The following is a 56,323-nucleotide window of genomic DNA, read 5'->3' on the forward strand; positions in this document are numbered from 1 at the left end:
CGGGCACGATGAACCCTTTCCAGCACGGTGAGGTGTTCGTCACCGAGGACGGCGCGGAGACCGATCTCGACATCGGCCACTACGAGCGCTTCCTCGACGTCAACCTGAACGCCGATGCGAACGTGACCACCGGCAAGGTCTACTCCAACGTGATCGCCAAGGAGCGCCGCGGCGACTTCCTCGGCGACACCGTCCAGGTGATCCCGCACATCACCAACGAGATCAAGGACGAGATGCTGTCCATGGCGACTCGTGACGTGGACGTGGTGATCCACGAGATCGGCGGCACCGTGGGCGACATCGAGTCGCTGCCGTTCCTGGAGGCGGCCCGTCAGGTGCGCCGCGATGTCGGACGGGAGAACGTCTTCTTCCTGCACGTCTCGCTGGTGCCCTACCTGGGGCCGTCCGGTGAGTTGAAGACCAAGCCGACCCAGCATTCGGTGGCCGCCTTGCGTCAGGTCGGCATCCAGCCCGACGCGATCGTCTGCCGCTCGAACCGGGAGATCCCGGACGGCGTGAAGCGCAAGATCTCGCTGATGTGCGACGTCGACGAGGAGGCCGTGGTCTCCTGCGCGGACGCCCCGTCCATCTACGACATTCCGAAGGTGCTGCACAACGAGGGCCTGGACGCCTACGTCGTCCGGCGGCTCGGGGTCAGCTTCCGCGACGTCCGGTGGAAGAAGTGGGACGACCTGCTCGACCGCGTGCACCACCCCAAGGAGGAGGTCACGATCGGGCTGGTCGGCAAGTACATCGACCTGCCGGACGCCTACCTGAGCGTCTCCGAGGCGCTCCGCGCGGGTGGTTTCGCCAACCGCGCCAAGGTGAACGTGCGCTGGATCGCGTCCGACTCGTGCGAGACGCCGGCGGGTGCCGCCGAGCAGCTGGGTGACCTGGACGGCATCGTGGTGCCTGGCGGTTTCGGCATCCGCGGCGTCGAGGGCAAGCTGGGTGCGCTGAAGTACGCCCGCGAGAACCAGATCCCGACCCTCGGCCTGTGCCTGGGTTTGCAGTGCATGGTGATCGAGGTGGCCCGCGACCTGTGCGGGCTGGAGGACGCGGCGTCCACCGAGTTCGAGCCGGACACCCAGGCGCCGGTGGTGGCGACGATGGCCGAGCAGGTCGCGCACGTCTCGGGCGAGGGTCAACTGGGCGCCACCATGCGGCTCGGTGCCTACCCGGCCGACCTGGTCAAGGGCTCGCTGGTGGCACGGCTGTACGGCAGCACCCGGGTGTCCGAGCGACACCGGCACCGCTACGAGGTGAACAACGCCTATCGCGACGAGCTGGAGGCTGCGGGGCTGCGCATCGTCGGCACCTCGCCGGACTCGACGCTCGTCGAGTTCGTCGAGTTCGATCCGGAGCGGCACCCGTTCTTCGTCGCCACCCAGGCTCACCCCGAGTTGAAGTCGCGGCCGACCAAGCCGCATCCGCTGTTCGCAGGCCTGGTCGCCGCGGCACTGCGGCGGAAGCTGTCGGCTCGGCTTCCGGTCGAGGAGGCCTGATGTCGGCGCGGCTGCTCGGGCCGGGTGAGGCTGTCGACGTCCCCACCGAGTGGCCGATCCGGTCGCACGAGGTGCTCGGCGAGGGCGCCGTCTCCGACTATGTCGATGACGTGGTCGCCACCCCTGACGGCGCCGAGATGCACCGCCAGTACCTGCTGCATCCCGGCGCGGTCGCGGTGATCGCGCTCGACGAGGCGGACCGGGTGGTCGTGGTGCGGCAGTACCGGCACCCGGTCGGCTTCCAGCTGATCGAGCCGCCCGCCGGGCTGCTGGACGCGGACGGCGAATCCTGGCTGGCCGCCGCGCAGCGTGAACTCGCCGAAGAGGCGATGCTGGCCGCCGACGACTGGCGGCTGCTGATCGACATGTTCACCTCGCCCGGCTGCAACTCCGAATCGATTCGGTTCTTCCTGGCCCGCGGTTTGCGCGACGTGCCCCGTCCGGACGGCTTCGTGGTCGAGCACGAGGAACTCGACATGGAGATCTGCCTGGTGCCGTTGGCCGACCTGCTGGACGGCATCTACGCCGGACGGGTGCAGAGTCCGACGGTGGTGGCCGGAGCGCTCGCCCTGGAAGCGGCGCGGCTGGGTGGACGGCTGGATTCGCTGCGCCCCGCGGACAGCCCGTGGCCGGCGCGTGAGGCCCGGACCCGGCACCTCGAGGCGATCGCCGGACTGGCCTGAGCCGATGGCCGGGCAGGAGGCGCTGCCACGGGTGGTCGGCTCGTTCCTCGACCACCTGACCGTCGAGCGGGGTGCCTCTGCGCATACCGTCGCCGGCTACCGGCGCGATTTGGCCCGCTATGCGGATTTCCTGGCCGAACGCGGGGTGACCGAACTGTCGGCGGTGACCGAGGCCGACGTGACGGCCTTCTCCGCGGCACTGCACACCGGTGATGCCGAGCGTCCGGCGCTGGCGCCCAGCAGTGTGGCGCGGGCGTTGAGTGCGGTGAAGTCGCTGCACCGCTTCGCCGTCGAGGACGGTGCGACGCTCGACAACCCGGCGACCGGGGTGTCGCCGCCGAAGTCCGGACGCCGGTTGCCGAAGGCGCTCTCGCTCGACCAGGTGCAGGCGCTGCTGGCCGCCCCCGACCTGGATACGCCGATCGGTCTGCGGGACGCCGCGCTGCTGGAACTGCTGTACGGCACGGGTGCGCGGATCACCGAACTGGTCTCGCTCGACGTGGACGACGTCTCGCTGCTCACCCATGACCCGGACGCCGCACTGCGGCTGTTCGGCAAGGGCCGCAAGGAGCGCATCGTGCCGGTCGGCTCGTATGCCCGGGCCGCCCTGGACGCCTGGCTGGTGCGTGGGCGTCCCGCGATGCTGGAGGGCGCCCGGGGCAGCACCCCGGCGCTGTTCGTGAACACCCGGGGCGCGCGGCTCAGCCGGCAGTCGGCCTGGGCGATGCTGCGAGAGCAGGCGGAGCGGGCCGGAATCACCGCCGAAATCGGTCCGCACACGATGCGGCACTCGTTCGCCACCCACCTGCTGGACGGCGGCGCCGACGTCCGGGTGGTGCAGGAACTACTCGGGCACGCGTCCGTGGCGACGACACAGATCTACACCCTGGTCACCGTCGAGCATCTGCGCGAAGTGTTCCTGGCCGCGCATCCGCGTGCCCGCTGACCCACTCAGCCGTTCAGCAGCTTCTTCATCTGATCGATCTCGGCCTGCTGGCTGGTGATGATCGCCTCGGCGAGCTTCTTCACCTCGGGGTCGGAGCCCTTCGCCTGGACCTCCTTGGCCATCGCGACCGCGCCCTCGTGGTGCTGGATCATGCCGGTCAGGAACAGCTTCTCGGCCTCCTTGCCCTGGGCGGCTTTGAGGGCGTTCAACTCCTGCTCGCTCAACATGCCGTCCATGCCGGTGTGGCCGTGATGATCGCCGTGGTCGGAGGCGCCCCAGGCCTTCAGCCAGCCGCGCATCTGGTCGATCTCAGGCTGTTGGGCGTTCTTGATCTGGGTGGCGAGCGTGGTGACCTCGGCTGAGATGCCCTGCTTGGCCAGCATCGCGTCGCTCATCACCACGGCCTGCTCGTGGTGCGGGATCATCATCTGGGTGAACATCACATCGGCCGCGTTGGCGGCGCTCGATGCGCTCGCGGATGTCGACGGAGTAGGGCTGGGGGTGGCTGCGGGGGACTGGCAGCCGGCCAGGGCAAGGCCGGCGGCAAGGGGAAGTGCAATGCGGGCGAGCTTCTTCATAAGCAGGACTATACCCCCCATGGGTATGCATCGCAGGCGTTCGCGATAGTTCGTCAGGGGTCGTTTGCGTCGGGTTTGTGGTCGCAGTCCCATAGGTGGTCGTCGAGGGCTTGTCGGTGGCGGTCGCCCGGGCCGAGTGTGCGGGTGCCGTGTGGGGTGACGCGGTATCGGTGGCCGGCGGGTGATTTCCAGGGGACGGCTGATCGGGCGGAATCAACTGCCGAAGCGGGCCAGCGTCGACTCGTACTCGGCGTCGACACCGAGCTCGCGGAGCGGCACCGGGCAGTACTGAGCAGACTGCCGGGTGTCGTCCCCGCGGCGAGACCGGGACTCCTCGCCGGGCGAGGGCGACGGGTGCGACCCGAGTTCGTCCGCGTCCGGCGGCACCCGAACGCGGCTGGCTGGCTCCCGCCACCGGACTGGCGCTCAGGGCCGATGAGCTGCCGGCAGGACGGGTTCGCCATTCTCGACCGGCTGAGAGCCTGGCTCCCGCCGACCCGCTCCGTCGAGCAGGAACGCATCGATCGGGAGTGGGCAGCGGGCGGCTCGGTTGACGATCACAGCCGTTCTGGCGCCCAGGCATCGTTCATCGTCCAGGCCCGGACGGTCACGGTCGCTGAGCTGCCGATGCAACCCACGGCCAAAGGCGTCGTGGTGGTCTCCGGATGCACCCGAGCGCTCAGCGCGACACCGTTGACGAACATCTCGAACGCCGAATGGTCGACGATGATGCGGACGTCGACCCGGCCGTGTTCGCCGACCGGGACGGATCCGCCCCGCAGGCCGGTCTCGATCCCGGCCACGTTGGTGGTCGATGAGCGGTCCAGTTGCACGCTGAGGACACCGGGTCCGGTCCGCACGATACGGACACTGGCGGCACCGACATAGCCGGCGCCGAGCTCGCTCCCGGGCAGCCGCAGCTTCAAGCCCGCGCCCGGCTCCAGCACAGTGCAGACCTCCAGATCGAACTGATCACCGGTGACTCCCGGATACAGGTGAGGCATCCCGGGGTCGATCGGCTCCGTGCTGTCAGCGATCGACTCGCCGCGCAGCAGCGCCACCTCGGGAACCGGGTTGAGCCGCAGCCGGCCATCGTCGGCCTCGGTGACCAGCCGAGGCAGGCTCATCACCCCTGCCCAGCCGGCCCCAACCGTGCGCACGACACTGAGGGCGTCCTGCATCCAACCGAACATGACCCGCCGCCCGGATTCGTCGCGATAGCTCTGTGGTGCGTAGAAGTACCGTCCGCCCAAGTCGAGGGGGTGCAGCCCGCTCGGCGCGAACTGGTCGCCCCGATATCGGCCCGACCAGTAGAGCGCGTGTTTGGTCACTCCTTCGTGCCAGGCCGAGAAGACCAGATAGTCGTTTCCGGGGCGGGTGCCGTCCAGCGGCACGTCCTTCCCGCCGGCCAGCCGGAACAGCTCGGCACACTCCCACATCGTGCCGGTCCAGGTGGCGTCGTCCTGAGCACGGTTGTAGGCCGAACCGCTCAGCATCGGACCTCGGTAGGTCCAGGAGCGCAGATCGGCCGACTCGTAGAGGGCGGCAAAGCCACCGACCTCACTCACCCCGGCGCCGATCAGCATCCTCCAGCGGTCGCCCTCACGCCACACACAGTGGTCCCGGAAGCCCGACAGGCCCGATCGCGGCGGCTCCGAGATCACCGGGTTGGCAGGGTCCTTCGTCCAGGTCAGCAGGTCCGCTGAGCCGGTGGCGAGACATGGCAGTTCGACGCCCGCGGCCCGACCCGAATAGACCAGGGTGGGTATGCCACCGTCATCGACCAGCACACCCGACCAGCAGCCGTCCGCGTCGGGACCGTCCCCAGGACGCAACGCCACCGGCTGATCGGTCCAGTGGACCAGGTCGGAGCTGGTCGCATGTCCCCACTGGATCCGGTCGTGAAAGCCGCCACCCGGGTTGTACTGGTAGAAGAGGTGATGAGTGCCGTCACGCTGGCACAGGCCGTTGGGATCGTTGAGCCACCCTGTCGGCGCAGTGAAATGGAAACGCGGACGGGCCGGGTCGCCGGCAATTCGCTCGAGCAACACCTCGGGATCCTCCGCAGGTGGAAGCCGTGGACCGGTCATGACGCTGCCTTCTCAGGGGTCGCGGTGAGCGCATTGGCGCCGGCCATCGCCTCAGGCCGGTAGAGATGACAGCGCACGTAGTGCCGGGCGGACGCCTCACCCACCCGGTGTCGCACCAGGGTCGTGGACGAGCAGGGGTTGTCGGAATCCCCGCCGAACCGGCACTCCTGAGCAGCCAGCACCTGCTGCCGCAGTTGCGCCCGGCGGACCGGGTCGTAGCTGCCGCTCCGCTCGGGGTCGGGAACCGCCGACACCAGCAGCTCGGTGTACGGGTGCGCCGGATGAGCCAGGATCTCCATCGACTCGCCCTCCTCGACGATTTCACCGGCGAACATCACTGCGATCCGGTCCGCCAGATAGCGGGCGCTGGCCAGGTCGTGAGTGATGTAGATCATGGCGATGCCCTTGTCGTCGCGCAGCGACCGCATCAGGTTGAGTACGCCGATCCGGACCGAGACGTCGAGCATCGAGGTGGGCTCGTCGGCCAGTATCACCGACGGATCCACTGCCAGCGCCCGGGCGATCGCCACCCGCTGGCGTTGACCGCCGGAGAGTTCGTGCGGATAGCTGGCCAGCATGTTGGCGTCCAGGTCGACGGTCGCCATCAGCTCCTCCAGCCGGTCCTGCAGCGCAGCCCCGGTCACCGGCTGATGGTTCCGCAGCGCCCGTTCCAGAAAGTGCGAGATCCGGTGGACAGGGTTGAGTGACCCGAACGGATCCTGGAAGACCATCTGGACGCGGCCGCGATACTCCCGGCTGGCGTGCCGCTTCTCGGTCTTCAGGACGTCGACCCCGTCGAGCAGGATCTCCCCGGAGGTGGGTTGCTCCAGCCTGGTCACGCAGCGCGCGATCGTGCTCTTACCCGAGCCCGATTCGCCGACCAGGGCGAGGATCTCGGACGGGCGCAGGCTGAGGTTGACGCCACCGAGCGCCCGCAGCGTGCGACGGGCGAAGAATCCGCCCAGCGGGTACTCCTTGACCAGGGCGCGGGTCTCCAGAACCGGTGTGCTGGTGTCGGTCATTGGGGGTCTCCTTCGGCTCCGATGCCCTGCGGTGTCAGTCGTTCACGGTCCTCATCGCTGATCGGTGCCGCCCAGTGACTGGGCCCGACCGGTTCGAGATCGGCGATCCGGGTGAGCCGGACTCCCTCGCCGAGCCCGCGCAGCGGCATCCGCGGCCCGGTGATCGGCGGGAAGGCGCCCATCAGCGCCCGGGTGTAGGCGTGCGCCGGGTTGTGGTGCAGCGTGGGCGCCGGACCCTGTTCGACGATGCGTCCGGCGTACATCACCGCCATCTGGTGGGACAGTTCGACCATCAGCGACATGTCATGGGTGATGAAGAGCACGGAGAAGCCGAGCTCGGCCTGCAGCGCCTTGATCTCGGCCATGATCTCCTGCTGCACCACGACGTCCAGGGCGGTGGTCGGCTCGTCGAGGATCAGCATCCGCGGACGCAACGCCACCGCCATCGCGATGACCACCCGCTGCCGCATGCCGCCGGAGAGTTGATGCGGGAACGACTTGAGCCGGTTGCGGTCGATCTGCACCATCTCGAGCAGCTCGCCGCAGCGCTTGTCGGCCTCCGTCTTGCTGACGTCGAGATGCGCCGTGAAGATGTCGCGCATCTGCTCGCCGATGGTGATCACCGGGTTCAGCGAGTTCATCGCCGACTGGAACACCATCGCCACGTCGCGCCAGCGGAACTGCCGCAACTCCTCGCCGCTCAGCGACAACACGTCGCGGCCGTCGAAGCGGATGCTGCCACCGGCCACTTCGGCCGGATACTTGAGCAGCCGCAGGATGGTGTTGGCGATGGTCGATTTGCCGCAGCCGGATTCGCCGGCCAGGCCGAAGATCTCGCCCGGCGCGATGCCGAAGCTGACGTGGTCGACTGCCGTCGTGGTGCGGACGTCGCCGCGATACTGCACGGTCAGGTCGTCGATCTCGAGAAGTCGATCGCTCATGTGGCGTCCTCCGTTCGGGACAGCGGTGCCGTGGCGGACCGCTTCTTGACGGTGCGCAGCCGCGGGTTGGTGACCTCGTCGACCGCGTAGTTGAACAGGCTCAGTGCGAAGGCGACCAGCGCGATGCACAGACCGGACGGCAGGAAGACCCACCAGCTTCCGGTCAGCAGGGCGCCCTCGTTGCCGGCCCAGTACAGGTTGGTGCCCCAGGAGACGGTCGAGGTGTCGCCGAGGCCGAGGAACTCCAGGCCGGCCTGGGCGCCGATGGCGCCGATGATGCAACCCAGCAGGGTGCCCATCACCACGGACGCCATGTTGGGCAGGATCTCGCGCCACATGATCCAGCCGGCCCGGTCGCCGGTCACCTGCGAGGCTGCGACGAAGTCCTTGGAGCGGATCGACAGCGCCTGGCTGCGCAGCACCCGCGCCGAGCCGGCCCAGCCGGTGATGATCAGGACGAAGATGACGGTGCCGACGCCCGGCGGCATGAACGCCGCCAGGATGACCAGCAGCGGCAGCCCGGGGATGAGCAGGAAGATGTTGGTGACCACCGAGAGCGTCTCGTCGATGGCCCGGCCGAAGTACGCCGAGGTGAGGCCGACCAGGATGCCGATGATGGTCGACATGACCCCGGCGGCCAGGCCGACGAACAGCGACATCCGTGCTCCGTGGACGGTGAGGGCCAGCACATCCTGCCCCTTCGCCGTGGTGCCTAGCCAGTACTCGGCCGAGGGCTCCTGGGAGGCCATCGCGGTGATGCGGGATGGATTGCCCGGGAACAGCACCGGCGCCAGCAGCGCCAGCAGAATGAAGACGAGCAGGATGACAGCGCCGACCATCGCCTTCCGGTTGGTCATCAGGCCGTGCAGCAGGCCGGAGCGCGAACGTCGCGACATGCGGGCCGGTTTGACGGCCTCGGCAGTGGCGGTCGTGATTGGTGTAGACATGATGCCCCTCAGTGAGTACGGACGCGGGGGTCGAGGCGGACGTAGACGATGTCGACCAGCAGGTTGGCCAGCAGCACCGCGCCGGTAATGATCAGGAACAGGCCCTGCATCAGCGGGTAGTCCAGGCCCTGCACGGCGGTGAGCAGCTGATAGCCGACGCCGGGATAGGCGAACACCGTCTCGGTCAGCAGTGCGCCGCCGACCACGAAGCCGAGGCCCATGCCGAAGGAGGTCACCGAGGGCAGCATCGCGTTGCGGGCCGCGTAACGCAGCATGATCCGGCGCGACCTGAGGCCCTTGGCCTCGGCCATCGTGATGTAGTCCTCGGAGTTGGTGGCGATCATCGTGTTGCGCATGCCGAGCATCCAGCCGCCGATGCTGACCAGCACGATGGTCAGCGCGGGCAGGAACAGGTGGTAGGCCACGCTGCTGATGAACGCCCAGCTGAGGCCGGCGTCCAGTTCGGAATCGTAGGCGTGCCGCAGCGGGAACCAGCCGAGCACGATGCCGAACAGGTACAGCGCCCCCATGGCGAGCCAGAAGTAGGGGAACGAGCCGATGAAGATCAGGAACGGCGGCAGCGCCGAGTCGATCAGGCTGCCCCGGCGCCAGGCCGCCAGAATGCCGAGCAGATTGCCGATCAGCGCAGCGATGATCAGTGAGGTGGCACCGAGCAGCAGCGTCCAGCCGATCTGGGACGCGATGACTTCCGACACCGGGGTGGGGAAGCGCGAGATCGACACGCCCATGTTGCCGGTCAGGACATCGCCGATGTAGCTGACGTACTGCTGGATGAGGGGTCGGTCGTCCATGCCGAAGAGCTTCTGCAGCTGCAGTACCTGTTCGGCGGTCATCTTGTCCTGGCTGCGGGACAGCATCCGGGAGATCGGATCGCCCGGCATGAACCGGGGCAGCAGGAAGTTGAGGGTGATCGATACCCAGAATGCGATCAGGTAGAACCCGATCCTACGAAGAATGAAGCGCACGCGACTCTCCCGTCGAGGTCGTGGATTGGGCCCGCTGGGGACAGCCGTCCGCCCGGTGGACGCCAGTCAGCGGCGTCCACCGGGGTCGGGAACGGTTGTCAGCCCTTGCGGGGCTCCAGGCTGGTGAGAATCAGCACGGTCTGCACCGAGCGTGCGCTCAGGCTCGCGTACGGATTCTGCTCGTTCGGCCACCCGGTGAAGCGGAGGTCGTTGTAGGCACCCCACTCGGGTCCGGGGAAAAGCGGAATGACCGGGGCGTTCTCGTCGAAGAGCTGCTGCAGCTGGTTGATGGCATCTTTCTGCGCCGCCTCGTCGCTGGTGCCGCTGAATTTGTCCAGCAGCGCGTCGGCCCGCGGATCGCCGAACCGCTGATAGTTCTCAGTGGCCTTCTTGCCGACCGGCTTGACCGTCCGGGTGCTCATCATCGCCGCGAAGTACTTGTACGGCGCGGGATCGTTGGGTGACCACACGATGCCCGAATCGAAGTCACCCTGCTCATAGCCGGCCACCACCTGCGCCCAGTCGGGTGAATCCACCTTGACCGTGACGCCGATCGCGTCCATGTTCTGCGCGATCACGTTGGCCACCGACAGCCAGTCGGACGAGGTGGCGCCGACGGAGAACTTGAACTCGAACGGCTTGCCGTCCTTGAGCTTGCGCTTGCCGTCGGCGTCCTTGGTGTAACCGGCCTGGTCCAGCATCTGGTTGGCCTGCTCGACATTGAGTTTGGTCCACTCGCACTTGTCGCGCAGCGCGGTGTCCTTCCATTTCTCGTAGCTGCCCGACAGTCCGGTGCAGTCGGCGGGGCCGGTGTAGCCGTTCATGCCGATCTTGGTGACCTGGTCGCGGTCGACGGCCATGCTGAGCGCCTTGCGCACGACGGGATCGTTGAACGGCGCCTTGGTGGTGTTCAGCTGCCAGTTGATCATCGAACCTGTCGGCGGGAACCAGTAGTGCCGGTGCGCCGGATCCTTGCTCACGAAGGTCTTCTCGATATTGGGCATGAACTGATCCGTCCAGTCCACGTCGCCGTTGACCGCGGCCAGATTCGCACCGTCGTTGCCCGAGAACGCCAGCATCTTGATGCCCGCGATCTTCTGCTTGTCCGGTTGCCAATAGTTCGAGTTCTTGCCGAGTTCGAAAGCCTGCGCGGCGAAGCGGGTGATCTCGGTGTACGGCCCACTGCCGACCGGCTTCTCGTTGGTGGCCTTTGCCGGGTCCTTGATCTCGGACCAGATGTGCTTGGGAATGATGATGTGCTGGCCGATCTCGAACAACGCCGGCGAATACGGCTTGTTGAAGGAGAACGTCACCTTGCCGTCGGCCGCGCTCACCTTATCGACATACTCGTATCCGCCGAGCAGCTTCTTCTGCAGTTCGAAGGTGTATACGACGTCGTCGGCGGTCAACGGTTCGCCGTCGGACCATTTGACACCCGGGCGAATGGTGAACTCGACGCTCTTGCCGTCAGTGCCCACCTTCCATTCGGTGGCCAGCCAGGGCGTGGTCTGGCCACTGGTCGCGCTGAAGATCAGCAGCGGCTCGTAGATCGCCTGCTGGGTCATCGGGGCCGCATTGGGTGAGAACGGGTTGAAGTTGCGGGTGAAGGTGCCCATGTCCTCGCGCGGCAGGGTGAGCGGCGTGTCGGAGTAGTCCTTCCCGTCACCGCCTCCGGCGGCCGGCGAACTCGGCTGCGTCGCGGGCTGACTGCATCCGGCCAGGGCCAGGGCTCCGGTGACCAGGGCGGCCGCTGCCAGGCGCAGGGGCTTCCATCGTTGTGGACGTGACATGATGGTTCTCTTCCTCTTCATCTCGATGAAGTTGGAGGGATAGGGATTGCTGTTCGGAAGTTGATTGGCGTCAGACCGAGCAGCGTTCTAGCAACGGGCAGTCGACCATTTGCTGCATCGCGATGGTCGACTGTCCGGATGTGATTGCGTCGAGGGTCCGGACGCCGAGGGCGCCCATCTCTTCGAACGGAAGTGCGACGGTGGTGAGCCGGGGTCGTAGATAGCCCGAGATCACCTCCTGGTTGTCGAAACCGACCACGGCGATGTCGTGGGGGATTCGTAACCCGCGTTCTTTGATGGCGTCGTATGCACCCATGGCCATGCGGTCAGTGGCGCAGAAGATCGCCGTCGGCGGCGCGCTGCGGTCGAGCAGCAGGCGCGCCCCCTCATAGCCACTGTCGGCGGTGCCGTCACCGTCGACAGTGAGATCCTCGTGCGGCGTCAGGCCCGCGGCGAGGTGCGCCTCGCGCCAGCCCCGCAGTCGGCCCACCGCCGCCGGAATACGGGGATCGAGGTTGATGTATCCGATCCGCTCATGGCCGGCCCGGATGAGGCATTCGGTGGCATGCCGTCCGCCGCTGACCTCGTCCGGGACGATGCTGGGGAGTTCCCCTTTGGCGTCGAAGCAGTTCAGCAACACCGTGGGCAGTTCCCGCAGCAGATCGGGGACGTCGACCGCCCGGTGCCAGGTCGCCGCATACAGGACGCCGCCCACCCGCTGTTCCAGCAGCTTTTCCGCCGCCCGTTGCTCGAAGGCCCGGCGGGCCTTCGTCTCCTCGCCATCGGCGGAGGCGATCAGCAGGAACCGGTGCTGCCGCCACGCCTCGTTCTGTGCCCCCTGGACGAGGTGGCTGCCGAACGGGGACGTCACGATCTCGGTGATCAGGCCGTACCAGTCCGTGCTCTGGGCGGCCAGTGCACGGGCCAGGGCGTCCGGGCGGTAACCGAGTTCGCCGGCCGCTTCGCGCACCCGAATCTTGGTTGCCTCGGAGACATTGCCGGCGTGGTTGCCGTCGTTGAGGACGAACGACACCGTCGTCCGGCTCACCCCGGCGGCGCGCGCGACATCGCTCATGGTGACCCGGCTGCGGGTCGAGTGATGGGAACGAGCCATGGAACTCCACCTTGAGAATCCGTCAGTAACGCGCGTTACGAGAAGAGGGTAAGCAGGTCGCGGTGGCAACGTCAAGTGCCTTCGGCCGGGCTGATTCACAGTCAACGCATCCGGATCTCGCGAATCGTGAGCTCGCGGAAGGTCGCGCCGCCGTCGTAGGCGTAGAGCTGGATGCAGTCGTCACCGGGCAGCGGAAAGACCCGGTGCGAATGCACCTGCCGTCCGTCCCCGACGAACAACTCGACGCTGGTCCGATCGACCAGCACACGTAGCTTCACCCGCCGCGCCGAGGCGTCGAACGTCGTCTGGGACTCGCCCCCGGTCGGGTTCGCCGCCGGGCGGCGATTGACGTAGGCGTACGGCGCCGGCACGTAGACCCCGACGTCGACGTGGCGTCCTCCGCCGGGCGCGCGGCACACCTGGAACCCTGCGTTCGGCCGCACCCCCGACGCCCAAGTCAGCTCGCAGCTGAGTTCGTAGGACGATGACCTGATCGGCAGATTCTTCGAGCCCGACAGCGTGATGTCGCCCAATCGATGGGTTCGGACGACGTAGTCACGCAGTGCCGCCGTCGGCTCCGAGGCCAGGTAGTAGCCGTTCTTCGCGCGCCGCAGCCGAAGATCGCGGACGATCATGTCGTCGCCGTTGTAGCCGTCAGTGAACGAGGTGGGCGTGTTGTGCGGGTAGTCCCAGAAGTTCGCCCAGCCCAGGGCGCGGCGCAGCCGCCGATCCTCCCGTCCGGACCGGTCGTGATGCGGATAGGTCACCGCACCGTAGAAATCGAAGCCGTAGTCGAGCCACTGCGGCTCGTCGGTGTCCGGGGTGAAGCTGGTGCCGTCGAAATCGCCTACCCAGTAGGCGTAGGTGGCGGGAAGCCCGCGGCCCTTCCCGTTCGCGCTGGTCGCGAGCACCCAGTGCGAGGTGCCGTCCTGGGCGGTCATCTGGAAGAGGTCCGGGCACTCCAGGATGCCGATGTCGCTGCGTTCGAACTCGCCGACGTAGGTCCAGGACCTGAGGTTGGGCGAGGCATAGAAGCCGAGCCGGTGGCCCTCGGCGTTGATCAGCAGCCAACGCTTGCGCGGGGTGTCCCAGATCACCTTCGGGTCGCGGAAATCGGGGACGCCGGGGTTGGGCAGGGCGGGCGAGGTGCTGCCCGCCCTGAACGAGCGCCCGCCGTCGGTGGAATACCACAGGTACTGGGCCTGCTTGCCGTCGGGAGCCTGGGTGACCAGCGCGATGACGGCACCCTTGCCGTAGCCGGCGGTGCCGTTGGCGTCGACCACCAGGCTGCCCGACCAGCAGTCACCGTTGGCGTTGGTGTTCTTCGGGATGGCCACGCCGCGGTCGCGGAATCGGACGTGGTCGCGGGTGCTTGCCAGTCGCCAGGCGGTGCCTCCGCCGCCGGTGAGGTAGTCGGCGTTGTACAGGTAGTAGTACAGGTATTCGCCGTTGACGAAGATGGGCCGCTGGGGGTCGTTCTTCCAGTTGTCGGGAACGCTGAAGTGGTATTCGGGCCGGCGGCTGCTCGGCCCGCGCCGGGCGCCCGGGCCGCCGAGCGGAGCGCCCTGGGCGCGGTCCGCGCCGAGACCGAGCGCGGCCGCGCCGAGGGTGGCGCCGCTGGCGCCCAATAGGAGGGCGCGCCTGGATGCGCCGCTGGATTCTGCCACTTGTCGTGCCTTTCTCACCGAACTGCGTTGTTCTCTGGAATGTGCCGGCGATTCGGATCGAAGGCGCGCGGCAATGGTGCGGAAAAGGTCCCGTCCCGGATCCTCCCGGGCATGTCGAATCGATGGCCGACTCGGCAGGGGATGGGTTCGCCCCGGTTTGTGCTATTCGTAAGTAACGCGCGTTACAAGATGTCCTTCGACACGCTAATAGGTGGCGTCTCCCGATGTCAACGGTCCGCTCACTCAAAGTGTCGGGCGGCGTGCCGCGTCCGAGCCCGCGCCGGAGGCATTAGCCTCTTTGTCGACACTTGGAGGCTCCGTGACCGACACCAGCACAGAGAACCCGGCCCTGTTCGAGGCCGCGTCCGCCCCCGTCCCCGATCCGGGACCCACCTTGGGGCCGACCGGACGGCCGTGGCCCGATCTGCCCGAACCGACCCCGCCCGCGCCGGGGAACCGGCGCGCGCTGATCGTGGCGATGTGCAACCAGAAGGGCGGCGTCGGCAAGACCACCACGACGATCAATCTGGGTGCCGCGCTCGCCGAGACCGGACGGCGGGTGCTGCTGGTCGACTTCGATCCGCAGGGCTCGCTGTCGGTTGGCCTGGGCATCAACCCGCACACGCTGGAGACCAGCATCTACAACCTGCTGCTCACCCGCGACCACGACGTGCACGAGATCATCACCGACTCGGTCGTCGAGGGCCTGGACATCCTGCCCGCCAACATCGACCTGTCAGCCGCCGAGGTGCAGCTGGTCTCCGAAGTGGCCCGCGAGCAGACCCTGAAGCGGGTGCTCGCCCAGGTGCGTGGCGAGTACGACATCATCCTGATCGACTGCGCGCCCTCGCTCGGCCTGCTGACGGTCAACGCGCTGACCGCTTCCGACCGGGTGATCATGCCGCTGGAATGCGAGTTCTTCGCGCTGCGCGGCCTCGCCCTGCTGAACGACACCATCGGCAAGGTGCAGGACCGGCTCAACCCCGAGCTGGAGATCCTCGGCATTCTCGGCACCATGTACGACGCCCGCACCGTGCATTCCCGCGAGGTGCTCGAGCGGGTCGTCCAAGCCTTCGGTGACAAGGTCTTTCACACCGTCATCCGGCGGACCATCAAGTTCCCCGAGACCACCGTCGCCGGCGAGCCGATCACCACCTACGCCACCAACTCCCCGGGCGCCGAGGCCTACCGGATGCTGGCGCGGGAGGTGTTGCAGCGATGCCCCGGCGCGTAACGCTGCCCGGCGCCCAGGAGCTCTTCCGCGCCACCGAACCGGTCGTCCAACCCGGACGGCGCCCGTCCGGCCGGGTCAAGCACGACGAGAAGATCACCGTCTACGTCAGTGCCGAAGAACTGCTCGCCTTGGAACAAGCGAGGCTCACGTTGCGGGCCCGGCACGGCATCGCGGTCGACCGGGGCCGGATCGTCCGCGCCGCGGTGGCGCTGGCGGTCGCCGACCTCGAACTCAACGGCGACGACTCCGACCTGATCCGCCAGCTCGACCTGTCGTGACGCTCACCACCCCGGACGCCGTCCCCGGCTTCACCGTCCACCTGGGCAATTTCGAAGGTCCCTTCGACCTGCTGCTGCAGCTGATCTCGCGGCATCGGCTGGACATCACCGAAGTGGCGTTGTCGATCGTCACCGACGAGTTCATCGCCTACGTCAAACAGGGTCAGCAGCAACGCGGGCCGGGCAGCTGGGATCTCGAGCAGATCAGCCAGTTCATCGTGGTCGCCGCGACCCTGCTGGACCTGAAGGCGGCCCGGCTGCTGCCCCAGGGCGAGGTCGAGGACGCCGAAGACCTCGCGCTGCTCGAGGCCCGCGACCTGCTGTTCGCCCGGCTGCTGCAATACCGGGCGTTCAAAGAGGTCAGCCGCTGGATCGCGAGCACCCTGGCCACCGAAGGCCGGCGGTTCGCGCGTCCGGGCGGTCTGGAAGACCAGTTCAAAGCGCTGCTGCCGGAGTTGAAGTTCACCGCGACCGCCGACCAGTTGGCCTGGCTGGCGGCCCGGGCGTTCACCCCGCCCGAGGCCGAGCAGGTCTCGCTGAGCCACCTGCACCAGGCCAAGGTGAGCGTGCGCGAGCAGGCCGAGATCGTGGTGTCGGTGCTGCGCGAGCGCGGATCGCTGAGCTTTCGCGAGCTGACCGCCGACGCCGGCGAACGGCTGGTCGTGGTGGCCCGGTTCCTGGCACTGCTGGAGTTGTTCCGGGAACGCGCCGTTTCTTTCGAACAGCTCACGCCGCTGGGGGAGCTGCGAGTACGGTGGGTCGCCGGCGACGCGGACGCCGTCGAGATCTCCGCCGAATTCGACACCGAGGACACCCAGGAGGGCGCTGATGAGTGAGCCGTCCGACGTCGGGTTCCTCCCGGGCCTGGAAGACGCCGTTCCGGATGCCGCCGACCTGACCGGGCCGCTCGAGGCGCTGCTGCTGATGGCCACCGAGCCGATGCCGACCACGGAACTGGCGCAGGCCGTCCGGGCGCCGGTGGCTGTGGTCGAGGAGGCGTTGGGCTGGTTGGTCCGGTTCTACGACGAGACCGGACGCGGCTTCGAGCTGCGCAATGTGGGCGGTGGCTGGCGCTACTGGACGCGGGCCGAGCACGCCGACCTGATCGGCGCCTGGCTGGTCGAGGGCCAGCAGGCCCGGCTGTCGCAGGCCGCCCTGGAAACTCTGGCCGTGGTCGCCTACCTGCAGCCGATCTCGCGGGGACGGGTCTCCGCGGTGCGCGGCGTGAACGTGGACGGCGTGCTGCGCACCCTGGTCACCCGCGACCTGGTCCAGGAAGTCGATCGCGACTCCGAGACCGGGGCGATGCTGTTCGGCACCACCGGGCAGTTCCTGGAGCGGCTCGGACTGGCCAGCCTGGACGACCTGCCGCCGATCGCACCACTGCTGCCGGACGCCGCGCTGCTGGAGGCCGAGCTGCGGGCCGCATCGTCGGTCGAGCTTGTCGCGACCCAGGACGATGAGGTTTCGACAAGCTCAACCAGCGGTGGTTTGGACGAGGTTTCGACAGGCTCAACCAGCAGTGGTCCAACCAACGACGTAGACGATGAGGAGAGCACCCGATGACCGAGGGCATCCGGCTGCAGAAGGTGCTGGCCGCGGCGGGATTGGGTTCCCGCCGGCACTGCGAAGAGCTGATCGAGGACGGCTTGGTGCAGGTGAACGGCCGGACGATCGACGCCCAGGGCGTCCGGGTCGACCCGCTGACCGACGTGATCCGGGTGGACGGTGCCCGCATCCCGCCGCCGCGCCGGCACCTCTACCTCGTCTTCCACAAGCCGCGCGGGGTGGTGTCGACGATGGACGACCCGCAGGGCCGCACCACCATCACCGACTACCTCGGACGCCGCTCGAAGGAGGGCCTGTTCCACGTCGGCCGGCTGGACACACCGACCGAGGGTTTGCTGCTGATCACCAACGACGGCGATTTCGCCCAGCGGATGATGCATCCGTCCCATGAGATCAGCAAGACCTACGTGGCCGAGATCGAGGGCGTGATCGAGAACGTCACGCTGCGCAAGCTGAGTCGCGGGATCAAGCTCGACGACGGTCCGGTGCGCGCCGACGAGGTGAAACTGATCCAGCGCGGCGGCACCCGCAGCATCGTCCAGGTGGTACTGCACGAGGGCCGCAACCGGATCGTCCGGCGGATGTTCGACGCGGTCAACCATCCGGTCCGGCGGCTCACCCGCATCGCGGTGGGACCGGTCAAGCTGGGCCGGCTCAAGGTCGGCGAGCTGCGCGACCTGACCTCGGAGGAGCTGGGTGCGCTGATGGATCTGGCCGGGCTGTGACCCATGCCGCGGATCGTCGGGGTTGAGACCGAGTACGGGCTGTCCGCCCGCACCCCGGACGGCGGCCGCGGCGTCCGGCTGAGCGGGGGAGAGGCGGCCCAGCGGCTGTTCACACCGCTGGAGCGGGAGCACGCCAGTTCGAACGTCTTCCTGCCCAATGGGGGACGGCTGTACCTCGATGTCGGTTCGCATCCCGAGTACGCGACGGCCGAGTGCGCGAGTCTGGACGACCTGCTGGCGCACGAGCGGGCCGGTGACGAGTTGCTGGTGCGACTGGCGCAGCGCGCCGAGGCCGAGGGCGCGGCGTCCGGGCAGCCGGTGCGGTTCCGGCTGCTGAAGAACAACGTCGACGCGCACGGCAACTCCTACGGCTGCCACGAGAACTACTGCATCGGCCGGGGTCTCGATCTGCCGGGGCTGGCGGCGGCGCTGACCCCCTTCCTGGTCACCCGGCAGGTGCTGTGCGGTTCCGGCCACTGGCGCCCGGACGGCTTCGCGATCAGCCAGCGGGCCGAGGTGCTGCACGACGAACTGTCCTCGCTGACCACCCGGACCCGTCCGCTGATCAACACCCGCGACGAGCCGCTGGCCGACCCGTCCCGGTTCCGCCGGCTGCACGTGATCTCGGGCGACTCGAACCTGTCCGAGCCGTCCGCGGCGCTGAAGGTCGGGTCGCTGCTCGGCGTGCTGGACGCCCTCGAAGCAGCAGCCACCGGCGCGGGACCGGCCTTGCCCGACCTGGCATTGGCCGATGTGGCCGGCTCGCTACGGGCGGTGGCCCACGATCCCCGGGCGGTGCTGCGGTTGGCGTCCGGACGGACCATCGGCGCCCTCGACGTGCAGCGCGAATACCTGGCGGTGGCCGGTTCGTCGCCGGTCTCATCCCGGTGGGCACGGGTGCTCGATCTGCTGGAAGCCGGACGCGAGGACGAGCTGGACGGCGAGGTGGAGTGGGTCGCCAAGCGGTCATTGCTGCGCCGCTACGCCGACACCCGCGGCATCGGCTGGGACGACCGGCGGCTGGCCCAGGTCGACCTGGCTTTCCACGAGATCACCCGCGACGACGATGGCACCCCGCGGGGGCTGTTCCGGCTGCTCGAATCCCGGGGCGCTGCCGTCCGGATCACCGACCCGGAGGCCGTCGCGCGGGCGACCGAGCGGCCGCCGTCCGATACCCGGGCAGTGTTGCGAGGACGGTTGATCGCCGCTGCCCGCGCAATCGGCGTCCGATACAGCGTGGACTGGACCCAGTTCACCGCGCACGACCTGCCGGACGACGCCGGTGAGCAGGCCGACCGCGAGGTGAGGCTGCCCGATCCGCTGGCGGTTGCCGACCAGGCGGTCGATGATCTGCTGGCGGTGCTCGGGTCGACTACAGTCAGGGAGTGCCTTTCGCCTCCGCCAAGACCGCAGCCGTCGCCCTCTGCGCTGCCGCCCTGCTGACCGTCACCGCCTGCGGGCAGTCCGCGAACCCGTCCGCGTCGCCCTCGGAGGCGACGCCGTCGGCGTCCACCTCGGCTTCGCCGTCGCCGAGCGCGTCCCCCACGGCGACGATCAAGCCGTCCACCAACCTCAACGGCATCACGGTGACGCCGGAGAAGTTCGGTAGCAAGAAGCCGACCGTGACGGTGAAGGCGCCGTGGGCCATCGACAAGACCCAGACCAAGGTGCTCACCCAGGGCAAGGGGCCTGTCGTGAACCCTTCCTACGTGTGGCTGCACTACCTCGGCGTCAACGCACGCACCGGCAAGGTGTTCGATACCAACTTCGGCAAGGACGCGACCATGATGCCGCTGGACCAAATGGTGCCCGGCTTCAAGAAGGGCGTGGAAGGGCACAAGGTCGGCTCGCGTCTCCTGATCGCGATGCCTGGCCCCGACGGCTACGACTCCTCCGGAGGCAACGCCCAGATCGACGTCAAGGTCGGCGACACCCTGATCTTCGTGGTGGACGTCGTCGACACCGTGCTCACCGGACCGACCGGGAAGCCCATCACGCCGCCGTCAGGACTGCCGACCGTCACTGAGAAGGACGGCAAGCCGGTCATCACCATCCCGAAGGCGGATCCGCCGGCCAAGATGGTCGCGCAGCCGCTGACCACGGGCACTGGCCGCACGGTGGGCGCCAAGGACGTCATCGCCGTGCACTACCTCGGCGTCTCGTGGAAGACCGGCAAGGTCATCGAGGACAAGATGTCCGGCATCGACGGCGGTCTGCTCTCCAGCACCATCCCGGGCTGGCAGAAGGGCCTGGTCGGCAAGAAGGTCGGCCAGCGGGTACTGCTGGTGCTGCCGCCCGCGGACGGCTACCCCAAGGGCAGCAACAACCCGCCCGTCGAGGCCGGCGACACCGTGGTCTACGTCGTCGACATCCTCTACGCCGGCAAGGGCTGATCGCCGACGTCGTCCCGGGCTTGGGGTCTCGAGTGACCCGTTCACCGGTGGTCGAGCTTGTCGAGACCCCTACTGACCTGGTTTCGACAAGCTCAACCAGCGGTGGGCCGGACTATGTCACTACCCAGGGAGTTCGGGGCAGTGTGTCCGGATCAAACCGGGTCAAGAGTTGCTCCGGGGTGACCGGTTCGCCCGCGCCGGCCAACTCCAACGAGTGCGCCAGCCGGGTGAGCACCTGCGCGGTAGTCACACCGGCCGAAGCCAGGTCGGTCAGGGTGACGGCGCCGTCGCGCTTGGCGAGCCGCCGTCCGTCGGTATTGACGGCCAGCGGCACGTGCGCGTACTCGGGCACCATTCCGCCGAGTTGCCGGGTCAGCCAGGCCTGCCGGGGCGAACTCGACAGAAGATCATCGCCGCGCACCACCTGATCGACGCCCTGCGCCACGTCGTCGACCACCACCGCCAAGTTGTAGGCGGGCACCCCGTCGTTGCGGACCACCACGAAATCGTCGACGACGCCGGTGACCTCGCCCGCCCACCGATCGGTGACCGTCTGTGTCGCGCCGTCCGCGCGCACCCGGATGGCCGGCGGACGCGTCCGGCGGCGTTGAGCGCGTTCGCCTTCGCTCAGGTTGCGGCAGGTGCCGGGGTAGGGGCGATAGCCGTCGGCGTGCGGTGCGGACGCGGCCTCGGCGATCTCGCGGCGGGTGCAGAAGCACTCGTAGCTGTCGAGTCGGTCGACCGCCCGCGCGTAGCTCGCCAAGCGCTCGGATTGCCAGACCGGTTCACCGTCGAAGTCCAGCCCGATCGCGGTCAGGTCGGCGATCTGCCGCGCCGCCACTTCGGGCGCGGCGGTGACCCGCTGGGTGTCGAGATCCTCGATGCGCAACAGGAAGTCTCGGCCCGATCCGCGGGCGAACAGCCAGGCGAGCAGCGCCGTCCGCAGATTCCCCAGATGCAGGTCTGAGGTGGGAGAGGGTGCGAACCGGCCGGCCATGCCGCGATTCTCCCGCATTCACCCGGTTGGCCTGGGGATCGCACCGACTGGGTAAACGAGAACCGCGGTCCAGTTCGACAAACGGCGGCGTGCCGCGCGCTCCGTGGCTGACTGGCCCGCGGATTTCGGCATCATCCGCGGACACCCCGCGACACCGAAGGCGGGTGCGGAGATCGTGGCGCCCGCTTGGTAGCCTCACCCGGCAGGCACATCCTCGAGGCAGGGCGGGAGGTCCGATGGCGCCACGCAAGTCCGAGCGCATCATGAACCTCGCCATCTGCCTGCTGATGGCCCGGCGCTTCCTGGACAAGAACCACATCCGCGAGGTCGTCGAAGGCTACGCCGGCCTGTCGGACGCCGCGTTCGAGCGCACCTTCGAACGCGACAAGGACGATCTGCGGGCGATGGGCGTCCCGGTCGAGACCGGCAGCAACTCCTCGCTCTTCCCCGACGACATCGGCTACCGGATCCGCCGCCAGGACTTCGAGCTGCCGCCGATCGACTTCACCGCCGCCGAAGCCACCGCCCTCGGCCTGGCCAGCCAGGTGTGGGGCACTGCCACCTTGGCCGAGCAGACGGTCAGCGCGCTGGCCAAGCTGCGCGCCGCCGGCATCGACCCGGACGCCTCCCGGCTGCCCGGCGTCAGCCCCAGCATCGGTGCCAAGGAGCCGGCGTTCGAACCGCTCTGGCAAGCCACGATGACCCGGACGGTGGTCGGCTTCGGCTATCGCGGCGTCCGGCGCGAAGTGGAGCCGTGGGTGCTCACCTACCGGCGCGGCTCCTGGTATCTCGCCGGCTTCGACCGCACCCGGGGAGCCGCGCGGCTGTTCAAGCTGGCCCGCCTCGAGGACGCTCCGCGCACCATCGGCAAGCCCGGTGCCTACGAGCTGCCCGAGAACATGGACCTGACCGAACTGACCCGGCCGCTCGAGCCCGCCCCGGCCGCCGCCGAAGCCGTCGTCGCCATCCGTGGCGACAAGGCGCCCGACCTGCGGCGTCGGGGCCTCCCGGTTGACGACGCCGCACCGCTCCCGCCCGGATTCGCGGCGTGGCGCGTCCCGTACACCAGCGATCGCGAGTTCGTCACCGAGGTGTGCGGGTACGGCCCGGCCGTGCTGGTGCTGGAACCCGCCGCGCTGCGACGCCAGGTGATCGGCCGGCTGGCGGCGGTGGCACGATGAGTACGTCGCTGGATCAGGTGTCCCGGCTGCTCGCGCTGGTGCCCTACCTGCAGGCCCACCCGGACGCCGACCTGGCCGCCACCGCGCAGGCCTTCGGCGTCACCCCCCGTCGGCTGCTGGCCGACCTGGAGGTGTTGTGGTTCGTCGGCCTCCCCGGCGGAATGCCGGGCGACCTGATCGACATCGACATGGACGCCGTCCAGGAGCAGGGCCGGATCAGCCTCAGCAACGCCGACTACCTGTCGCGTCCGATGCGGTTCACCATCGAAGAGGTGACCAGCCTGATCGTGGCGCTGCGCGCCGTCCGGGAGGTCACCGGTGGTGCCGCCGGCGAGGCGGTCGACTCGGCGCTGGCCAAACTGTCCAAGGTGGCCGGCGCGCAGGAGAGCAAGCGGGTCGGTTTCGCGGTCGCCACTTCGGAGAGCGCGGTGCGGGAACGGCTGGCGGCCGCGATCGCCGCCCGCCGAGCGGTGCGGCTCAGCTACGACGGGTTCACCCGCGCCGAAACCACCACGCCGGTGGTCGAGCCGCACCGGCTGAGCGTGCGTGACGGTTACGTCTACCTGGAGGGCTGGAGCCGCGACCGGGACGCCTGGCGCACCTTCCGGCTGGACCGGATCGCGTCGGTCGATCCCGCCGAGGGCGGCGTCGCCGATCGGGGCGAACCGCCGCCCTTCGACGGAGGCTGGCTCGAGGTGCGGCCCGAGGCGGCGCTGGTCACACTGACCGTCACCGATCGGGCGCACTGGATCAGCGAGTACTACCCGGTCCGCTCGGTGGAGCGGTTCCGCCGCGGCTGGCGGGTGCAGCTGCTGGTCGCCGATCCGGCCTGGCTGCGCTCCCTGCTGCTGCGGCTCGGTCCCGAGGTGCGTGCCGTCGATCCGCCCGAGGCGGCCGAGTCGGCCCGTGCCGCCGCCTCCGAAGCTCTGGAGCTGTATGCGGAACTCCTCGGGTCGGGATCGGTTAGTCTCGCTCCATGATGTGGGTGTGGATCTTCGTCGGCATCGCGGTGGCCGGGCTGATCACCGTGGGTTCCTACGCGGTCTGGCTGGCCCACAAGGTGTCCGATCTGTTCAGCGAACTGCAGATGCTCGGCAAGCGGGCCGAAGAACTCGCCGATCTGGTCTCGCAGGTCCAGATCCCCAGCACTGAGTAGACTCGCGGAGTTACTCGCAACGAAGGAGCACAGCGCATGTTCGGCCTGCCTGGCGGTATGGAATGGGTCATCCTGGCGATCATCGCCCTGCTCGTGTTCGGCGGCAGCCGGCTCGCGAACGCGGGTAAGAACGCCGGCAAAGCGATCCGTGAGTTCAAGGAAGAGACGTCCTCGCTGAAGAAGACCGACACCCCGCCCGCGGTTCCGCCGTCCAGGCCGGTCGCCGAGCCGGAGGGCATCGTGCACGAGGGCGAGATCGTCCCCGATGAGAAGGACAAGGGCCAGCGGGCCTGATCGATCGTGGCCCGACGGTTCAGCCTCGGGTGGCTCAAACCGCCCCCCAAATCACCGGACGGGGTGATGTCGCTCGGCGACCACCTGCGTGAGTTGCGCTACCGCGTCATCTTCTCGCTGGTCTGGATCGTGCTCGGCATGATCGTCATCGCCGTCTTCTACAACCAGGTGTACGGCTTTCTCACCCAGCCCTGGCTGCAGGCTCGCGACATGCTCAGCGAAACCAATCCCGAACTCAGCACGCAGATGGTGCTGTCCGGCGTCACCACGCCGCTGATCCTGGCGATGAAGATCTGTGGTGTCGGCGGACTCATCCTGGCGTCGCCGATCTGGCTGTACCAGATCTGGGCCTACATCGTTCCGGCGCTGCTGGCCAAAGAGAAGCGCTGGGCGCTCACCTTCCTCGCCGCCGCGCTGCCGCTGTTCCTCGCCGGTGTTGCGGTCGGGTACCTGGTGCTGCCCCAGGGCATCTCGGTGATGATGTCGTTCACGCCCGAGTCGGTGCCGATCACCAACCTGATCGAGATCGACAAATTCCTCGAACTGATGCTGCAGCTGATGGTGGTCTTCGGGCTCGGCTTCCTGATGCCGGTCGTCGTGGTGGGCGCCAACATGGTCGGCGTGGTGAAGGCATCGCAGCTGGCGAAGGCCCGCACCTATGTGATCTTCGGCACCTTCGTCTTCGGCGCCGCTGCCACGCCGTCGACGGACCCGTTCTCAATGTGTGCGTTGGCGATCCCGATGTCGCTGCTGTTCATCGTGGCCGAACTGATCTGCCGGGCCAATGACAAGCGGAAGGCCCGCCGCGAGGCTGCCGCGGAACTCGCCACGTCGTGAGCGACGGCGCGCGGCGCGTCCACCTCGTCGTCAACCCGACCGCCGGACGCGGACGTGCCCGCCGTCTGCTGCCCAAGGTCGCCGAAGCCCTGGGTGCCGCGCTGCCGTCCGATGCGTTGCGGATCGTGGAGGCCGCGGACGCCGAGCACGCCGAGGCAGCTTGTCGCGCGGCGGCCGCCGAAGCGGATGTGCTGCTGGTGATGGGCGGCGACGGCATGGCACACCTCGGCCTGAACGCGTGCGCCGGAACGCCGGTGCCGCTGGGCGTGCTGCCCGCGGGCACCGGCAACGACCTGTGCCGAGGGCTCGGGCTGCCGCTGGGCGTCCGGGACGCCGTCGTCGCGGTGACGCAGGGACGCCGGCGCAGGGTCGACCTGGCTCAGGTGACCAAACCGGACGGCACCACCCGCTGGGTGGGCTGCGTCGTCTCCAGCGGGTTCGATTCCCGGGTGGCGTTGCGGGCCGCTGCATTGCGGGTGCCGCTCGGTCCGTTGGCCTACGCGGTCTGCGCGCTGGCCGAACTGCGCACCTTCCGTCCGCTGCGCTACCGGCTGAGGGTTGACGGCGTCCCGCGCGAACTGGATTCGATGGCGATCTTCGTGGCCAACGCCGAGTTCTTCGGCGGCGGCATGCGGGCCGCGCCCGGCGCGGACGTCCACGACGGACTGCTCGACGTCACCGTCATCCACCCCGTCGGACGGGCGACGCTGCTGCGGCTGCTGCCGTCGCTGTACTCGGGCGGATTCGTCCGGCACCCCGCCATCGAGCGGTTCCGGGCGTCCGAGGTGGTGGTGGACGGCGACGGCCTGATCGGCAGCGGCGACGGCGAGGCGCTGGGCGACGTGCCGCTGCGGGTGGCGTCCGTGTCGAACGCGCTGCACGTCCTCGGCTGAGTGGTACGCGGGGACGGTTCTTTTCGTTCCACAACTGGTACGGAGGGACGGTTCTTTTCGTTCCAAGAGTGACCAAGAGAACCGTCCCCGGTGACCGGGAGAACCGTCCCCTCGCACCGGACGGGGCGCGGTAGGTTGGCGGCGATGAACACCGACACCGGGAACCTGTTGCGAGCCTTCGCCTCCGGCTACGGCTTTCCCCTGGACACCTACCAGTTGGACGCCTGCCGGTATGTCGAGGACGGCTCGGGGGTGCTGGTCGCGGCGCCCACCGGGGCCGGCAAGACGGTGGTGGGGGAGTTCGCGGTATTCCTCGCCCTGCAGCGCGGCACCAAGTGCTTCTACACCACGCCGATCAAGGCGCTGAGCAACCAGAAGTACCACGACCTGGTCGAGCGGCACGGGGCCGAGAACGTCGGGCTGCTGACCGGCGACGTGACGATCAACGGTGAGGCGTCGGTGGTGGTGATGACCACCGAGGTGCTGCGCAACATGATCTACGCCAACTCACCGACGCTGCGCCGACTGGGTTTCGTGGTGATGGACGAGGTGCACTACCTGGCCGACCGGTTCCGCGGCGCGGTCTGGGAAGAGGTGATCATCGGGCTGGCCGAATCGGTCCAGGTGGTCTCGCTGAGTGCCACCGTGAGCAACGCCGAGGAGTTCGGGGCTTGGCTCGACGAGGTCCGGGGCGATGTGAAGATCGTGGTGTCCGAGCGGCGTCCGGTGCCGCTGTTCCAGCACGTGATGGCCGGACGCCGGCTCTACGACCTGTTCGACGCCGAGGCACCCACCGCGACACCGCTGCCCGCCGGCCAGGTCGACGTGAACCCGGAGTTGCTGCGGCTGGCGAAAGAGGAGTCGCGCAACGTCCGCGACGACTCCCGGAAGATGCGCAACCGGCGCACCCGCAACGCGATCGAGAAGCGGAGCCCGCGCTCGTCGCTGGTGCCCCGCCGGGACGCCACCGTCGAGCGGCTGGACGCCGAGGGCCTGCTGCCGGCGATCTTCTTCATCTTCAGCCGGGCCGGCTGTGACGCGGCCGTCGGCCAGTTGATGCACTCCGGGCTCCGGCTGACCAATTCCGCCGAACGTCGCGAACTCGAGGCGATCGCCGCCACCCACATCGAGGGCTTGTCGCCGTCCGATCTGGACGCCCTCGACTACGGGAGCTTCCTGTCGGCGTTCCGCAACGGCATCGCAGCCCACCATGCGGGGCTGCTGCCCGCCTTCAAGGAGTGCGTCGAGGAGGCGTTCGTCCGCGGCCTGGTCAAGGTGGTGTTCGCCACCGAAACCCTGGCGCTGGGCATCAACATGCCGGCTCGCAGCGTGGTGCTGGAACGGCTGGTCAAGTACAACGGCGAGAGCCACGCCCCGATCACGCCCGGCGAATACACCCAGCTGACCGGACGCGCCGGACGCCGCGGCATCGACGTCGAGGGCCACGCGGTGGTGCTGTGGCAGACCGGAATGGATCCGCGTGCCGTCGCCGGCCTGGCCTCCCGGCGCACCTATCCGCTGCGCTCGTCGTTCGCGCCCACCTACAACATGGCGGTCAACCTGGTCGGATCGGTCGGACGCGAACGCGCCCGAGTGCTGCTGGAACAGTCGTTCGCCCAGTACCAGTCGGATCGCGGGGTGGTCGGACTCGCCCGCTCCATCGCCCGGACCAACGAACAGATCGCCGGCTACCTGGCCCAAGCCGCCTGTGACAAGGGCGATTTCGTGGAGTACGCCCGGCTGCGTGCCGAGATCTCCGCACTGGAGGCCGAGGCGGCCCGCAGCCGCAAGGCGGATCGCCGCGCCGAGTCGCTCAGTGTGCTGCTCGAGTTGCGACCCGGCGACATCCTGCGGGTGCCGTCCGGACGGCACACCGGCTGGGCGGTGGTGGTCGATCCTGGCCTGGCCAAGGGCGATCCGAGCCCGATGGTGATGACCGAGCAACGCCAGTTGAAGCGGCTGTCGCTGGTCGACTTCCCGACCCCGCCGGTGGTGGCCGGACGGATGCGGGTGCCGAAGCACTTCGACCCCCGCCAGCCGGCGTCCCGGCGCAACCTGTCGGCGGCGTTCCGCTCCAAGCTGGCCGAGATCGACCTGACCCAGCCCCGCTACTCGCCGTCCGCCATGGACGAAGAGGTGGCCGGCCGGATCGCCGATCTGCGCGCCCAGCTGAAGGCGCACCCCTGCCACGACTGCCCGGACCGCGAGAACCACGCCCGCTGGGCCGAGCAGGCGCTGCGGCTGGAGCGGGAGAACGCCGGACGGCAACGCCAGGCCGACCGTCGCACCAACACCATCGCGGTGCGGTTCGACCGGATCTGTTCGGTGCTGGAGTCGCTGGGCTACCTGACCGAAGGCGGCACCGAGGTCACCGACGCCGGACGGAAACTGGCCCGGATCTACGCCGAACTCGACCTGGTCAGCGCCGAATGCATCCGTGCCGGCGTCTTCGACGGGCTCTCGGCGCCACAGCTGGCGGCCGTGCTGTCGTCAGTCGTCTTCGAGGCCCGGGGCGGCGACCGGCGCCGTCCGCCCCGAATGCCCGACCGGGCGTCCGAGGTGGCGCAACAGGAACTCCGCCGGGTCTGGCGCGACGTGGGACTGACCGAACGCGATCACCGCCTGGAGCGTGGTCCCGAACCCGACATCGGCTTCGCCGAGCCGATCCACGGCTGGGCGTCCGGACGCCCGCTCGGCGACGTGCTGGACGAATCCGGGCTCACCGCCGGCGACTTCGTCCGCTGGGCCCGCCAGGTGGTCGACTTCGCCGGCCAGGTCGCCCAAGCGGCCGGACCCGGGCCGCTGCGCACCACCTGCCGCGAGGTGATCGATCGGGTCCGCCGTGGGGTGGTGGACGCCGCACCGCTGGAGGACTGAACGGCTCGACCTCTCCACGCCGCGGAGTTATCCACAGCCGACAGGGCTGGAACCGGTCGACAACGCCATCGACATCTACGGTAAGGGCTCCCCGAACGAGGAGGCTCGTCATGCGCATTCTGCTGTCCACCCTGGTTGCCTGCCTGCTCCCGCTGGCCGGCTGCACGATCGGCAACACACCGAGCCAGTCGCCAGCCGCCAGCGAGTCGACAGCACCAGAGACCGCGACCCCGGCGACCACGGCCAGCGCCCCGCCGAGTTCGACTGCGGGCGAGCTTCCGGTGATCGAGGTCCGGAAGGGAACCGCAAACTCGGAGCCGGCCACGATCGCACTCAACGAGGTCGCCGTCCGCGATGGCGTCACGAATGTCACCTTCACGCTGACCAACGCGTATGCGTCGACAGGCACCGCGGACCGTCACAAGATCCAGTTGAAGGCGGGCATGTTCGGAGACGGACAGGCAGCCACCGATCCGGCCACCGGCGAGGCGATGACGGACGACCGGTACACCGTCGATGGGGTCTACCTGATCGACGGGGTGAACAAGCTGCGCTATCTGCCGGCCCGCGATTCTTCCGGCATCTGTGTCTGTTCAAGGGCGGACTCGTCCACGTTTCTCGCGCCCGGCCAGTCGTACACCTTCAGCGTCACGTTCAAAGCCATCCCCGAAGGGGTCGAGACCGTCGGTGTGAGCATTCCGATCGCAGGCACCTTCAGCAAGGTTCCGGTGCAACGGTGAGGCGCCCGGTCGTCGGTCTGATCGTGGTGCTGCTGCTCCCGGTGACGGGGGCCCGGGCGGAGACCACGGCACCCACGCCCGAGCCCGGCACGGCCGGTCAGGCACTGCCGATGGAGCTACCCACCCGCGAGATCACCTTTCCGGTGGCGAGCCTGGACGGCTCGATGGTCGAGAACGGCCGCACCATCACGCTGCGGGCGGATGTCTTCTTCGCCTACAACAAGGCGACGCTGAACGCCAAGGCCGGCTCGGCACTGCGGCGGGCAGCGGCGAAGCTGGACGAACTCGGCGCGATCAAGGTCAGGGTTGCCGGGCACACCGACAGCAAGGGCAGCGCGAGCTACAACCGAAGGCTGTCCCAGCGCCGCGCCGAAGCCGTCCGCACAGCACTGCTGGCGCGGTTGCCGCAGCTGGCCGTCACGGCGAAGGGCTACGGGGAGAGCAAACCGGTCGCGACCAACGAGACCGGCAAGGGCCGGGCTCTCAACCGCCGGGTGGTCATCACCGTCACCGACTGAACGCTGCGCGGGTCCCGCTACGCTGCCTGTCATGAGCGTCGCCATCCGAGTCATCCCCTGCCTCGACGTCCACGACGGCCGGGTGGTGAAGGGCGTCAACTTCCTCAACCTGCGGGACGCCGGCGACCCGGTCGAGTTGGCCGCCGCCTACGGCGAACAGGGTGCCGACGAGTTGACCTTCCTGGACATCTCCGCGTCGGCGCAGGGCCGGGAAACCACCCACGACATGGTGCGCCGCACCGCCGAGACGGTGTTCATTCCGCTGTGCGTGGGTGGGGGAGTGCGCGGTGTCGACGACGTCGACGTGCTGCTGCGCACCGGCGCGGACAAGGTCGGCATCAACACCGGCGCGATCAGCCGTCCGCAGGCGATCGACGAGATCACCCAGCGGTTCGGCAACCAGGTGCTGGTGCTCTCCCTGGACGCCCGCCGCGAGGCCGGGCAGCCGTCCGGCTTCGGCGTCACCACGCACGGCGGACGGAAATCCGCCGGCCTGGACGCCATCGCCTGGGTCAAGGAGGCCGTCGACCGCGGTGCGGGGGAGATCCTGCTCAACTCGATGGACGCCGACGGCACCACCGCCGGCTTCGACCTGGAGATGATCGAGGCCGTCCGCAAGGTGGTGGACGTCCCGGTGATCGCCTCGGGCGGCGCCGGCACCGTCGAGCATTTCGTGGACGCCGCCCGGGCCGGCGCGGACGCGGTGCTCGCCGCGTCCGTGTTCCACTACGGCACGCTCAGCATCGCCGAGGTGAAGCAGGCGCTCGCCGAAGCCGGCTTCCCGGTGCGACTGCCGATCAACGCCGGCTGAGCTCGCTCGTCGGCTGAGCATGTCGAAACCCTGAGGATCTCGACAAGCTCGATCAACGGTGGCACTAGATTCGCCCTATGGCCTGCCTGTTCTGCTCCATCGTCGCCGGCGACATTCCGGCCCGCCGGATCTACGAAGACGACAAGGCGATCGCCTTTCTCGACATCAACCCGTGGAAGCGCGGGCACACCCTGGTCATCCCACGTCGGCACGTCGACGACCTGCTGAGCGCCGACGAGGCGCTCACCGAGATCGCGCCGGCCGTCACCGCCACCGCCCGGCTGCTCACCGAGCGGCTCGGTGCGGACGGGATGAACCTGCTCTCCAACGCCGGTGCGGTCGCCGGCCAGGAGGTCTTCCACCTGCATCTGCACCTGGTGCCGCGCTACGCCGACGACCCGGGCATGCGCGCCCTGTTCGACCGGGACACCACGATCGACCTCGACGAGGTGCAGGCGGCTCTCAGCTCCTGACCCGGTGACCAGCCGGAACGCCGAATCCGGTCCACATCCTGAAAACGCTGGTCCGAGAGTTGACACAGTCGGGCCCGCGGGCGAAAACTGTCCACGTGCGGATCTTCTTCCTCGTACTTTCGTGAGCGTGTCAGCCGACTAGTCGACCGACACGCACCCTCGCCTGCCGACGCAGCGAGGGTTTTTTCATGCAAGAGGAACCGCGACCAAACACCCGCAGAAAGGGGACTGAGATGTCCGACACCATCGCACCACCACTGCTGACCGGGGCCGAATCCCTTGTCGAGTCCTTGGAGCGGGTGGGTGTAGAGGTCATCTTCGGCATCCCCGGCGGCGCGATCCTGCCCGCCTACGATCCGCTCGGTCAGTCCAAGCTGATCCGGCACATCCTGGTCCGCCACGAGCAGGGCGCGGGCCATGCCGCCGAGGGCTACGCCCTGGCCACCGGCAGGGTCGGGGTCTGCATGGCGACGTCCGGCCCGGGCGCGACCAACCTGGTCACCGCCATCGCCGACGCCTACATGGACTCCGTCCCGATCGTCGCGATCACCGGCCAGGTGGCCAGCGCCGCGATCGGCACCGACGCCTTCCAGGAAGCCGACATCCGCGGCATCACCTTTCCGGTCACCAAGCACAGCTTCCTGGTCACCCACGCCGAGGACATCCCCGGCGCGATCGCAGCCGCCTTCCACATCGCCAAGTCCGGACGCCCCGGCCCCGTCCTGGTCGACATCGCCAAGGACGCTCTGTCCAACACCGCGCCGTTCAACTGGCCCGAGGTGATCGACCTGCCCGGCTACCACCCGGTCACCCAGCCGCACGTCAAGCAGATCCGCGAAGCCGCCCGGCTGATCGCCGAGTCCAGCCGGCCCGTGCTCTACGTGGGCGGCGGCGTGGTCAAGGCCGAAGCCGCCGAGGACCTGGCGAAGCTGGTCGAGATCACCGGCGTCCCGGTGGTCACCACCCTGATGGCCCGCGGCGTGTTCCCGGACAGCCACGAGCTGCACATGGGCATGCCCGGCATGCACGGTTCGGTCTCGGCCGTCGGTGCGCTGCAGAAGGCCGACCTGCTGGTCGCTCTGGGCACCCGTTTCGACGACCGGGTCACCGGCCGGCTGGACTCGTTCGCGCCCGGCGCCAAGGTCATCCACGCCGACATCGACCCGGCCGAGATCTCCAAGAACCGGATCGCCGACGTCCCGATCGTGGGCGACGTGAAGCAGGTGATCGCCGAGCTGAACGGCGTCCTGCGCGGCGCCGACCTGCCCGACTTCGGCGCCTGGCAGCGCTACCTGATCGGCATCAAGGAGAAGTACCGGGTGCCGACCGAGCCGACCCACGAGGGCATGCTCTCGCCCGAGTACGTGATCAAGCGGGTCGGTGAGCTGACCGGACCGGACGCCTACTACGCCGCCGGCGTCGGCCAGCACCAGATGTGGGCCGCGCACCTGCTGCCGTTCGAGAAGCCGGGCCGCTGGCTGAACTCCGGCGGTGCCGGAACGATGGGCTACTGCGTCCCGGCCGCGATGGGCGCCCAGGTGGGCCGTCCGGACGCGGTGGTGTGGGGCATCGACGGCGACGGCTGCTTCCAGATGACCAACCAGGAGCTGGTCACCTGTGCCCTGGAGGGCATCCCGATAAAGATCGCCGTGATCAACAACCAGAGCCTGGGCATGGTGCGGCAGTGGCAGACCCTGTTCTACGGGCAGCGCTACTCCAACACCGACCTGAAGACGCTGCGCGTCCCGGACTTCCAGAAGCTTGCCGAGGCGATGGGCGCGGTCGGTCTGCGCGCTGAGCATCCCAGCGAGGTGGACGCCGTGATCAACAAGGCGCTGTCGATCACCGACCGGCCCGTCGTGGTCGAGTTCGTGGTGCACAAGGACGCCATGGTCTGGCCGATGGTGGCCGCCGGCACCAGCAACGACGACATCAAGATCGCCAAGGACCTGGCGCCCGACTGGGAGGAAGAAGAACTGTGAGGACGCACACGCTGAGCGTGCTGGTCGAGAACAAGCCGGGTGTCCTGGCCCGGATCGCCGGCCTGTTCGCTCGTCGCGGCTACAACATCGAGTCGCTGGCGGTCGGGCAGACCGAGCGTCCCGAGCTGTCCCGGATCACCCTGCAGGTCGGTGTCGAGAACCAGCAGTTCCTGGAGCAGATCACCAAGCAGCTGAACAAGCTGGTCGAGGTGCTGAAGATCGTCGAACTCGAAGAGAGCGCGGTGCGCCGCGAGCTGGTGCTGATCAAGCTGAAGGCCGATCCGGTCAGCCGCAGCCAGATCATCGAGATCGTCCAGCTGTTCCGCGGCAAGACGGTCGACGTCCAGAACGAGTCGCTGACCATCGAGGCCACCGGTTCGCCTGACAAGCTGGAGGCATTGCTCGAAATGCTCAAGCCCTACGGCGTGCGGGAGCTCGTCCAGTCCGGCCTGGTCGCCCTCGGGCGGGGCAGCAAGTCACTCACCGACCGGTCCAAATCCGACAAGACCCGCACCCCGGTGCGCAACAACTAGTCAGTAAGGAAGACACATGGCAGAGATGTTCTACGACGACGACGCCGACCTTTCGATCATCCAGGGCCGCAAGGTGGCCGTGATCGGCTACGGCTCGCAGGGGCACGCGCACGCGCTGTCGCTGCGCGACTCCGGTGTCGACGTCCGGGTGGGTCTGCGTCCGGGCTCGAAGTCGGCCGCCAAGGCCGAGTCCGAGGGGCTGCGGGTGGTGACGGTCGACCAGGCCGCCGCCGAGGCCGATCTGATCATGATCCTGGCCCCCGACCAGTTCCAGCGCACCATCTACGCCGAGCAGATCGCCCCGAACCTCAACGAGGGTGACGCGCTGTTCTTCGCCCACGGCTTCAACATCCGGTTCGGTTACATCACCCCGCCGGCGGGTGTCGACGTCTGCATGGTCGCTCCGAAGGGCCCGGGTCACCTGGTCCGCCGCGAGTACTCCGAGGGCCGCGGCGTCCCGGTCATCGTGGCCGTCGAGGTGGACGCGTCCGGCCAGGCCTGGCCGTTGGCGCTGTCCTACGCCAAGGCGATCGGCGGCCTGCGTGCCGGCGGCATCAAGACCACCTTCACCGAAGAGACCGAGACCGACCTGTTCGGCGAGCAGGCTGTGCTGTGTGGCGGTGTCTCCAAGCTGGTGCAGACCGGCTTCGAGGTGCTCACCGAGGCCGGCTACCAGCCCGAGGTGGCCTACTTCGAGTGCCTGCACGAGCTGAAGCTGATCGTCGACCTGATGTACGAGGGCGGCATCGCCAAGCAGCGCTGGAGCGTCTCCGACACCGCCGAGTTCGGCGATTACGTGTCCGGCCCGCGGGTCATCGACCCCCGGGTCAAGGAGAACATGAAGGCCGTGCTCAGCGACGTCCAGTCCGGTGCGTTCGCGAAGCGCTTCATCGACGACCAGGACGCCGGCGCGCCCGAGTTCAAGCGCCTGCGGGCCGAGGGCGAGGCGCACCCGATCGAGGCCACCGGCCGCGAGCTGCGCAAGCTGATGGCGTGGGTGAAGAGCCACGACGACGACTACGTCGAAGGCACCGCCGCACGCTGATCGAAGACTTGCCTCCCGGCCAACCGCGGGACGCATGAGGAACGGGCGTCGCTCCCCACAAGGGAGCCGGCGCCCGTTCTGGATTCCGGGCCGAACGTCGGGGGACGGTTCTCTCGCGTGCGTTTTTCACACGTCGGGGGACGGTTCTTGGGCGTGCGTTTTTCGAACGCCGGAGAACCGTCCCCGGGGGTGCGAGTCCGGTCGGGGGCGGACGCTCGGGGGCCGGCACCGGATTTGGCCGAGCCGACCGGCTGATGACACCTTCCGTTAACCTTCGGCGGGCCACTTGTTCACCCGGGGGCGTGAGGCTTCCCGATGTGACACTCGAGTTACTTCTGCTGATCCTGGTTATCGGCACCGCCATTGCGTTCGACTTCACCAATGGCTTCCACGACACCGGCAACGCCATGGCGACCTCGATCGCCACCGGCGCACTCAAGCCGAAAACCGCCGTCGGACTGTCGGCGGTCCTGAACCTGGTCGGCGCGTTCCTCTCCGTCGAGGTCGCACTCACGGTCACCAACGCGGTGGTGAGGCTGCAGAGCTCGAGCGGCGCGCCGAATCCCGAGCTTCTCGCCAACAACGGCCATGAACTGCTGATGATCGTCTTCTGCGGACTCATCGGCGGCATCCTGTGGAACCTGCTCACCTGGCTGCTGGGCCTGCCGTCCAGCTCGTCGCACGCCCTGTTCGGCGGTTTGATCGGCTCCACCGCTGCTGCCCTGGGCTTCAGCGGCGTCAACTGGATGGGCGACGGCACCAAGCTGGACGGCGTGGTCGGCAAGGTCATCCTGCCGGCCTTCGCGTCCCCGGTCGTCGCAGCACTGGTCGCCACCATCGGCACCTGGCTGGTCTACAAGATCACCACCGGTGTGGCCGAGCGCTACGCCGAGGGCGGTTTCCGCTGGGGCCAGATCGGCACCGCCTCGCTGGTCTCGCTCGCGCACGGCACGAACGACGCCCAGAAGACGATGGGTGTGATCACGCTGGCGCTGATCGCCTACGGCGTCCAGACCGACACCACCACGGTGCCGCTGTGGGTCAAGTTCGCCTGCGCCTTCGCCATCGCGGCCGGCACCTACACCGGCGGCTGGCGGATCATCCGCACCCTGGGCAAGGGCTTGGTCGAGATCTCGGCTCCGCAGGGCATGGCCGCCGAGGCCTCCTCGGCCGCGGTCATCCTGACCTCGAGCCACCTGGGCTTCGCGCTCTCCACCACCCACGTCGCCACCGGCTCGATCCTCGGCTCGGGGCTGGGCAAGCGTGGCGCGGACGTCCGCTGGGGCGTCGCGATGCGCATGGTGCTGGCCTGGTTCATCACCCTGCCGGCGGCGGGTCTGGTCGGCGCGGTCTGCTTCTGGCTCGGCAACGGCATCGGCGGCTACGCGGGCGTCCTGATCGTCTTCGGTGCGCTGGTCGCGCTGACCTTCTGGATGATCGCGCACTCGCGCAAGACCGCGGTGCATGCCGGCAACGTCAACGATGAGTGGCAGCCCGATGCCACGCCGGGCGCGTCCGTCGCGTCGGACGAGACCATCGGCGCCAAGGCCTGAAGGGGGCAACGACATGTTTCAACTGTTCGGTAGCGCAATCGGCCAGGTCGTGGCCGTCTCGATCGTCATCGGCGCCGGCCTGCCGGCACTGTTCGCCTTCGGCGTGCGCGCGCTCGCCCAGGGTGCCGGAGGTTCGGCCGAGGTCAGCGGCGAAGCGGGCAAGCCGATGATGAAGATCGTCGCCTGGATCACCTTCGCCGTGGTGCTGGCGGTGATCGCCATCGGACTGGCGATCATCATCTCGTCCGGGTTCGGCTACAAGGTCTCGTTCGAGCACATCTTCCCGACGTTCATCAAGAAGTAGGAGCAGCACACCCCATGGCTGACCGAACCGGATTGTTCGAGCGGATTCTGCAGTGGCTGCGCGCGGGCTACCCCGACGGGGTTCCGCAGCATGACTACGTGGCCCTGCTGGGCATCCTGCGGCGGTCGCTGACCGAGTCGGAGGTCCAGCAACTGGCCCGCCAGTTGCAGTCCTCGGCCGGGACCGGCGACACCGAGGAGCAGATCAGGGAACTGATCAGGGAAACAGCATTGGAGGAGCCGTCGGAGTCGGACGTGCGTCGAGTCGCCGGTAGACTCGCCCAAGCAGGCTGGCCGTTGGAGGCGTCGGTGGCGGCGCCAACCAGCCAGGAGGGTAGAGGCCAAACCGAGATGTCACGAATCGAGCGAATCGTGAACTGGCTCAAAGGGGGCTATCCGCAGGGAATACCCGAGGCGGACTACGTCCCGCTGCTCGCCGTGCTCCGTCGCAGGCTCAGCCAGGAAGAGATCGACGAACTCGCCGATCGGATCGTCCGCGACGGCCTGGTGCCGGCGGAACGCATCGACGTCGGCGCCGAGTTCCTGCGGGTGACCAACGAGCTGCCCAGTGAAACGGAACTGCAGCGGATCAGCGAGAAGCTGGCCGACCTGGGCATCGATGTGAGCTACGTGCCGCCGGAGTGGGTGCGTTCGAGCCCATCGGCGAATGGCGACGGGTAGCCAACAGCATCACTTGTGCAGCGCAGCGGGGACGGGTCAGTTGACCCGTCCCCGTTGCGCCGTCGGCGGTGAAGGTGCCGCTCCGCGGGTATGGCAGGCTGTCTGAGGTGACCATGGAGACGCGGGCGGCCAACCCTGGACTCAGCCCGGACGAGGTCGCCGACCGGGTCGCCCGGGGGCAGCGCAACGACCTTCCCCCTCGTTCCGGGCGGAGCGCCGCCGACATCGTCAGGGCCAACGTGTTCACCCGGATCAACGGCATCCTGGCCGCACTGCTGATCTGCGTGCTGGCCACCGGCTCCTGGATCAACGCCGCGTTCGGTCTGCTGATCATCGCCAACTCCGCGATCGGCATCATCCAGGAGCTGCGCGCCAAGAAGACCCTCGACAGCCTCGCCGTGGTGGGAGAGGCCCGTCCGCGCATCCGCCGGGAGGGCAGTGCCCGCGAGTACGGCCGCGAGGAGATCGTCCTCGACGACCTGATCGAGGTAGGGCCCGGCGACCAGATCGTGGTCGACGGTGTGGTGGCCGAGTCGGACTACCTGGAGGTCGACGAGTCGCTGCTGACCGGGGAATCCGACCCGGAGCCGAAGCCGCCGGGCAGTGAGGTCCTGTCCGGCAGCTTCGTGGTCTCGGGCAGCGGCACGTACCGTGCGACCAAGGTCGGCAGCGCCTCGTACGCCGCACAGCTGACCGCCGAAGCCGCCCGATTCACCCTGGTGAAGTCGGAGCTCACCCAGGGCATCAACCAGATCCTCAAGGTGATCACCTGGGTGCTGGTGCCGGTGGGCCTGGCGACCGTGTGGGTGCAGCTGTTCCAGGCCGGGCACGACTGGCGGCGCGCCATGCTGGCGATGGCCGGGGCGCTGGTGCCGATGGTCCCCGAAGGGCTGGTGCTGCTGACCGCCGTCGCTTTCGCGCTGGGCGTCGTCCGGCTCGGGCAGCGCAAGTGCCTGGTGCAGGAACTGCCGGCCATCGAGGGCCTGGCCCGGGTGGACGTGGTGTGCGCCGACAAGACCGGCACGCTGACCGAGAACGGCATGAGCTACGGCGAGCTGCGGCTCATCGACGGTGCCGCGGCGTCCGAGGTCGAGGAGGGGCTGCGGCAGTTGGCGGCGTCCGATCCGCGTCCGAACGCGTCGATGCAGGCCGTCGCCGCCGTGTTCCCACCGGCGCAGGACAGCTGGCCGGTGCTCGCCAAGGCGCCGTTCACATCGGCGAAGAAGTGGTCCGGTGCCACCTTCGTCGGTCCGGACGGCGCGGCCGTCAGCTGGGTGATCGGCGCCCCGGACGTGTTGGCCGCGCCCGACTCGGCGGCGGCGTCGGAGGCCGAGCAACTCGCCGCCGGCGGGCTGCGGGTGCTGCTGGTGGGCACGGCCGAGCATCCCGTCGATGATCCGGCGGCGCCTGGAGCGGTGACCGGGCAGGCGCTGGTGGTGCTCAATCAGCGGGTTCGCCCGGACGCCGCCGAGACGCTCGCCTACTTCGCCGACCAGGGCGTGGCGCTGAAGGTGATCTCCGGCGACAATGCCGCCTCGGTGGGCGCGGTGACCAGTTCGCTCGGGGTGGTGTCCGAGTATGCAATCGACGCCCGTACCCTGCCCGCCGACCCCGGCGCGTTCGCCGAGGCCGTCGAGCACAACGACGTCTTCGGACGCGTCACGCCGCACCAGAAGCGTGCCATGGTGGGCGCGTTGCAGGAGCGCGGGCACACGGTGGCGATGACCGGTGACGGCGTCAACGACGTGCTGGCATTGAAGGACGCGGACCTCGGTGTTGCGATGGGCTCGGGATCGCCGGCCACCAGGGCGGTCGCCAAGATCGTCCTGCTCGATGACCGGTTCGCCACCCTGCCGCACGTGGTGGCCGAGGGCCGCCGGGTGATCGGCAACATCGAGCGGGTGGCGAACCTGTTCCTCACCAAGACCATCTATTCGGCACTGCTGGCGTTGTTCGTGGTGCTGTGGCGGGTGCCGTTCCCGTACCTGCCGATCCACATCACGATCACCGGCTGGTTCACCATCGGCATCCCGGCCTTCCTGCTGTCCCTGGCGCCGAACACGGAGCGAGCCCGTCCCGGCTTCGTCGAGCGGGTGCTGCGGCTCGGCATCCCGGCCGGGGTGATCGTCGCGGTGGCGACCTTCGTCACCTACCTGCTGGTGCTGCCGGCGCCCGGAGCGGGTGAGGTGGCGTCGCGGCAGGCCACGACCGCGACGCTGGCCTGCATGATCGTCGCCGCCACCTGGGTGCTGGCGGTGGTGGCGCGTCCCTACCAATGGTGGAAGGTGGCGCTGGTGCTGGTCTCCGGGCTGGCCTATCTGCTGATCTTCAGTTGGCCGTTCACCCAGTCGCTGTTCCTGCTCGATGTCGGCAACGCCGGCGCTCTTCGGACGGGTCTGGTCGCCGGGCTGATCGGCGCGGTGTTGATCGAGTTGACCTGGTGGCTGCGCGGCCGGTTCTTCGGTGAGCCGCTGCGGCTGTGGTACCGACGCGAACCGGACGCCCCGGCGTCCTGAGTGCCTGCGCCGCTCCCGTAGGGCCCTCCCTAACTAGTTCTGCCCTCCCGTCGACGGCAGGGCTGAAGTAGTTAGGCAGGGGGTTTCTGGTCGAGAAGGGCGAGTGCGGGTGGCTGATAGGTTCGGTTGCTCAGAGGTCTGAGGAGAGGACGCGATGCGCAGCCGGGTCGACGAGGTGATCGAGTTCATCCTTGCCGCGATCGAGTCCGGGCGGTTCACGATCGACGGGCGGCTGCCCGCCGAGGACGAGTTGGCGCAGCAGGCCGGCGCCAGTCGGTTGACGGTGCGGGAGGCGGTCAAGATCCTGGCCGCGCAGCGGGTTTTGAACCCGGTGCACGGCCGCGGCACGTTCGTGAACCCGATCGGTGCGTGGCTGTCGATCGAGGCGCTGGTGCGGGTGAACCAGGGGAGTCCGGTGGACGTCCTGCTGCAGCTCGTCGAGGTGCGCGGCTACATCGAGATCGGCGCCGCCGAGCATTTCGCACTGGTGGCCACCGACGAACAACTGGCCCGGCTCCGCGCGCATCTCGACGCGATGGTCGCCGCCCACGACGCCACCGATGTGCCGGCGATGGTCGCCGCCGACCTCGCCTTCCACCAGCTCATCCTGGACGGCTGTGACAATCCGTTCATCGCCGCCACCATGCAGCCGCTGAGCCGGGCGTTGGTGGCCGCCCGTCGCGAGACTTCGGCGATCCCGCAGATGCGCGACCACGCGATCGAGGAGCATCGCATGGTGCTCGAGGCGTTGGAGCGACGTGACCCGCGGGCGGCACGCAAGGCGATGCGTTCCCATATGCGGCAGACCGCCGACGACACCCGGACCTACTTCGGCCAGGCCGCCGACAAGGCGTCCATCGCCTGAACGGGCACGAACAATCGGGCACGAACAATCGGGGACGGTTCTTCGGCGTGCGATTTCCGAACGTGAGAGAACCGTCCCCGATGCTCCGTCCCAACGGTCCAAACCCTTGTCCTCAGCGCGGAGGCGTTGTTACAGTCAGCTATCAGACCTCAGAGGTCTGATACTCACCAACGGAGGTGTGGATGATTTCCAGGGACGAACTGCTCGCCGGCCTTCCGCCGGCACGTCCGATCAGCCCTGAGGATGTCCGGACGGCACGGACGCAGGGAGCGCGTCCGCTCATCGTTCTGGACGACGACCCGACCGGTACGCAGTCGGTTGCCGACCTTCCGGTGCTGAACGCGTGGGCGCCGGACGACCTGGAATGGGCCCTCGGCACCGGTGCGGCCGCCGTCTATGTGATGACCAACTCACGCTCCCTGGACCCCGGAGCGGCCGCCCGCTGCAACGTCGAGGTCGTCTCGGCAGCACTCGAGGCGGCTGAGCGGCTCGGCATCGAGGTCGACATCGTCTCCCGCGGCGACTCCACGCTGCGCGGCCACTTTCCGCTCGAACCCGACACCATCCGGATGACGCTCGCCGAGCACGGCATCGGCGTCGACGGCGTCGTCGTGGTGCCCGCCTTCGGCGATGCAGGGCGGATCACGGTGAACTCGGTGCATTACGCCGGCAGTGATGCCGCCGGCTACCTGCCGGTGGGGGAGACCGAGTTCGCCCGCGACGCCACCTTCGGCTACCGCAGTTCCGACCTGCGCGACTGGGTGGCCGAGAAGACCCGCGGACGTGTTCCGGCCGATCAGGTGGCCACGATCACGCTGAGTGAGCTCCGGTTGGCGTCCGAGTCCGTGGCGGCCACTCTCGACGGTCTGAGCGATGGGCGTCCAGTGGTGGTCGACATCGTGGAGGAGGCCGATCTGCGGGCATTGGCGCTGGCACTGCTGGAGGCACAGGCCCGTGGCAAGCGGTTCGTGTTCCGGGTCGGGCCGCCGTTCGTCCGCGCCATGATCGGCCAAGCCGTCCGTGAACCGCTCACCGCCGAGGATGTCGCGTCGATCCGCCCCGCCGAGTCGGCCAACGGCGGCTTGATCGTGGTCGGCTCGCATGTCGGACTGACCACCCGCCAGCTGGACGCCCTACGCGAACGCCGGGCCCCCGCCGAGTTCGAGATCGATGTGGCCACCGTGCTCACCGACGCTCGCGACGCCCACCTGTCGGACGTGATCGATGCCGTCAGCGATGCGCTGACCAGGGGAAACGCGGTGGTCAGGACCAGCCGGATGCTGGTCGAGGGCGCCGACGGCGACGATTCGCTGCGGATCGCCCGGGCCGTTTCGGACGCCGTGGTGCAGGTGGTGCGCACGGTCCTCGACCGGACGCCGCCACGCTTCGTCATCGCCAAGGGCGGGATCACCTCCTCCGATGTCGCGGCGCGCGGCCTGGAGATCGGCCGGGCGATCGTCCGCGGCCCGATGCTGCCCGGCATCGTTTCGTTGTGGGAACCGATCACCGGACCGGCCCGCGGCGTCCCCTACATCGTCTTCGCCGGCAACGTCGGCGGCGACCAGTCCCTCGCCGACGTGGCCGACAAACTCTCCGACTGAACAGGAATCAACATGAACAACCCCGTGATCGCCGTCCTCGGCCTCGGTGCGATGGGCCTGCCGATGGCCACCCGTCTCGCCGAGAAGTTCACCGTGCGCGGCTTCGACATCAACCCTGAGCGGCTGAGCCTCGGTGCCTCGGCCGGCGTCGCCGCTACCGCGTCCGCTCAGCAGGCGGCGACCGGTGCCGACATCGTCCTGCTCGCGGTGCGCAACAAGGCACAACTCGAGGACGCCCTGTACGGGCCGAACGGTGTCGCCGCCGTGCTGGCACCCGGATCGACGATCCTGCTCACCTCGACGGTCGGCATCGACGCCGTCCGCGAGGTCGCCGGCCGGCTGGCCGCCGACGGACTGCACCTGGTCGACGCGCCGATCTCCGGCGGCCCCGTCCGGGCCGGCACCGGCGACCTGCTGATCACCGTCGGCGCCACCGACGAGGCCTACGCGCTGACGCTCGGCGCGCTCGAGCAGCTGTCCTCGACCCTGGTCCGGATCGGTGCCAAGCCCGGCGATGGCCAGGCGATGAAGACCGTCAACCAGCTGCTCTGCGGGGTGCATATCGCCGCCGGCGCCGAGGCGCTGGCGCTGGCCGACGCCCTCGGGCTCGACACCAAGGTCGCCCTGGAGACCCTCGGGGCAGGTGCCGCCGCGTCCTTCATGCTGGGGGATCGCGGCCCGCGGATGCTGCAGGCCTACGACGAGGGTGGTGCCGAGGTGCGCAGCCGGATCGACATCTTCACCAAGGACATGGGCATCGTCAACGGCGCCGCCCGTTCGGCCGGCCTGGCCACCCCGATCGCCGCCGCCGCCGAAGGACTGTTCCTGATCGCCCAAGCCGCCGGCCAGGCCGCGATGGACGACTCGTCGGTGATCCGGGTGATCGCCCCTGAACGCAAGGGTGGCCGCGGCTGACCCCGCCCATGAAACCCTCCCTAACTACTTCAGCCCTCCCACATGCGGGAGGGCTGAAGTAGTTAGGGAGGGCTATACCGGGTAGGCGTTCAGCTCACGCGGGCGGCGATGGCGTCGCCGACCTCGGAGGTGGAGCGCTTGGCAGCACCGCGCGAGGCGATGTCGGCGTCCACGGCGGCGTCGATCCGGGCGGCGTCGTCGCGGCGTCCGAGGTGATCGAGCAGCAGCGCCATCGACGAGATGGTCGCGGTCGGGTCGGCGATGCCCTGGCCGGCGATGTCCGGGGCCGAGCCGTGCACCGGCTCGAACATGGACGGGAACGCGCCTGAGGGGTTGATGTTGGCCGAAGCGGCCAGGCCGATGCCGCCGGTGACCGCGGCGGCCAGGTCGGTGACGATGTCGCCGAACAGGTTGTCGGTGACGATCACGTCGAAGCGCTGCGGATCCTGCACCAGCATGATCATCGTGGCGTCGACGTGCAGGTAGTCGGTGGTGACCTCCGGGTACTCGGCGGCGACCGCGGTGAAGATCCGGTTCCACAGGCCGCCGGCGTTCACCAGCACGTTGTGCTTGTGCACCAGGGTGACCTTCTTGCGGCGCCGCATGGCCCGCTCGAAGGCGTCCCGGACGACCCGCTCGACACCGCGGGCGGTGTTCACCGAAACCTCGTTGGCCACCTCGAACTCGGTTCCGGTCTGCATCGAACCGCCGACCCCGCAGTACAGGCCCTCGGTGCCCTCACGGACCACGACGAAGTCGATCGGGCCGCGGGCGACCACGGCGTCCGACAGGGGAGTGGTGATGCCCGGGTAGAGCTTGGACGGCCGCAGGTTGACGTAGTGGTCGAAGGCGAAGCGGAGCTTCAGCAGCAGGCCGCGCTCCAGCAGTCCGGACGGGATCGCCTTCGAACCGGGGGCGGCACCCACCGCGCCGAGGATCAGGGCGTCGGCCTGGGCCAGCTCGGCCAGCACCGACTCGGGCAGCACCTCGCCGGTGCGCTGCCAGCGCTCGGCGCCCAGGTCGTAGTGGGTGAAGTCGAAGGCATCGTCCCCGACGACGGCCTTGAGGACCTTCAGGCCTTCGGTGACGACCTCGGGACCGATCCCGTCACCGGGGATCACAGCGATGTTCTGCGGCATGGCGTCACTGTAGAAGTCCGCCCACTGGTTGAGACGCGCGTCTCAGGGAACCCACCGTTGGTCGAGCTTGTCGAGACCCGTTTCGGCTCAGAGGTGAGATCTCGACAAGCTCGATCGACGGGGTCGGAGGAATCTCGACAAGCTCGATCAGCGGTCACTCCGGTTGCCGGTCGGCGATCTCCATTCCGATCCGGTGCGCGGCGTAGAGCATGCCCAACCCGGCGAACCTGGCCGACGCCGGGCCGACGATCCGGCCCAGGAAGCCGAAGCTGCGTTGGCCGGCGGTGTGCACCAACTCGGCGCCGCCGGTCGCGGGCACGATCTCGAAACGGTCGTAGCGCAGGGGCTGCCCGGCGTGCCGGCCGTCCACCATTTCGTGGATCCAGGTGACAACCTCCGATGCGTCCTCAGTCCGGCGGACGTGGTGCATCCGCAGGGTGAGTTCCTTGCGGCCGCGGCGGTGGCGGACGGTCTCGCCGTCCGCGCTCACCTCGGATCGGTGCGGGTCATAGGCCCAGACCGCGAGCAGCGCCGGATCGGCGAGCGCATCCGCGACCACCCGCGGCGGGGCCGACAGGTAGTGCCGGATCCGGTTCGCACTCGACGGCGGCGGCAGCAGGGCGGGGTCGGCGTCGACTCGCTCGACCGCGGCTGTCTCGGGTGCGGACGTCGCCAGTTCGGTGCGCAACTCGTCGGGATCGACGCCGTCGGCGGCGAGCAGTCGCCGGACGACTCCCGAAGGCTCCTCGATCAACGCGCCCAAGGCGGCGGCGGTGCCGTCGCGAAGCGGTGCGTGGTTGACCAGTTCGTGGGCGCGGTCGGTGGCCCGCCAGTCGGCGATGTCGATGTCGCGCGCGGCCCGGGGCGGAGGCAGAACGGACTCGGCGGCGGCGAGGCCGAGCGCGTCCAGGTCGCTGGCCAGTGATTCGCGGACGCGTCGCCGGGCGGTGCTGAGTGAGACGCCGTGCCGTCCGAGGATGCGGGCCGCCTGACCGCCGACAGCGAGCAGGCCCAGGTAGAGATGGTCGATGTCGATCTCGGACACCCGGGTCCGGGCCGCCTCGAGTTGCGCGGCGCCGGCCCATCGACTGGTCAGCAGCATGGTCATCGGTTCGTCCTTCCCCGTAGTTCGGCCGCGACTCTGCGCGCGTACTTCTTGTGCACCGCCTGCCGGGTGACCCCGAGTGCGGCCGCGATCTCGGGCCAGCCGTGGCCCGCCCGCAGTGCCTCCTCGACCTGGGTCAGCTCGAGCATGTCGGTGACCCGGCGCAGCGACGCCACCGCGCGCAGCCCGGACATCGGGTCACTGGTGTCGGACGCGGTACGCGCCACCTCAACGGCAATCATGTGAGCAACTTAGGTTGACATCGCCCGATTGTCAACCCAGGTTGCTTCATGGGGCGTCGGGCGGCGGCGCTGCGCGAGTATTGTCCTGCCCATGCCGTTGACCTTTCCGCTGACCCGCAACGCCGCACCCGCCAGCACGGAGCGGATCGCCGAGATCCACGCCGACCCCGGCTTCGGGGTGTACTTCACCGACCACATGGCGGTCGCGACCTGGCGGCAGGACGGCGGCTGGGGCGAGGACGGCGTGGTGCCCTACGCACCGTTCCAACTCGACCCGTCCTGCGCGGTGCTGCACTACGCGCAGGAGGTGTTCGAAGGACTCAAGGCGTACCGGCACGCCGACGGCTCGATCTGGCTGTTCCGTCCCGAACGCAACGCCCAGCGGCTCCAGGCCTCGGCTCGGCGGCTGATGCTGCCCGAGTTGCCGGTGGAGGACTTCCTCACCTCGATCGAGCAGCTGGTGCGCGTCGACGCCGCCTGGACGCCGGACGCCGCGGGCGGCGAGGCCAGCCTGTACATCCGGCCGTTCATGTTCGCCAACGAACCGTTCCTGGGCGTGCGGGCCGCGCAGCGGGTCACCTATTCGGTGATCGCCAGCCCGGTCGGACCGTACTTCCCCGGCGGGGTGAAGCCGGTGAACATCTGGGTCACCGACGAGTACAGCCGGGCCGGCAAGGGCGGCACCGGGGCGGCCAAGTGCGGCGGCAACTACGCCTCGTCGCTGATCGCCCAGTATGAGGGCGCCGAGCACGGCTGTTCGCAGGTGCTCTTCGCCGACGCCGGCACCGGGGTGAACACCGAAGAGCTCGGCGGCATGAACATCATGGTGATCACCGCCGACGGCGAGCTGATCACGCCGGCGCTCACCGGGACCATCCTGGAGGGCGTCACCCGGGACTCGATCCTGACCGTGGCGTCCGATCTCGGGCTTCGTCCGGTGGCCCGGACGATCACCCTCGCCGAGATCTTCGATCGGGTGGACTCCGGCGACATCGTCGAGGCCTTCGCCTGCGGCACGGCCGCGGTGCTGACCCCGGTGGCAGAGTTCCGCTCCCGGGAGGGCAACCACGTGGTGGGGTCGGAGCCGGGGGAGCGGACACTGCAGATCCGGGCGGCCATCCTCGACCTTCAGTACGGCCGCGCCGAGGACACCCACGGCTGGCTGCGCCGGGTCTGAAGCGGCGTCCGCGCTGGTTAAGCCTGCCGTCCCGCCTCAACGCTGGTTGAACTCATCGACCCGACCACCGCTGGTTGAGCTTGTCGAAACCCTCTTTTGTCAGTACTTGGTTTGAGGTCTCGACAAGCTCGACCGACGGATTCGCCCTCGGGTTCCGGCGATCAGGACGCCGGCCAGTACCGCAGCCAGGCCCGTCCACTGCATCGTGGTGAGGGCCTCACTCAGCACGACGACGCCCAGGGTGGCCGCGGTGATCGGCTCGGCCAGGCCGAGGGTGACCGCGGTCGAGGCAGTCAGGGTGCGCAGCGCCGTCCCCATCAACAGGTAGGCCGCCACCACGGTCACTGGTCCCAGCCAGAACGCCATCGCCAGCCCGGACGGCTCGGCCAGCCAACTCGTGTCCACGAACGGCAGGATGGCGGCGGCGATCACCCCGCTCGTGCCGAGAATGGCGGTGGTCGCGATCAGCGCATGAGTGCCTTGTCGCAGCAGGGTTGCTGCCGCCACGGCGTAGCCGGCGTAGGACGCTCCGGCCACGATCGAGAGCAACAGGCCCAGCGGATCGGGGGCCGATGTCGACCCGAGCGCACCCGACAGCAACACCAGGCCGGCGACCGCGACCAGGGTGGCGACCAGCCAGCGCCGGCTGGGTGGACGTCCGGCCAGCCACTCGAACAGGCCGGCGAACAGCGGGCTGGAACCGAGCGCGACGACCGTTCCGACAGCGACCCCGTTGGCCTGCGTGCCGGCGAAGAAGGTGGCCTGGAAAGCCATGATCGAGGCGCCGCCGAGCAGCACCCAGCCGATTTTGACGCTCGGACGGGGTCGGCGGGCACCCTCGCGGCGCATCCAGGCGATGACGCCGACCAGGGCCAGGATCAGCCCGCCGCTGACCTGCCGGACGGCACCGACGCTGAGTGGATCCATCCCGTCCGGACCCAGTGCCTGCGCGGTCCCCGTGGTGCCGAACAGAACGCCGGCACCCAGCATCAACACCGAGGCCAGCGGCGTGCTCGGCGAATGCTGCGGAGTGGGCACGGCCGACAGGGTAGCGCCGGCCCGCCGAACCCTCAGTCAGGCACGGCCTTCGGATTCCGAGGCGTCCGCACGTCCCCGGTGACCAGGAGACCCGTCCCCGGTGACCAAAAGAACCGTCCCCGCGTACCGGGATCCGGCACGCGGGGAGGAAAGGGTCAGGACAGGGCGGCAACCGCGGCGTCGTAGTCCGGCTCGTCGCTGGTGCTCTCGGTGATCTGCACGTGCCGGACGACGCCGTCGGCGCCGGCGACGATCACCGTCCGGGCGAGCAGGCCGCGCATCACGCTGTCGGTCAGGGTGAGGCCGTAGTCCTGGCCGAAGCTGGACCGGAACGCCGACGCCACCACGACGTTCTCGATGCCCTCGGCGCCGCAGAAGCGTCCGAGCGCGAACGGGAGGTCGTGCGAGACGCACAACACGGTGGTGTCCGGCAGTCCGGCGGCGAGTTCGTTGAACCGTCGCACGGTCAGCGCGCACACCCGGGTGTCGATGCTGGGAAAGATGTTGAAGACCAGGTTCCGCCCGGCGTAGTCGTCAAGCGTCACGTCCGACAGATCGGGCAGGGTCAAGGTGAGCGGCGGCAGCGGCGAGCCGACGGCGGGAGGATCGCCGGCGGTTGCGACAGGGTTGCCCCGGACAATTGTGATGGCCATGGGCATGTCTTACTCCGTGCCGCCGCCGCGTCCCAAGAGCGGGCACCAGGGTCTCAGTGCCTGAGATCAACTCTCCGCGACGACTCCCCGAGCGGCACACTCACTTGGTTATCGCGTATCGCCGCGCGACCTCCCACTCACCGTTAGAGGGCACAATGTCGAGCTTTCCTGCCGCGCCGGACACCTTCCATGTCTTCGACACCACGCTGCGCGACGGTGCGCAGCAGGAGGGGCTGAGCCTGTCGGTCGCCGACAAGCTCAAGATCGCGGGCTTTCTCGACGAACTCGGCGTCGACTTCATCGAGGGCGGCTGGCCGGGTGCCAACCCGAACGACACGGCCTTCTTCGCCGCCGCGGCCGATGGCGAGCTGACGCTGCAGCACGCTGAACTGGTCGCCTTCGGATTCACCCGCCGGGTGGGGACGACCGCGGCCGCCGACCCGCTCGTCCAGGCGCTGATCGACGCCCGCACGCCGGTGGTCTGCATCGTGGCGAAGAGCCATTCCGAGCATGTCTTCCGGGCACTGCACACCACTTTGGAAGAGAACCTGGAGATGATCCGCGACACCGTCAGCCACCTGGTTGCTGCCGGACGCCGGGTGTTCGTCGACTGCGAGCACTTCTTCGACGGCTACCAGCTGAACCCGAGCTACGCGCTGGAGTGCGTCCGGGCGGCGGCTGAGGCCGGTGCCGAGGTGGTGGTGCTGTGCGATACCAACGGGGGCATGCTGCCCTCGCAGATGGGTGACGTGGTGACTGCAGCCAGTGCGATCGGGGTCGACCTCGGCGTCCACTGCCACAACGACACCGGCTGCGCGGTCGCCAACACCCTGGCGGCGGTGGATGCCGGCGTCATGCATATCCAGGGCACGGTCAACGGCCACGGTGAGCGCACCGGGAACGCCAACATCATCACCCTGATCGCCAACCTGCAGCTCAAGTACGGCTGGTCGCTGGTGCCGGAGTCGGCGCTGCGCGACGCGACCCGGCTCAGCCACGCCATCGCCGGCGTCACCAACGTGCCCCCGAACACCAAGCAGCCCTACGTCGGTATCTCGGCGTTCGCCCACAAGGCCGGGCTGCACGCGTCCGCGATCAAGGTGGACGCCAACCTCTACCAGCACATCGACCCGACCCTGGTCGGCAACGACATGCGCATGCTGGTCTCGGACATGGCCGGCCGGGCGAACATCCAGCTCAAGGGCGAAGAACTGGGCTACGACCTCTCGGATCGTGAGCTTGCCGGCCGGATCACCGACACCGTGAAGCAGCGCGAGATGGACGGCTACAGCTACGAGTCCGCGGACGCCAGCTTCGAGCTGCTGTTGCGTGGCGAGCTGGGCATGGCCGACGAGTTCTTCGAGGTGCTGACCTGGCGGGTGTTCACCCAGCACGAGGTGAAGCCGGAGGGCGATTCGGAGGCGACCGTGAAGCTGCGGGCGCGCGGCGAGAACCTCGCCTACGTCGGGGAGGGACATGGTCCGCTCAACGCCCTCGACCACGCCCTGCGGACGGCACTGAAGCAGGCCTACCCGCACGTCGACGACTTCGAGCTGACCGACTACCGGGTGCGCATCCTCGACCAGGGGCACGGCACCGACGCCATCGTCCGGACGCTGATCGACACCACCGACGGCCAGCGCACCTGGACCACGGTTGGCGTCGGCACGAACGTGATCGAAGCCAGCTGGGAGGCGCTCTACGATGCCTACCGCTGGGGGCTCACCAAGCACAACTGAGCCACGGACGGCTTGCCGGACGCCGCAGCCGTGGCCCCGTAGGATCGCTGCATGAGCGAGAGCAATGCGCACCTGCGGGCCGGCAACGCCGAGCGGGACGCCGCCGTCGCCGAACTGCAGCGCGCCGCCCAGGACGGCAAGCTGACGCCGGACGAACTCGCCGATCGCGCCGCCGCGGCCGCGGCGGCGCGCACCTACGGCGACCTGGACGCCCTGCTGGCCGATCTGCGGCCGCCCGCGGACGCCGCGCCCGTCCGGCTGCAACAGGTGGAGGCCTACCCGCCGGCGCCGATGTATCAGCGCACGCCCACCCCGCCGGGCACGGCGCGGCCGGGCTTCTCGCTCGCCGATCCGCTGATCCTCAATGCGGGCTTCAGCGGCGCCAAGCGCACCGGGCCCTGGGAGGTGCCGCCGTTCCTGCGGGTCCAGGCGTTGGCCGACACCGTCCGGCTGGACTGCCTGCAGGCAACGGCCGGCAGCGAGGTGATCGACCTCGAGGTACTGCCCGGCGCCGCCACGGTGCTGGTGATCGTCCCCGAAGGTTGGGGTGTGCAGTGCGATCGGCTCGGCAAGACCTGGGGCACGATCACCAGCAAGGTGCCCAGCCAGGCGGCCTGGGGCAATCCGCTGATCGTGGCCCGAGGATCGGTCGGCCTCGGCACCTTCAAGGCGCGCGGTGCGAATTGGTTCGATCGACGGCGTCTTGGGCAGGATCGCTGACCCCGGACTCCATGAACTGCTGAAGGGTGGCGGTCAACGCAGCCACTTCGGTCTTCAGTTCCTCGATGGACCGTTCGCTCTCGTCCTTGCTGGGACTCGATACCCGTTGCACCAGCCATGCGGCGACGGTGGCGGTGACGACACCGATCAGCGCGATGCCGGCGATCATCAGCACCGCCGCCACCAGGCGTCCCTCAATGGTCACCGGGTAGTGGTCGCCGTAGCCGACGGTGGTGATCGTGGTCAGCGCCCACCACAGGGCCGTGCCGAAGTCGGTGATGTTCGCGCCCGGTGCGTCCCGTTCGGCGGCGAATTCGGCCAGGGCGCCGGTGTAGAGCAGCAGCGCCGTGGACACCAGCACGTAGCTGGCGACACGGCCCTGCAGTGAGGTCGCCGCCCGTCGCTCGATGAAGCGCAACAGCACCAGGAGTCGCAGCAGTCGCAGGGGTTGCAGCAGGGGCAGCACCACGATCAGAAGATCGGGGATGTGCCGTCCGAGGTAACGCCAGCGCTGCTTGGCCAGGTACACCCGCGCCACATAGTCGAGCGCGAACACCGCCCACGTGACGTAGTCGACCAACTGCAGGGTGACCTGCCAGGGTCGTGACAGGCCGGTGTCCAGAATCTCCCACGAGTACGCGATCAGGAACACGACGGCGGCGATGGCGAGTGGCCAGGCCGCCGTCCGGTTCCAGCGTGCGATCGTCCAGCCGTGCTGCGCCATGAGCGCCAGTGTGCACCCGGACGATCGGACGCCGAAGCGGGGTCGCTGGGTGAGTCGGACCGGAGGCGAGCCGCCGGCCCGCTCAGTTCACTTCGCGGGGGCGAGGATGACGCTGGCGCCGGCGTCGACGAAGTCGGCGTCCTGGTCGTCGAACCACTGGCCGTTCTCGCCGAGGTAACGGAACGCGACGATGTAATCGGACGGCAGGGTGACGGTGGCGCTCATGGTGCCGTTGGAGCGCTTCTTCAGCAGGTCGGTGCCGGGGGTCCAGTCGTTGAAATTGCCCACCACGGACACCTTGCCGGCCGGGTGATCGGACGGCAGCGCGAAGGTGATCTTGCGGGTGGCGGACTTCCGGGAGCCGGTCAGCTTCAGCATCGGGGTTTCAAGCCTTTCGATTCGTGCAAAGGAGTTCTCAGTGGGCACCGAGAGGGGGGAAGGCTGCCCACGGCCAAGTCTGACAGCTATTAGTTGATGTGACTATTTCGGGCGTGTCCGCTCATGGAGCCGGCGGTGCTCCCGGTACCGTGGCTCGATTGGGGAAGCGCTGAGCTTCGTTGGTCGAGCTTGTCGAGACCTGGACATGCGCGCCCGCAAGAGGTTTCGGCAAGCTCAACCAGCGATGGACGGCGTTGCCAAACCTCAGTCGATCCGCTCCAGCACCAGCGGCTGTGGCGGCCCGGCATCCTCGCCGATCTCCCAGCCGCCCGCCAACGCCTGCTCGGCCCGCGCGAACCGCTCCGGGGTGTCGGTCAGCAGGGTGAACAAGGGCTGTCCGGCGGCGACCTCCTCGCCGGCGCCGGCGTGCCAGCGGACGCCGGCCGCCGCCTGCACCGGGTCGCCCTGGCGGGCCCGTCCGGCGCCGAGCCGCCAGGCCGCCACACCGACCGCGTAGGCGTCCAACCTGGTCAGCACGCCGGAACGCGGTGCGGCGATCACCTGCTGATGCCGGGCCCTCGGCAGCGGCGCGTCCGGATCGCCACCCTGGCCGCGGATCATTGCCCGCCACACCTCGAGCGCCCGACCGGAGCGCAGCGCCTCCGCCGGGTCGGCCTCGATGCCGGCCAGATGCAGCATCTCCCGGGCCAGGGTGAGGGTCAGTTCGACGACATCGGCCGGGCCGCGTCCGTTCAGCACCTCGACGGCCTGTTCCACCTCGATCGCGTTGCCGGCCGCCCGTCCGAGCGGAGCCTCCATCGCGCTCACGTAGGCAACGGTCGCCACCCCGGCGGACCGGCCCAGCCCGACCATGGTGCGGGCCAGTTCGACCGCGCGCTCCCGTTCCCGCATGAAGGCACCCGAGCCGGTCTTGACGTCGAGCACCAGCGCGGGGGTGCCCTCGGCGATCTTCTTGCTCATGATCGAGGACGCGATCAGCGGGATCGACTCCACGGTGCCGGTGACGTCGCGCAGCGCGTAGAGCTTCCGGTCCGCCGGGGCCAGGCCCGGGCCGGGGGAGCAGATCACCGCGCCCACCTCGTCCAGCAGGTGCAGCATCTCCGCGGGCGCCAGGTCGGCGCGCCAGCCGGGGATCGCCTCCAGCTTGTCCAGGGTGCCGCCGGTGTGGCCCAGGCCGCGTCCGGACAGTTGCGGGACGGCCGCCCCGCAGGCGGCGACGATCGGCGCCAGCGGCAGGGTGATCATGTCGCCGACACCACCGGTGGAGTGCTTGTCGACGACCGGACGCCGTAACGCCGAGAAGTCCATCCGCTCGCCGGTGTCGATCATCGCCGCGGTCCAGGTGCTCAACTCGCCGGCGTCCAGGCCGCGGAAGACGATCGCCATCGCCAGTGCGGCCATCTGGTCGTCGCCGACCGCGCCGTCGGTATAGGCGCGGATCAGCCAGTCGATCTCGGCATCGCCGAGCCGGCGTCCGTCACGCTTGGCCCGGATCAGGTCGACCATGTCGAAGGTGCTGCCCATGGGCCGAGTATGACGGCCGGGGTGGAGCGGTAACAGTGGGCCACTAGGCTGCCACCCATGCGCATCGCCCGTTACGTCGCCGATGGCGGCGACCCCAGCTACGGCATCGTCGAACTGGCCGAGGACGCCGGACAGCACCCCGACACCGTCGCGGCGATCAGCGGCGATCCGCTGGCCGGCCCGGTCAAGTACACCGGTGAGCGGCACCTGCTGGACGACGTCCGGCTGGTCAGCCCGGTCATCCCGCGCAGCAAGATCGTCGCCATCGGCAAGAACTATGCGGCGCACGCCGCCGAGTTCAACTCCTCGGTGCCGGACGAGCCGCTGGTCTTCCTCAAGCCGAACACCTCGGTGATCGGGCCGGGGGAGCCGATCGTCTACCCGCCCGAGACCGAGAACCTGCATTTCGAGGGCGAGTTGGCGGTCGTCATCAGCCGGATCTGCCGCCGGGTGCCGGCCGAGCGGGCCGCCGACGTGATCTTCGGTTACACGATCGCGAACGACGTCACCTGCCGCGACCTGCAGGCCAAGGACAAGCAGTGGAGCCGGGCCAAGGGCTACGACTCGTTCTGCCCGCTGGGCCCGTGGATCTCCACCCACCTCAGCATCGAGGAGGCCGGACGCCTCGACATCGCCACCACGCTCAACGGCGAGGCCCGGCAGGAGTCGAACACCGCGCAGATGGTCTACTCGATCCCGCGGCTGATCGAGTTCGTCACCAGCTTCACCACGCTGCTGCCCGGTGACGTGCTGCTGACCGGGACGCCGAAGGGTGTCGGCCCGATGCTGCCGGGCGATTCGGTGTCGGTGCGGGTGGCGGGACTCGGGACGCTGACCAATCCGGTCGTCGCGGAGGACTGAGGTGGCGGCGTCCGGGCGCTCCTGGGTGGACGCCTTCGCCAACGAGGCCACGCCCGGCGGCGTCCGGTACGACCAGATCCTGACCGGTGCCGCCGACCAGCAGAAGCTGCGCTCGGTGGTCGGCATCCTCACCGGCGTGCTGCTGTTCTTCTTCGGTGCCAGCCTGGTCTCCCAGCTGCTCGGCGGGCTGGGCTGGCTGCTGCTCAGCCCGGGCGGCGACTTCGCCGACTGGCTGCGTGCGCTGAGCCGGTTCGACAATCCGTGGGGCATGCTGTCGGGACACCTCGCGCTGGCGACGCTGATCCCGATCAGCTTCGGTGTGGTGCTGTTCGTGCACCACCGCCGTCCGCGCTGGCTGGGGTCGGTGCGGCCCTGGTTCCGCTGGCGCTATCTGCTGCTGAGCATGCTGCTGGCGCTCGTGCTGTTCAACCTGGTGCTGTTCGTGCAACACCTCGGCGCCTCGTTCCCGACCCTGCAACCGCAGGCCGACTACTGGGTCTTCCTGGTGGTGATCCTGCTCACCTCGCCGCTGCAGGCCGCCGCCGAGGAGTTCTTCTTCCGCGGCTACCTGCTGCAGGCGTTCCAGACGCTGGTGCCGCGGACCCCCTGGTTCGGGGTGGTCTGCTCGGCGCTGCTGTTCGCGCTGTTCCACGGCACCCAGAACCTGCCGCTGTTCCTGGACCGGTTCGCCTTCGGCCTGCTGGCCGGTGCCCTGGTGGTGCGCACCGGCGGTCTCGAGGCAGCGATCGGTGCACATGTGGTCAACAACCTGATGGCGTTCAGCTACGCCGGTCTGTACTCGACGATCGCCGAGGTGAAGGCCACCCAGACCATCGGCTGGATCGACCTGGTCTGGGATCTCGCCGGCTTCGGCCTGTTCACGGTGCTCGCGATCCTGCTCGGACGCCGGCTGCGGCTCGACGTCACCACGCCCGCGCGGCCCTGATTTGGAAGCGACGGTGGGCATTCGGTAACGTTGCACCTCGCTGGCCCGACAAGGGTCAGCGATGGGGTATGGGGTAATTGGCAGCCCGCCGGATTCTGGTTCCGTCAGTCTAGGTTCGAGTCCTAGTACCCCAGCGCAGAGGATTCGCTTGAGCTGTGCTGGCTTTGGTAATCTTCGACAGTCGCTTCGTGCGACCGCTAGGGCCCCGTTGTGTAGCGGCCTAGCACGCCGCCCTCTCAAGGCGGTAGCGCGGGTTCGAATCCCGTCGGGGCTGCAAAGTACCGAACGGCCCAGCCGGATGTGAATCCAGCTGGGCCGTTCGGCGTTTGTCGGTGGTGTGGTCAGGGACGCCCGTCCACTCGCTCCCGGAAGGCGCTGGACGGACGGAAGACCGGCACCCGCCGCGCGGCGACGGTGATCGGTTCGCCGGTGCGCGGATCGCGTCCGGCTCGGGCGGCCCGGTGTCGGGCCTCGAAGACGCCGAAGCGCGGCAGCGTGACCTTGTCGCCGTCGGTCACCTCGGTCGCGATCAGGTCGAGAAGTGTGCTGACGGTGTCCTCGGCGACCGTGCGGGTCAGGCCGGTGCGGGCCGCCAGGGCGGCGGCGAGATCCTGGGTGTTCATGGGTGTTCTCCGTTTCGTTCGGGTCAGCGGGCGGTACGGGGAGTTGTCGGACTGTGCTGCGCGGGCGGGGCTATGACCACTCCTGGATGCCGATCCCGCCGCGGACCGGTCCCAGCCACGGCTCCAGGCCGTCGGAGGCGACCTCCCAGTAGCGGCCGCGTTCGGCGAGTTCGGCGTCGGTGAGCAGGCAGGAG

The 56,323-nt window shown here is 68.8% G+C and carries 56 protein-coding genes, 2 tRNA genes and 1 pseudogene (1 of these 59 cut by a window edge); 38 read left to right on the plus strand and 21 right to left on the minus strand.

Translation table 11 applies throughout. The features are described from left to right. From Q0066_RS09335 to xerD, 3 genes are all read left to right on the plus strand, one after another. Nucleotides 1-1,505: CTP synthase (locus Q0066_RS09335; protein ID WP_298132272.1), on the plus strand; the 1,505-nt coding region annotated here is incomplete at its 5' end. Continuing rightward, nucleotides 1,505-2,188: an NUDIX hydrolase gene (locus Q0066_RS09340; protein WP_298132274.1), complete on the plus strand. Its 684-nt coding sequence runs from the start codon at nt 1,505-1,507 to the stop codon at nt 2,186-2,188. The genes Q0066_RS09335 and Q0066_RS09340, both read left to right, overlap by 1 nt. 4 nt (nt 2,189-2,192) lie before the next feature. Next, complete coding sequence (gene xerD / locus Q0066_RS09345) at nt 2,193-3,134, plus strand: site-specific tyrosine recombinase XerD (protein WP_298132276.1); 942 nt, start codon at nt 2,193-2,195, stop codon at nt 3,132-3,134. 5 nt (nt 3,135-3,139) lie between these two features. Here the strand turns inward: xerD and Q0066_RS09350 are convergent, their stop codons facing one another. From Q0066_RS09350 to Q0066_RS09395, 10 genes are all read right to left on the minus strand, one after another. Beyond that, on the minus strand, nt 3,140-3,712 hold the full coding sequence (locus Q0066_RS09350; RefSeq protein ID WP_298132277.1) for a DUF305 domain-containing protein: 573 nt from the start codon (nt 3,710-3,712) through the stop codon (nt 3,140-3,142). Between the two features lie 213 nt (nt 3,713-3,925). Beyond that, on the minus strand, nt 3,926-4,099 hold the full coding sequence (locus Q0066_RS09355) for a hypothetical protein (protein WP_298132279.1): 174 nt from the start codon (nt 4,097-4,099) through the stop codon (nt 3,926-3,928). 170 nt (nt 4,100-4,269) lie between these two features. Continuing rightward, entirely contained in the window at nt 4,270-5,763 is a 1,494-nt protein-coding gene (locus Q0066_RS09360) for a glycoside hydrolase family 32 protein (RefSeq protein ID WP_298132281.1), read from the minus strand. A 35-nt stretch (nt 5,764-5,798) separates the two neighbouring features. Beyond that, nucleotides 5,799-6,824, minus strand: a complete 1,026-nt coding sequence (locus Q0066_RS09365; RefSeq protein ID WP_298132283.1) for an ATP-binding cassette domain-containing protein — start codon at nt 6,822-6,824, stop codon at nt 5,799-5,801. Further along, nucleotides 6,821-7,765 carry an ABC transporter ATP-binding protein gene (locus tag Q0066_RS09370; RefSeq protein ID WP_298132285.1) on the minus strand — a complete coding sequence of 315 codons (945 nt, stop codon included), beginning with the start codon at nt 7,763-7,765 and terminating at the stop codon, nt 6,821-6,823. The genes Q0066_RS09365 and Q0066_RS09370 overlap by 4 nt, the downstream gene beginning before the upstream one ends. Further along, complete coding sequence (locus Q0066_RS09375) at nt 7,762-8,661, minus strand: ABC transporter permease (RefSeq protein WP_298132287.1); 900 nt, start codon at nt 8,659-8,661, stop codon at nt 7,762-7,764. The genes Q0066_RS09370 and Q0066_RS09375 overlap by 4 nt, the downstream gene beginning before the upstream one ends. A 59-nt stretch (nt 8,662-8,720) precedes the next feature. After that, entirely contained in the window at nt 8,721-9,698 is a 978-nt protein-coding gene (locus Q0066_RS09380) for an ABC transporter permease (RefSeq protein ID WP_298132290.1), read from the minus strand. A gap of 98 nt (nt 9,699-9,796) precedes the next feature. After that, on the minus strand, nt 9,797-11,509 hold the full coding sequence (locus Q0066_RS09385; protein ID WP_298132292.1) for an ABC transporter substrate-binding protein: 1,713 nt from the start codon (nt 11,507-11,509) through the stop codon (nt 9,797-9,799). 49 nt (nt 11,510-11,558) lie between these two features. After that, nucleotides 11,559-12,602 carry a LacI family DNA-binding transcriptional regulator gene (locus Q0066_RS09390; RefSeq protein ID WP_298132294.1) on the minus strand — a complete coding sequence of 348 codons (1,044 nt, stop codon included), beginning with the start codon at nt 12,600-12,602 and terminating at the stop codon, nt 11,559-11,561. A gap of 101 nt (nt 12,603-12,703) precedes the next feature. Further along, nucleotides 12,704-14,269 carry a glycoside hydrolase family 32 protein gene (locus tag Q0066_RS09395; protein ID WP_298132296.1) on the minus strand — a complete coding sequence of 522 codons (1,566 nt, stop codon included), beginning with the start codon at nt 14,267-14,269 and terminating at the stop codon, nt 12,704-12,706. Between the two features lie 391 nt (nt 14,270-14,660). Here Q0066_RS09395 and Q0066_RS09400 point away from each other — a divergent pair. The 7 genes and pseudogenes from Q0066_RS09400 to Q0066_RS09430 form a co-directional block, all read left to right on the plus strand. After that, nucleotides 14,661-15,503: pseudogene (locus Q0066_RS09400) on the plus strand (ParA family protein); the annotation flags it as partial. Beyond that, complete coding sequence (locus Q0066_RS09405; RefSeq protein WP_298132298.1) at nt 15,488-15,781, plus strand: hypothetical protein; 294 nt, start codon at nt 15,488-15,490, stop codon at nt 15,779-15,781. The pseudogene Q0066_RS09400 and the gene Q0066_RS09405, both read left to right, overlap by 16 nt. Beyond that, complete coding sequence (locus tag Q0066_RS09410; protein ID WP_298132300.1) at nt 15,778-16,617, plus strand: ScpA family protein; 840 nt, start codon at nt 15,778-15,780, stop codon at nt 16,615-16,617. The genes Q0066_RS09405 and Q0066_RS09410 overlap by 4 nt, the downstream gene beginning before the upstream one ends. After that, entirely contained in the window at nt 16,610-17,347 is a 738-nt protein-coding gene (gene scpB / locus Q0066_RS09415; protein WP_298132303.1) for an SMC-Scp complex subunit ScpB, read from the plus strand. The genes Q0066_RS09410 and scpB overlap by 8 nt, the downstream gene beginning before the upstream one ends. Continuing rightward, nucleotides 17,344-18,075, plus strand: a complete 732-nt coding sequence (locus Q0066_RS09420) for a pseudouridine synthase (RefSeq protein WP_298132305.1) — start codon at nt 17,344-17,346, stop codon at nt 18,073-18,075. The genes scpB and Q0066_RS09420 overlap by 4 nt, the downstream gene beginning before the upstream one ends. Nucleotides 18,076-18,078: 3 nt before the next feature. Continuing rightward, a complete protein-coding gene (locus Q0066_RS09425) occupies nt 18,079-19,518 on the plus strand; it encodes a proteasome accessory factor PafA2 family protein (protein ID WP_298132307.1) in 1,440 nt (479 codons plus the stop codon). After that, nucleotides 19,461-20,468, plus strand: a complete 1,008-nt coding sequence (locus Q0066_RS09430) for an FKBP-type peptidyl-prolyl cis-trans isomerase (RefSeq protein WP_298132309.1) — start codon at nt 19,461-19,463, stop codon at nt 20,466-20,468. The genes Q0066_RS09425 and Q0066_RS09430 overlap by 58 nt, the downstream gene beginning before the upstream one ends. A gap of 112 nt (nt 20,469-20,580) precedes the next feature. Here Q0066_RS09430 and gluQRS read toward each other — a convergent pair whose 3' ends face one another. Continuing rightward, nucleotides 20,581-21,465 (minus strand): tRNA glutamyl-Q(34) synthetase GluQRS, encoded by an 885-nt coding sequence (gene gluQRS, locus Q0066_RS09435; protein WP_298132311.1) that lies wholly within the window; start codon nt 21,463-21,465, stop codon nt 20,581-20,583. A 236-nt stretch (nt 21,466-21,701) separates the two neighbouring features. Between gluQRS and Q0066_RS09440 the strand changes: the two genes are divergently transcribed. The 21 genes from Q0066_RS09440 to Q0066_RS09540 all read left to right on the plus strand — a co-directional run bounded on the left by Q0066_RS09440 (nt 21,702) and on the right by Q0066_RS09540 (nt 43,239). Further along, nucleotides 21,702-22,646, plus strand: a complete 945-nt coding sequence (locus Q0066_RS09440) for a WYL domain-containing protein (RefSeq protein WP_298132313.1) — start codon at nt 21,702-21,704, stop codon at nt 22,644-22,646. Beyond that, nucleotides 22,643-23,626 carry a WYL domain-containing protein gene (locus tag Q0066_RS09445; protein ID WP_298132315.1) on the plus strand — a complete coding sequence of 328 codons (984 nt, stop codon included), beginning with the start codon at nt 22,643-22,645 and terminating at the stop codon, nt 23,624-23,626. Before Q0066_RS09440 ends, Q0066_RS09445 begins: the two co-directional genes overlap by 4 nt. Further along, nucleotides 23,623-23,802, plus strand: a complete 180-nt coding sequence (locus Q0066_RS09450) for a hypothetical protein (RefSeq protein WP_298132316.1) — start codon at nt 23,623-23,625, stop codon at nt 23,800-23,802. The genes Q0066_RS09445 and Q0066_RS09450 overlap by 4 nt, the downstream gene beginning before the upstream one ends. 36 nt (nt 23,803-23,838) lie before the next feature. Continuing rightward, nucleotides 23,839-24,096 (plus strand): twin-arginine translocase TatA/TatE family subunit, encoded by a 258-nt coding sequence (locus Q0066_RS09455; RefSeq protein WP_366521510.1) that lies wholly within the window; start codon nt 23,839-23,841, stop codon nt 24,094-24,096. Between the two features lie 66 nt (nt 24,097-24,162). Continuing rightward, nucleotides 24,163-24,933, plus strand: a complete 771-nt coding sequence (gene tatC, locus Q0066_RS09460) for a twin-arginine translocase subunit TatC (RefSeq protein ID WP_298132318.1) — start codon at nt 24,163-24,165, stop codon at nt 24,931-24,933. After that, complete coding sequence (locus Q0066_RS09465; RefSeq protein WP_298132320.1) at nt 24,930-25,826, plus strand: YegS/Rv2252/BmrU family lipid kinase; 897 nt, start codon at nt 24,930-24,932, stop codon at nt 25,824-25,826. The genes tatC and Q0066_RS09465 overlap by 4 nt, the downstream gene beginning before the upstream one ends. Nucleotides 25,827-25,970: 144 nt before the next feature. Further along, nucleotides 25,971-28,703 carry a DEAD/DEAH box helicase gene (locus Q0066_RS09470; protein WP_298132322.1) on the plus strand — a complete coding sequence of 911 codons (2,733 nt, stop codon included), beginning with the start codon at nt 25,971-25,973 and terminating at the stop codon, nt 28,701-28,703. Nucleotides 28,704-28,813: 110 nt separating this feature from the next. After that, a complete protein-coding gene (locus Q0066_RS09475) occupies nt 28,814-29,443 on the plus strand; it encodes a hypothetical protein (protein ID WP_298132325.1) in 630 nt (209 codons plus the stop codon). Continuing rightward, nucleotides 29,440-29,961 (plus strand): OmpA family protein, encoded by a 522-nt coding sequence (locus Q0066_RS09480; protein ID WP_298132327.1) that lies wholly within the window; start codon nt 29,440-29,442, stop codon nt 29,959-29,961. Before Q0066_RS09475 ends, Q0066_RS09480 begins: the two co-directional genes overlap by 4 nt. Nucleotides 29,962-29,992: 31 nt before the next feature. Continuing rightward, on the plus strand, nt 29,993-30,772 hold the full coding sequence (hisF, locus tag Q0066_RS09485) for an imidazole glycerol phosphate synthase subunit HisF (protein WP_298132329.1): 780 nt from the start codon (nt 29,993-29,995) through the stop codon (nt 30,770-30,772). Nucleotides 30,773-30,849: 77 nt separating this feature from the next. Continuing rightward, nucleotides 30,850-31,245, plus strand: coding sequence for an HIT family protein (locus Q0066_RS09490; protein WP_298132331.1), 396 nt, complete (start codon nt 30,850-30,852; stop codon nt 31,243-31,245). 188 nt (nt 31,246-31,433) lie between these two features. Further along, nucleotides 31,434-33,227 (plus strand): acetolactate synthase large subunit, encoded by a 1,794-nt coding sequence (locus tag Q0066_RS09495; protein WP_298132332.1) that lies wholly within the window; start codon nt 31,434-31,436, stop codon nt 33,225-33,227. Further along, the gene (gene ilvN / locus Q0066_RS09500) at nt 33,224-33,760 is read left to right on the plus strand and encodes an acetolactate synthase small subunit (RefSeq protein ID WP_298132334.1); all 537 of its coding nucleotides are present in this window, start codon (nt 33,224-33,226) and stop codon (nt 33,758-33,760) included. Before Q0066_RS09495 ends, ilvN begins: the two co-directional genes overlap by 4 nt. A gap of 16 nt (nt 33,761-33,776) precedes the next feature. After that, entirely contained in the window at nt 33,777-34,805 is a 1,029-nt protein-coding gene (gene ilvC / locus Q0066_RS09505; protein ID WP_298132336.1) for a ketol-acid reductoisomerase, read from the plus strand. A 302-nt stretch (nt 34,806-35,107) separates the two neighbouring features. After that, on the plus strand, nt 35,108-36,358 hold the full coding sequence (locus tag Q0066_RS09510; protein WP_366521511.1) for an inorganic phosphate transporter: 1,251 nt from the start codon (nt 35,108-35,110) through the stop codon (nt 36,356-36,358). Between the two features lie 13 nt (nt 36,359-36,371). Further along, complete coding sequence (locus Q0066_RS09515; RefSeq protein ID WP_298132338.1) at nt 36,372-36,662, plus strand: hypothetical protein; 291 nt, start codon at nt 36,372-36,374, stop codon at nt 36,660-36,662. A 14-nt stretch (nt 36,663-36,676) separates the two neighbouring features. Next, on the plus strand, nt 36,677-37,342 hold the full coding sequence (locus Q0066_RS09520) for a DUF3349 domain-containing protein (RefSeq protein ID WP_298132340.1): 666 nt from the start codon (nt 36,677-36,679) through the stop codon (nt 37,340-37,342). A gap of 113 nt (nt 37,343-37,455) precedes the next feature. Continuing rightward, nucleotides 37,456-39,858, plus strand: coding sequence for an HAD-IC family P-type ATPase (locus tag Q0066_RS09525; protein ID WP_298132383.1), 2,403 nt, complete (start codon nt 37,456-37,458; stop codon nt 39,856-39,858). Between the two features lie 154 nt (nt 39,859-40,012). Further along, nucleotides 40,013-40,723, plus strand: coding sequence for a FadR/GntR family transcriptional regulator (locus tag Q0066_RS09530; protein ID WP_298132342.1), 711 nt, complete (start codon nt 40,013-40,015; stop codon nt 40,721-40,723). Between the two features lie 182 nt (nt 40,724-40,905). After that, complete coding sequence (locus Q0066_RS09535; protein ID WP_298132344.1) at nt 40,906-42,324, plus strand: four-carbon acid sugar kinase family protein; 1,419 nt, start codon at nt 40,906-40,908, stop codon at nt 42,322-42,324. A gap of 12 nt (nt 42,325-42,336) precedes the next feature. Beyond that, nucleotides 42,337-43,239 (plus strand): NAD(P)-dependent oxidoreductase, encoded by a 903-nt coding sequence (locus tag Q0066_RS09540; RefSeq protein WP_298132346.1) that lies wholly within the window; start codon nt 42,337-42,339, stop codon nt 43,237-43,239. A gap of 89 nt (nt 43,240-43,328) precedes the next feature. On the opposite strand, the gene Q0066_RS09545 is transcribed toward Q0066_RS09540, so the two are convergent. The 3 genes from Q0066_RS09545 to Q0066_RS09555 all read right to left on the minus strand — a co-directional run bounded on the left by Q0066_RS09545 (nt 43,329) and on the right by Q0066_RS09555 (nt 45,725). Next, nucleotides 43,329-44,378, minus strand: coding sequence for a 3-isopropylmalate dehydrogenase (locus tag Q0066_RS09545; RefSeq protein WP_298132348.1), 1,050 nt, complete (start codon nt 44,376-44,378; stop codon nt 43,329-43,331). Between the two features lie 154 nt (nt 44,379-44,532). After that, entirely contained in the window at nt 44,533-45,486 is a 954-nt protein-coding gene (locus Q0066_RS09550) for a Clp protease N-terminal domain-containing protein (protein ID WP_298132350.1), read from the minus strand. Beyond that, nucleotides 45,483-45,725 (minus strand): hypothetical protein, encoded by a 243-nt coding sequence (locus Q0066_RS09555; protein WP_298132351.1) that lies wholly within the window; start codon nt 45,723-45,725, stop codon nt 45,483-45,485. Before Q0066_RS09555 ends, Q0066_RS09550 begins: the two co-directional genes overlap by 4 nt. Before the next feature lie 91 nt (nt 45,726-45,816). On the opposite strand from Q0066_RS09555, the gene Q0066_RS09560 reads away from it, so the two are divergent. After that, nucleotides 45,817-46,902 (plus strand): branched-chain amino acid aminotransferase, encoded by a 1,086-nt coding sequence (locus tag Q0066_RS09560; RefSeq protein ID WP_298132353.1) that lies wholly within the window; start codon nt 45,817-45,819, stop codon nt 46,900-46,902. A 99-nt stretch (nt 46,903-47,001) separates the two neighbouring features. Here the strand turns inward: Q0066_RS09560 and Q0066_RS09565 are convergent, their stop codons facing one another. Next, nucleotides 47,002-47,940: an EamA family transporter gene (locus Q0066_RS09565; protein ID WP_298132354.1), complete on the minus strand. Its 939-nt coding sequence runs from the start codon at nt 47,938-47,940 to the stop codon at nt 47,002-47,004. A gap of 155 nt (nt 47,941-48,095) precedes the next feature. Next, the gene (tpx, locus tag Q0066_RS09570) at nt 48,096-48,593 is read right to left on the minus strand and encodes a thiol peroxidase (RefSeq protein WP_298132356.1); all 498 of its coding nucleotides are present in this window, start codon (nt 48,591-48,593) and stop codon (nt 48,096-48,098) included. Between the two features lie 155 nt (nt 48,594-48,748). Here tpx and cimA point away from each other — a divergent pair, with 155 nt between their 5' ends. After that, nucleotides 48,749-50,332 carry a citramalate synthase gene (gene cimA, locus Q0066_RS09575; protein WP_298132358.1) on the plus strand — a complete coding sequence of 528 codons (1,584 nt, stop codon included), beginning with the start codon at nt 48,749-48,751 and terminating at the stop codon, nt 50,330-50,332. 51 nt (nt 50,333-50,383) lie between these two features. After that, nucleotides 50,384-51,052 (plus strand): DUF1707 domain-containing protein, encoded by a 669-nt coding sequence (locus tag Q0066_RS09580; RefSeq protein WP_298132360.1) that lies wholly within the window; start codon nt 50,384-50,386, stop codon nt 51,050-51,052. Here Q0066_RS09580 and Q0066_RS09585 read toward each other — a convergent pair. The 3 genes from Q0066_RS09585 to Q0066_RS09595 all read right to left on the minus strand — a co-directional run bounded on the left by Q0066_RS09585 (nt 50,997) and on the right by Q0066_RS09595 (nt 53,699). Further along, entirely contained in the window at nt 50,997-51,776 is a 780-nt protein-coding gene (locus tag Q0066_RS09585; protein WP_298132361.1) for a potassium channel family protein, read from the minus strand. The two genes, Q0066_RS09580 and Q0066_RS09585, sit on opposite strands and share 56 nt — an antisense overlap. Before the next feature lie 87 nt (nt 51,777-51,863). Continuing rightward, nucleotides 51,864-52,154, minus strand: a complete 291-nt coding sequence (locus Q0066_RS09590) for an isoamylase early set domain-containing protein (protein ID WP_298132363.1) — start codon at nt 52,152-52,154, stop codon at nt 51,864-51,866. A gap of 264 nt (nt 52,155-52,418) precedes the next feature. Further along, nucleotides 52,419-53,699 carry a thymidine phosphorylase gene (locus tag Q0066_RS09595; protein WP_298132365.1) on the minus strand — a complete coding sequence of 427 codons (1,281 nt, stop codon included), beginning with the start codon at nt 53,697-53,699 and terminating at the stop codon, nt 52,419-52,421. Between the two features lie 57 nt (nt 53,700-53,756). On the opposite strand from Q0066_RS09595, the gene Q0066_RS09600 reads away from it, so the two are divergent. From Q0066_RS09600 to Q0066_RS09615, 4 genes are all read left to right on the plus strand, one after another. Next, nucleotides 53,757-54,560 (plus strand): fumarylacetoacetate hydrolase family protein, encoded by an 804-nt coding sequence (locus tag Q0066_RS09600; protein ID WP_298132366.1) that lies wholly within the window; start codon nt 53,757-53,759, stop codon nt 54,558-54,560. Nucleotide 54,561: 1 nt separating this feature from the next. Continuing rightward, nucleotides 54,562-55,506, plus strand: coding sequence for a CPBP family intramembrane glutamic endopeptidase (locus Q0066_RS09605; RefSeq protein WP_298132368.1), 945 nt, complete (start codon nt 54,562-54,564; stop codon nt 55,504-55,506). 62 nt (nt 55,507-55,568) lie between these two features. Then, nucleotides 55,569-55,640 (plus strand) — tRNA-Gln (locus tag Q0066_RS09610). A gap of 67 nt (nt 55,641-55,707) precedes the next feature. Then, nucleotides 55,708-55,780 (plus strand) — tRNA-Glu (locus Q0066_RS09615). A gap of 67 nt (nt 55,781-55,847) precedes the next feature. Here the strand turns inward: Q0066_RS09615 and Q0066_RS09620 are convergent. Both Q0066_RS09620 and Q0066_RS09625 read right to left on the minus strand, forming a co-directional pair. Beyond that, nucleotides 55,848-56,156, minus strand: a complete 309-nt coding sequence (locus Q0066_RS09620; protein WP_298132384.1) for an HU family DNA-binding protein — start codon at nt 56,154-56,156, stop codon at nt 55,848-55,850. A gap of 43 nt (nt 56,157-56,199) precedes the next feature. Further along, nucleotides 56,200-56,323, minus strand: the final stretch of a protein-coding gene (locus Q0066_RS09625) for a GTP-binding protein (RefSeq protein ID WP_298132370.1). Its footprint extends 980 nt past the window's final position; 124 of the gene's 1,104 nt are visible here — the last part of the coding sequence; its start codon lies beyond the right edge, outside the window; it ends in the stop codon at nt 56,200-56,202.

Origin of the sequence: Micropruina sp. (assembly GCF_027492755.1) — a bacterium.
In the GTDB taxonomy this organism is placed as follows: Bacteria; Actinomycetota; Actinomycetes; order Propionibacteriales; family Propionibacteriaceae; genus Micropruina.

Coding starts and splice junctions, on each gene's coding strand:
- Q0066_RS09340 (WP_298132274.1), top strand. CDS start 1,505: ATGTCGGCGCGGCTGCTCGGGCCGGGTGAGGCTGTCGACGTCCCCACC.
- xerD (WP_298132276.1), top strand. CDS start 2,193: ATGGCCGGGCAGGAGGCGCTGCCACGGGTGGTCGGCTCGTTCCTCGAC.
- Q0066_RS09350 (WP_298132277.1), bottom strand. CDS start 3,712: ATGAAGAAGCTCGCCCGCATTGCACTTCCCCTTGCCGCCGGCCTTGCC.
- Q0066_RS09365 (WP_298132283.1), bottom strand. CDS start 6,824: ATGACCGACACCAGCACACCGGTTCTGGAGACCCGCGCCCTGGTCAAG.
- Q0066_RS09370 (WP_298132285.1), bottom strand. CDS start 7,765: ATGAGCGATCGACTTCTCGAGATCGACGACCTGACCGTGCAGTATCGC.
- Q0066_RS09375 (WP_298132287.1), bottom strand. CDS start 8,661: ATGTCGCGACGTTCGCGCTCCGGCCTGCTGCACGGCCTGATGACCAAC.
- Q0066_RS09385 (WP_298132292.1), bottom strand. CDS start 11,509: ATGAAGAGGAAGAGAACCATCATGTCACGTCCACAACGATGGAAGCCC.
- Q0066_RS09390 (WP_298132294.1), bottom strand. CDS start 12,602: ATGGCTCGTTCCCATCACTCGACCCGCAGCCGGGTCACCATGAGCGAT.
- Q0066_RS09405 (WP_298132298.1), top strand. CDS start 15,488: ATGCCCCGGCGCGTAACGCTGCCCGGCGCCCAGGAGCTCTTCCGCGCC.
- scpB (WP_298132303.1), top strand. CDS start 16,610: ATGAGTGAGCCGTCCGACGTCGGGTTCCTCCCGGGCCTGGAAGACGCC.
- Q0066_RS09420 (WP_298132305.1), top strand. CDS start 17,344: ATGACCGAGGGCATCCGGCTGCAGAAGGTGCTGGCCGCGGCGGGATTG.
- Q0066_RS09425 (WP_298132307.1), top strand. CDS start 18,079: ATGCCGCGGATCGTCGGGGTTGAGACCGAGTACGGGCTGTCCGCCCGC.
- gluQRS (WP_298132311.1), bottom strand. CDS start 21,465: ATGGCCGGCCGGTTCGCACCCTCTCCCACCTCAGACCTGCATCTGGGG.
- Q0066_RS09440 (WP_298132313.1), top strand. CDS start 21,702: ATGGCGCCACGCAAGTCCGAGCGCATCATGAACCTCGCCATCTGCCTG.
- Q0066_RS09445 (WP_298132315.1), top strand. CDS start 22,643: ATGAGTACGTCGCTGGATCAGGTGTCCCGGCTGCTCGCGCTGGTGCCC.
- Q0066_RS09450 (WP_298132316.1), top strand. CDS start 23,623: ATGATGTGGGTGTGGATCTTCGTCGGCATCGCGGTGGCCGGGCTGATC.
- Q0066_RS09455 (WP_366521510.1), top strand. CDS start 23,839: ATGTTCGGCCTGCCTGGCGGTATGGAATGGGTCATCCTGGCGATCATC.
- tatC (WP_298132318.1), top strand. CDS start 24,163: ATGTCGCTCGGCGACCACCTGCGTGAGTTGCGCTACCGCGTCATCTTC.
- Q0066_RS09470 (WP_298132322.1), top strand. CDS start 25,971: ATGAACACCGACACCGGGAACCTGTTGCGAGCCTTCGCCTCCGGCTAC.
- Q0066_RS09475 (WP_298132325.1), top strand. CDS start 28,814: ATGCGCATTCTGCTGTCCACCCTGGTTGCCTGCCTGCTCCCGCTGGCC.
- hisF (WP_298132329.1), top strand. CDS start 29,993: ATGAGCGTCGCCATCCGAGTCATCCCCTGCCTCGACGTCCACGACGGC.
- Q0066_RS09490 (WP_298132331.1), top strand. CDS start 30,850: ATGGCCTGCCTGTTCTGCTCCATCGTCGCCGGCGACATTCCGGCCCGC.
- Q0066_RS09495 (WP_298132332.1), top strand. CDS start 31,434: ATGCAAGAGGAACCGCGACCAAACACCCGCAGAAAGGGGACTGAGATG.
- ilvC (WP_298132336.1), top strand. CDS start 33,777: ATGGCAGAGATGTTCTACGACGACGACGCCGACCTTTCGATCATCCAG.
- Q0066_RS09515 (WP_298132338.1), top strand. CDS start 36,372: ATGTTTCAACTGTTCGGTAGCGCAATCGGCCAGGTCGTGGCCGTCTCG.
- Q0066_RS09520 (WP_298132340.1), top strand. CDS start 36,677: ATGGCTGACCGAACCGGATTGTTCGAGCGGATTCTGCAGTGGCTGCGC.
- Q0066_RS09525 (WP_298132383.1), top strand. CDS start 37,456: ATGGAGACGCGGGCGGCCAACCCTGGACTCAGCCCGGACGAGGTCGCC.
- Q0066_RS09530 (WP_298132342.1), top strand. CDS start 40,013: ATGCGCAGCCGGGTCGACGAGGTGATCGAGTTCATCCTTGCCGCGATC.
- Q0066_RS09535 (WP_298132344.1), top strand. CDS start 40,906: ATGATTTCCAGGGACGAACTGCTCGCCGGCCTTCCGCCGGCACGTCCG.
- Q0066_RS09540 (WP_298132346.1), top strand. CDS start 42,337: ATGAACAACCCCGTGATCGCCGTCCTCGGCCTCGGTGCGATGGGCCTG.
- Q0066_RS09545 (WP_298132348.1), bottom strand. CDS start 44,378: ATGCCGCAGAACATCGCTGTGATCCCCGGTGACGGGATCGGTCCCGAG.
- Q0066_RS09550 (WP_298132350.1), bottom strand. CDS start 45,486: ATGACCATGCTGCTGACCAGTCGATGGGCCGGCGCCGCGCAACTCGAG.
- Q0066_RS09555 (WP_298132351.1), bottom strand. CDS start 45,725: ATGATTGCCGTTGAGGTGGCGCGTACCGCGTCCGACACCAGTGACCCG.
- Q0066_RS09560 (WP_298132353.1), top strand. CDS start 45,817: ATGCCGTTGACCTTTCCGCTGACCCGCAACGCCGCACCCGCCAGCACG.
- tpx (WP_298132356.1), bottom strand. CDS start 48,593: ATGGCCATCACAATTGTCCGGGGCAACCCTGTCGCAACCGCCGGCGAT.
- cimA (WP_298132358.1), top strand. CDS start 48,749: ATGTCGAGCTTTCCTGCCGCGCCGGACACCTTCCATGTCTTCGACACC.
- Q0066_RS09580 (WP_298132360.1), top strand. CDS start 50,384: ATGAGCGAGAGCAATGCGCACCTGCGGGCCGGCAACGCCGAGCGGGAC.
- Q0066_RS09585 (WP_298132361.1), bottom strand. CDS start 51,776: ATGGCGCAGCACGGCTGGACGATCGCACGCTGGAACCGGACGGCGGCC.
- Q0066_RS09590 (WP_298132363.1), bottom strand. CDS start 52,154: ATGCTGAAGCTGACCGGCTCCCGGAAGTCCGCCACCCGCAAGATCACC.
- Q0066_RS09595 (WP_298132365.1), bottom strand. CDS start 53,699: ATGGGCAGCACCTTCGACATGGTCGACCTGATCCGGGCCAAGCGTGAC.
- Q0066_RS09600 (WP_298132366.1), top strand. CDS start 53,757: ATGCGCATCGCCCGTTACGTCGCCGATGGCGGCGACCCCAGCTACGGC.